Annotated in this window: 60 protein-coding genes, 2 tRNA genes and 7 pseudogenes; 44 read left to right on the top strand and 25 right to left on the bottom strand. The window is 69.8% G+C overall.

Annotated features, from left to right (window positions below; all coding sequences use genetic code 11):
• Positions 1-33 precede the first annotated feature (33 nt).
• Together rlmJ and MU852_RS04460 are read left to right on the top strand one after the other, a co-directional pair.
• Positions 34-846 (top strand): 23S rRNA (adenine(2030)-N(6))-methyltransferase RlmJ, encoded by an 813-nt coding sequence (gene rlmJ / locus MU852_RS04465; protein WP_249751194.1) that lies wholly within the window; start codon positions 34-36, stop codon positions 844-846.
• Positions 847-868: 22 nt separating this feature from the next.
• A complete protein-coding gene (locus tag MU852_RS04460) occupies positions 869-1,600 on the top strand; it encodes a glutamine amidotransferase-related protein (protein WP_249751193.1) in 732 nt (243 codons plus the stop codon).
• On the opposite strand, the gene MU852_RS17255 is transcribed toward MU852_RS04460, so the two are convergent.
• A complete protein-coding gene (locus MU852_RS17255) occupies positions 1,597-1,818 on the bottom strand; it encodes a putative sulfate exporter family transporter (protein ID WP_283843779.1) in 222 nt (73 codons plus the stop codon). The two genes, MU852_RS04460 and MU852_RS17255, sit on opposite strands and share 4 nt — an antisense overlap.
• Positions 1,815-2,651, bottom strand: coding sequence for a YeiH family protein (locus tag MU852_RS04455; protein ID WP_283843778.1), 837 nt, complete (start codon positions 2,649-2,651; stop codon positions 1,815-1,817). Before MU852_RS04455 ends, MU852_RS17255 begins: the two co-directional genes overlap by 4 nt.
• 77 nt (positions 2,652-2,728) lie before the next feature.
• On the opposite strand from MU852_RS04455, the gene MU852_RS04445 reads away from it, so the two are divergent.
• Positions 2,729-3,604: a LysR family transcriptional regulator gene (locus MU852_RS04445; protein WP_283843777.1), complete on the top strand. Its 876-nt coding sequence runs from the start codon at positions 2,729-2,731 to the stop codon at positions 3,602-3,604.
• Positions 3,605-3,622: 18 nt separating this feature from the next.
• Here the strand turns inward: MU852_RS04445 and MU852_RS04440 are convergent, their stop codons facing one another.
• Both MU852_RS04440 and hemF read right to left on the bottom strand, forming a co-directional pair.
• Positions 3,623-3,814 carry a hypothetical protein gene (locus tag MU852_RS04440; protein ID WP_249751192.1) on the bottom strand — a complete coding sequence of 64 codons (192 nt, stop codon included), beginning with the start codon at positions 3,812-3,814 and terminating at the stop codon, positions 3,623-3,625.
• Positions 3,811-4,692, bottom strand: a complete 882-nt coding sequence (hemF, locus tag MU852_RS04435) for an oxygen-dependent coproporphyrinogen oxidase (RefSeq protein WP_249751191.1) — start codon at positions 4,690-4,692, stop codon at positions 3,811-3,813. The genes MU852_RS04440 and hemF overlap by 4 nt, the downstream gene beginning before the upstream one ends.
• A gap of 209 nt (positions 4,693-4,901) precedes the next feature.
• Here hemF and MU852_RS04430 point away from each other — a divergent pair, with 209 nt between their 5' ends.
• The 4 genes from MU852_RS04430 to MU852_RS04415 all read left to right on the top strand — a co-directional run bounded on the left by MU852_RS04430 (position 4,902) and on the right by MU852_RS04415 (position 10,592).
• A complete protein-coding gene (locus MU852_RS04430) occupies positions 4,902-6,155 on the top strand; it encodes a dipeptidase (protein ID WP_249751190.1) in 1,254 nt (417 codons plus the stop codon).
• A 95-nt stretch (positions 6,156-6,250) separates the two neighbouring features.
• Positions 6,251-7,915 carry an alkaline phosphatase family protein gene (locus MU852_RS04425; RefSeq protein ID WP_249751189.1) on the top strand — a complete coding sequence of 555 codons (1,665 nt, stop codon included), beginning with the start codon at positions 6,251-6,253 and terminating at the stop codon, positions 7,913-7,915.
• A 136-nt stretch (positions 7,916-8,051) separates the two neighbouring features.
• Entirely contained in the window at positions 8,052-9,497 is a 1,446-nt protein-coding gene (pyk, locus tag MU852_RS04420; RefSeq protein WP_249751188.1) for a pyruvate kinase, read from the top strand.
• Between the two features lie 57 nt (positions 9,498-9,554).
• The gene (locus tag MU852_RS04415; protein ID WP_249751187.1) at positions 9,555-10,592 is read left to right on the top strand and encodes a DNA adenine methylase; all 1,038 of its coding nucleotides are present in this window, start codon (positions 9,555-9,557) and stop codon (positions 10,590-10,592) included.
• Positions 10,593-10,628: 36 nt separating this feature from the next.
• Here MU852_RS04415 and gcvA read toward each other — a convergent pair whose 3' ends face one another.
• Positions 10,629-11,558, bottom strand: a complete 930-nt coding sequence (gene gcvA / locus MU852_RS04410; RefSeq protein ID WP_249751186.1) for a transcriptional regulator GcvA — start codon at positions 11,556-11,558, stop codon at positions 10,629-10,631.
• Between the two features lie 122 nt (positions 11,559-11,680).
• Here gcvA and MU852_RS04405 point away from each other — a divergent pair, with 122 nt between their 5' ends.
• From MU852_RS04405 to MU852_RS04380, 6 genes and pseudogenes are all read left to right on the top strand, one after another.
• Positions 11,681-12,004, top strand: coding sequence for an NAD(P)-dependent oxidoreductase (locus MU852_RS04405; protein WP_249751185.1), 324 nt, complete (start codon positions 11,681-11,683; stop codon positions 12,002-12,004).
• Complete coding sequence (gene cysG / locus MU852_RS04400; protein ID WP_249751184.1) at positions 11,926-13,068, top strand: siroheme synthase CysG; 1,143 nt, start codon at positions 11,926-11,928, stop codon at positions 13,066-13,068. Before MU852_RS04405 ends, cysG begins: the two co-directional genes overlap by 79 nt.
• Positions 13,065-13,352 carry a DUF2849 domain-containing protein gene (locus MU852_RS04395; RefSeq protein ID WP_249751183.1) on the top strand — a complete coding sequence of 96 codons (288 nt, stop codon included), beginning with the start codon at positions 13,065-13,067 and terminating at the stop codon, positions 13,350-13,352. The genes cysG and MU852_RS04395 overlap by 4 nt, the downstream gene beginning before the upstream one ends.
• Positions 13,352-15,022, top strand: a complete 1,671-nt coding sequence (locus MU852_RS04390; protein ID WP_249751182.1) for a nitrite/sulfite reductase — start codon at positions 13,352-13,354, stop codon at positions 15,020-15,022. The genes MU852_RS04395 and MU852_RS04390 overlap by 1 nt, the downstream gene beginning before the upstream one ends.
• Positions 15,006-16,082 (top strand): phosphoadenylyl-sulfate reductase, encoded by a 1,077-nt coding sequence (locus tag MU852_RS04385; protein ID WP_249751181.1) that lies wholly within the window; start codon positions 15,006-15,008, stop codon positions 16,080-16,082. The genes MU852_RS04390 and MU852_RS04385 overlap by 17 nt, the downstream gene beginning before the upstream one ends.
• A gap of 31 nt (positions 16,083-16,113) precedes the next feature.
• Positions 16,114-17,113: pseudogene (locus tag MU852_RS04380) on the top strand (cysteine synthase A).
• Between the two features lie 127 nt (positions 17,114-17,240).
• On the opposite strand, the gene MU852_RS04375 reads toward MU852_RS04380, so the two are convergent.
• The 8 genes from MU852_RS04375 to flgF all read right to left on the bottom strand — a co-directional run bounded on the left by MU852_RS04375 (position 17,241) and on the right by flgF (position 23,549).
• Positions 17,241-19,034, bottom strand: a complete 1,794-nt coding sequence (locus MU852_RS04375) for a DUF885 domain-containing protein (protein ID WP_249751180.1) — start codon at positions 19,032-19,034, stop codon at positions 17,241-17,243.
• Between the two features lie 77 nt (positions 19,035-19,111).
• Positions 19,112-19,606: a hypothetical protein gene (locus MU852_RS04370; protein ID WP_249751179.1), complete on the bottom strand. Its 495-nt coding sequence runs from the start codon at positions 19,604-19,606 to the stop codon at positions 19,112-19,114.
• 5 nt (positions 19,607-19,611) lie between these two features.
• Entirely contained in the window at positions 19,612-20,040 is a 429-nt protein-coding gene (locus MU852_RS04365) for a hypothetical protein (RefSeq protein ID WP_249751178.1), read from the bottom strand.
• Positions 20,041-20,089: 49 nt separating this feature from the next.
• Positions 20,090-20,554, bottom strand: a complete 465-nt coding sequence (locus MU852_RS04360; RefSeq protein WP_249751177.1) for a hypothetical protein — start codon at positions 20,552-20,554, stop codon at positions 20,090-20,092.
• A gap of 77 nt (positions 20,555-20,631) precedes the next feature.
• Positions 20,632-21,366: a flagellar basal body L-ring protein FlgH gene (gene flgH, locus MU852_RS04355; protein WP_249751176.1), complete on the bottom strand. Its 735-nt coding sequence runs from the start codon at positions 21,364-21,366 to the stop codon at positions 20,632-20,634.
• A gap of 20 nt (positions 21,367-21,386) precedes the next feature.
• The gene (locus MU852_RS04350; protein ID WP_249751175.1) at positions 21,387-22,004 is read right to left on the bottom strand and encodes a flagella basal body P-ring formation protein FlgA; all 618 of its coding nucleotides are present in this window, start codon (positions 22,002-22,004) and stop codon (positions 21,387-21,389) included.
• Positions 22,005-22,007: 3 nt separating this feature from the next.
• On the bottom strand, positions 22,008-22,796 hold the full coding sequence (gene flgG / locus MU852_RS04345; protein ID WP_249751174.1) for a flagellar basal-body rod protein FlgG: 789 nt from the start codon (positions 22,794-22,796) through the stop codon (positions 22,008-22,010).
• Positions 22,797-22,808: 12 nt separating this feature from the next.
• Complete coding sequence (flgF, locus tag MU852_RS04340; protein ID WP_249751173.1) at positions 22,809-23,549, bottom strand: flagellar basal-body rod protein FlgF; 741 nt, start codon at positions 23,547-23,549, stop codon at positions 22,809-22,811.
• A gap of 162 nt (positions 23,550-23,711) precedes the next feature.
• Between flgF and MU852_RS04335 the strand changes: the two genes are divergently transcribed.
• From MU852_RS04335 to MU852_RS04305, 7 genes are all read left to right on the top strand, one after another.
• Positions 23,712-24,368, top strand: coding sequence for a flagellar basal body-associated FliL family protein (locus MU852_RS04335; RefSeq protein WP_249751172.1), 657 nt, complete (start codon positions 23,712-23,714; stop codon positions 24,366-24,368).
• 60 nt (positions 24,369-24,428) lie between these two features.
• Positions 24,429-25,430 carry a flagellar motor switch protein FliM gene (fliM, locus tag MU852_RS04330; protein WP_250202582.1) on the top strand — a complete coding sequence of 334 codons (1,002 nt, stop codon included), beginning with the start codon at positions 24,429-24,431 and terminating at the stop codon, positions 25,428-25,430.
• Positions 25,430-25,987, top strand: a complete 558-nt coding sequence (locus MU852_RS04325; RefSeq protein ID WP_249751171.1) for a DUF6468 domain-containing protein — start codon at positions 25,430-25,432, stop codon at positions 25,985-25,987. Before fliM ends, MU852_RS04325 begins: the two co-directional genes overlap by 1 nt.
• A gap of 16 nt (positions 25,988-26,003) precedes the next feature.
• Positions 26,004-26,912 carry a MotE family protein gene (locus MU852_RS04320; protein ID WP_249751170.1) on the top strand — a complete coding sequence of 303 codons (909 nt, stop codon included), beginning with the start codon at positions 26,004-26,006 and terminating at the stop codon, positions 26,910-26,912.
• A 95-nt stretch (positions 26,913-27,007) separates the two neighbouring features.
• A complete protein-coding gene (locus MU852_RS04315; RefSeq protein ID WP_249751169.1) occupies positions 27,008-27,247 on the top strand; it encodes a DUF3297 family protein in 240 nt (79 codons plus the stop codon).
• Between the two features lie 64 nt (positions 27,248-27,311).
• Positions 27,312-28,757, top strand: a complete 1,446-nt coding sequence (locus MU852_RS04310; protein ID WP_249751168.1) for a M20/M25/M40 family metallo-hydrolase — start codon at positions 27,312-27,314, stop codon at positions 28,755-28,757.
• A gap of 46 nt (positions 28,758-28,803) precedes the next feature.
• Positions 28,804-28,890: transfer RNA gene (locus MU852_RS04305), tRNA-Leu, on the top strand.
• 11 nt (positions 28,891-28,901) lie between these two features.
• Here the strand turns inward: MU852_RS04305 and fdxA are convergent.
• Positions 28,902-29,242, bottom strand: a pseudogene (gene fdxA / locus MU852_RS04300) (ferredoxin FdxA).
• Between the two features lie 174 nt (positions 29,243-29,416).
• Here fdxA and MU852_RS04295 point away from each other — a divergent pair.
• Complete coding sequence (locus tag MU852_RS04295) at positions 29,417-30,043, top strand: YceI family protein (RefSeq protein WP_249751167.1); 627 nt, start codon at positions 29,417-29,419, stop codon at positions 30,041-30,043.
• Here MU852_RS04295 and MU852_RS04290 read toward each other — a convergent pair.
• The 5 genes and pseudogenes from MU852_RS04290 to MU852_RS04270 all read right to left on the bottom strand — a co-directional run bounded on the left by MU852_RS04290 (position 30,033) and on the right by MU852_RS04270 (position 34,791).
• Positions 30,033-30,308, bottom strand: a complete 276-nt coding sequence (locus MU852_RS04290) for an RNA-binding S4 domain-containing protein (RefSeq protein WP_249751166.1) — start codon at positions 30,306-30,308, stop codon at positions 30,033-30,035. The two genes, MU852_RS04295 and MU852_RS04290, sit on opposite strands and share 11 nt — an antisense overlap.
• Positions 30,305-32,790: pseudogene (locus tag MU852_RS04285) on the bottom strand (helicase-related protein). The gene MU852_RS04290 and the pseudogene MU852_RS04285 overlap by 4 nt, the downstream one beginning before the upstream one ends.
• Before the next feature lie 34 nt (positions 32,791-32,824).
• The gene (locus tag MU852_RS04280) at positions 32,825-33,355 is read right to left on the bottom strand and encodes a response regulator (protein WP_249751855.1); all 531 of its coding nucleotides are present in this window, start codon (positions 33,353-33,355) and stop codon (positions 32,825-32,827) included.
• 78 nt (positions 33,356-33,433) lie between these two features.
• Positions 33,434-34,258: a sensor histidine kinase gene (locus MU852_RS04275; RefSeq protein ID WP_249751165.1), complete on the bottom strand. Its 825-nt coding sequence runs from the start codon at positions 34,256-34,258 to the stop codon at positions 33,434-33,436.
• Positions 34,259-34,281: 23 nt separating this feature from the next.
• Positions 34,282-34,791: a PAS domain-containing protein gene (locus MU852_RS04270; protein ID WP_249751164.1), complete on the bottom strand. Its 510-nt coding sequence runs from the start codon at positions 34,789-34,791 to the stop codon at positions 34,282-34,284.
• Positions 34,792-35,142: 351 nt separating this feature from the next.
• On the opposite strand from MU852_RS04270, the gene MU852_RS04265 reads away from it, so the two are divergent.
• The 14 genes and pseudogenes from MU852_RS04265 (at position 35,143) to MU852_RS04200 (ending at position 45,584) form a co-directional block, all read left to right on the top strand.
• Entirely contained in the window at positions 35,143-35,811 is a 669-nt protein-coding gene (locus tag MU852_RS04265) for a TorF family putative porin (RefSeq protein ID WP_249751163.1), read from the top strand.
• A gap of 49 nt (positions 35,812-35,860) precedes the next feature.
• The gene (locus MU852_RS04260; protein WP_347342336.1) at positions 35,861-37,861 is read left to right on the top strand and encodes a methyl-accepting chemotaxis protein; all 2,001 of its coding nucleotides are present in this window, start codon (positions 35,861-35,863) and stop codon (positions 37,859-37,861) included.
• A pseudogene (locus MU852_RS17700) lies at positions 37,782-37,961 on the top strand (STAS domain-containing protein); the annotation flags it as partial. The gene MU852_RS04260 and the pseudogene MU852_RS17700, both read left to right, overlap by 80 nt.
• Positions 37,962-38,066: 105 nt before the next feature.
• On the top strand, positions 38,067-38,429 hold the full coding sequence (locus MU852_RS04250) for a response regulator (RefSeq protein ID WP_249751854.1): 363 nt from the start codon (positions 38,067-38,069) through the stop codon (positions 38,427-38,429).
• 27 nt (positions 38,430-38,456) lie between these two features.
• Entirely contained in the window at positions 38,457-40,628 is a 2,172-nt protein-coding gene (locus tag MU852_RS04245; protein ID WP_249751162.1) for a chemotaxis protein CheA, read from the top strand.
• 2 nt (positions 40,629-40,630) lie between these two features.
• Positions 40,631-41,085 (top strand): annotated as a pseudogene (locus MU852_RS04240) (chemotaxis protein CheW).
• A pseudogene (locus tag MU852_RS04235) lies at positions 41,082-41,943 on the top strand (CheR family methyltransferase). Before MU852_RS04240 ends, MU852_RS04235 begins: the two co-directional pseudogenes overlap by 4 nt.
• Positions 41,940-42,974, top strand: coding sequence for a protein-glutamate methylesterase/protein-glutamine glutaminase (locus tag MU852_RS04230; protein WP_249751161.1), 1,035 nt, complete (start codon positions 41,940-41,942; stop codon positions 42,972-42,974). Before MU852_RS04235 ends, MU852_RS04230 begins: the two are co-directional and overlap by 4 nt.
• 17 nt (positions 42,975-42,991) lie before the next feature.
• On the top strand, positions 42,992-43,381 hold the full coding sequence (locus tag MU852_RS04225) for a response regulator (protein WP_249751160.1): 390 nt from the start codon (positions 42,992-42,994) through the stop codon (positions 43,379-43,381).
• Positions 43,378-43,919, top strand: a pseudogene (locus MU852_RS04220) (chemotaxis protein CheD). Before MU852_RS04225 ends, MU852_RS04220 begins: the two are co-directional and overlap by 4 nt.
• Complete coding sequence (locus MU852_RS04215) at positions 43,919-44,257, top strand: hypothetical protein (RefSeq protein ID WP_249752008.1); 339 nt, start codon at positions 43,919-43,921, stop codon at positions 44,255-44,257. The pseudogene MU852_RS04220 and the gene MU852_RS04215 overlap by 1 nt, the downstream one beginning before the upstream one ends.
• 1 nt (position 44,258) lies before the next feature.
• Positions 44,259-44,846 carry a response regulator gene (locus tag MU852_RS04210; RefSeq protein WP_249751159.1) on the top strand — a complete coding sequence of 196 codons (588 nt, stop codon included), beginning with the start codon at positions 44,259-44,261 and terminating at the stop codon, positions 44,844-44,846.
• Positions 44,847-44,903: 57 nt separating this feature from the next.
• Positions 44,904-45,314, top strand: coding sequence for a hypothetical protein (locus MU852_RS04205; RefSeq protein ID WP_249751158.1), 411 nt, complete (start codon positions 44,904-44,906; stop codon positions 45,312-45,314).
• Between the two features lie 193 nt (positions 45,315-45,507).
• Positions 45,508-45,584, top strand: a tRNA-Arg gene (locus MU852_RS04200).
• A 293-nt stretch (positions 45,585-45,877) separates the two neighbouring features.
• On the opposite strand, the gene MU852_RS04195 is transcribed toward MU852_RS04200, so the two are convergent.
• The 3 genes from MU852_RS04195 to MU852_RS04190 are packed head-to-tail and all read right to left on the bottom strand — an operon-like array spanning position 45,878 to position 46,529.
• Positions 45,878-46,105 (bottom strand): hypothetical protein, encoded by a 228-nt coding sequence (locus MU852_RS04195; RefSeq protein ID WP_249751157.1) that lies wholly within the window; start codon positions 46,103-46,105, stop codon positions 45,878-45,880.
• Positions 46,102-46,218, bottom strand: a complete 117-nt coding sequence (locus tag MU852_RS18140; RefSeq protein ID WP_430641188.1) for a hypothetical protein — start codon at positions 46,216-46,218, stop codon at positions 46,102-46,104. Before MU852_RS18140 ends, MU852_RS04195 begins: the two co-directional genes overlap by 4 nt.
• A complete protein-coding gene (locus MU852_RS04190; RefSeq protein ID WP_249751156.1) occupies positions 46,215-46,529 on the bottom strand; it encodes a thermonuclease family protein in 315 nt (104 codons plus the stop codon). The genes MU852_RS18140 and MU852_RS04190 overlap by 4 nt, the downstream gene beginning before the upstream one ends.
• A gap of 713 nt (positions 46,530-47,242) precedes the next feature.
• Here MU852_RS04190 and MU852_RS04185 point away from each other — a divergent pair.
• Genes MU852_RS04185 through MU852_RS04165 form a run of 5 tightly spaced genes read left to right on the top strand, consistent with a single transcriptional unit; the run spans position 47,243 to position 48,516 of the window.
• Positions 47,243-47,485: a hypothetical protein gene (locus tag MU852_RS04185; RefSeq protein WP_249751155.1), complete on the top strand. Its 243-nt coding sequence runs from the start codon at positions 47,243-47,245 to the stop codon at positions 47,483-47,485.
• Positions 47,485-47,838 (top strand): hypothetical protein, encoded by a 354-nt coding sequence (locus tag MU852_RS04180; RefSeq protein WP_249751154.1) that lies wholly within the window; start codon positions 47,485-47,487, stop codon positions 47,836-47,838. The genes MU852_RS04185 and MU852_RS04180 overlap by 1 nt, the downstream gene beginning before the upstream one ends.
• Entirely contained in the window at positions 47,835-48,098 is a 264-nt protein-coding gene (locus MU852_RS04175; protein ID WP_249751153.1) for a hypothetical protein, read from the top strand. The genes MU852_RS04180 and MU852_RS04175 overlap by 4 nt, the downstream gene beginning before the upstream one ends.
• A complete protein-coding gene (locus MU852_RS04170; RefSeq protein ID WP_249751152.1) occupies positions 48,095-48,304 on the top strand; it encodes a hypothetical protein in 210 nt (69 codons plus the stop codon). Before MU852_RS04175 ends, MU852_RS04170 begins: the two co-directional genes overlap by 4 nt.
• Positions 48,301-48,516, top strand: a complete 216-nt coding sequence (locus tag MU852_RS04165; RefSeq protein ID WP_249751151.1) for a hypothetical protein — start codon at positions 48,301-48,303, stop codon at positions 48,514-48,516. The genes MU852_RS04170 and MU852_RS04165 overlap by 4 nt, the downstream gene beginning before the upstream one ends.
• Positions 48,517-48,876: 360 nt before the next feature.
• On the opposite strand, the gene MU852_RS04160 is transcribed toward MU852_RS04165, so the two are convergent.
• Complete coding sequence (locus tag MU852_RS04160; RefSeq protein ID WP_249751150.1) at positions 48,877-49,821, bottom strand: HGGxSTG domain-containing protein; 945 nt, start codon at positions 49,819-49,821, stop codon at positions 48,877-48,879.
• A 108-nt stretch (positions 49,822-49,929) separates the two neighbouring features.
• On the opposite strand from MU852_RS04160, the gene MU852_RS04155 reads away from it, so the two are divergent.
• Both MU852_RS04155 and MU852_RS04150 read left to right on the top strand, forming a co-directional pair.
• Positions 49,930-50,340 carry a hypothetical protein gene (locus tag MU852_RS04155; protein ID WP_249751149.1) on the top strand — a complete coding sequence of 137 codons (411 nt, stop codon included), beginning with the start codon at positions 49,930-49,932 and terminating at the stop codon, positions 50,338-50,340.
• Positions 50,341-50,902: 562 nt separating this feature from the next.
• On the top strand, positions 50,903-51,220 hold the full coding sequence (locus MU852_RS04150; protein WP_249751148.1) for a hypothetical protein: 318 nt from the start codon (positions 50,903-50,905) through the stop codon (positions 51,218-51,220).
• 55 nt (positions 51,221-51,275) lie between these two features.
• Here the strand turns inward: MU852_RS04150 and MU852_RS04145 are convergent, their stop codons facing one another.
• Complete coding sequence (locus tag MU852_RS04145; protein ID WP_249751147.1) at positions 51,276-51,833, bottom strand: hypothetical protein; 558 nt, start codon at positions 51,831-51,833, stop codon at positions 51,276-51,278.
• Between the two features lie 121 nt (positions 51,834-51,954).
• Positions 51,955-52,275: a helix-turn-helix domain-containing protein gene (locus MU852_RS04140; protein WP_249751146.1), complete on the bottom strand. Its 321-nt coding sequence runs from the start codon at positions 52,273-52,275 to the stop codon at positions 51,955-51,957.
• A gap of 313 nt (positions 52,276-52,588) precedes the next feature.
• Here MU852_RS04140 and MU852_RS04135 point away from each other — a divergent pair, with 313 nt between their 5' ends.
• Both MU852_RS04135 and MU852_RS04130 read left to right on the top strand, forming a co-directional pair.
• The gene (locus MU852_RS04135; protein WP_249751145.1) at positions 52,589-52,759 is read left to right on the top strand and encodes a hypothetical protein; all 171 of its coding nucleotides are present in this window, start codon (positions 52,589-52,591) and stop codon (positions 52,757-52,759) included.
• A 3-nt stretch (positions 52,760-52,762) separates the two neighbouring features.
• Entirely contained in the window at positions 52,763-53,098 is a 336-nt protein-coding gene (locus MU852_RS04130; protein ID WP_249751144.1) for a hypothetical protein, read from the top strand.
• Positions 53,099-53,475 lie beyond the last annotated feature (377 nt).

Here is a 53,475-nt window from a genome sequence, read left to right as displayed (position 1 = left end):
GACCCCAGGGGCGGGGCGGGGGACGAGGGCGCCATGAACTATCGCCACAGCTTCCACGCCGGGAACTTCGCCGACCTGGTCAAGCACGCCCTGCTGATCGCGCTGATGGAAGCGCCGCGGGCCCAGCCCCGCGTGGTCATCGACACCCATGCGGGGGCGGGGCTCTACGACCTGGCGGGGGAAGGCGCGCGGTCCAGGGAGGCCGAGGACGGGGTGCTGAAGCTGATGTCGGCCCAGGGCCGGCCGCCGCTGATGGAGACCCTGGCGGCCGAGGTGGCGGCGACCAATCCGGACGGGGGCGCGCGCTTCTATCCGGGATCGCCGCTGTTGATCGCGCGGCGGCTGGGACCGGGCGGGCGCTATGTCGGCTTCGAACTGAATCCGCCGGTGCGCGCCTTGCTGGCCGAGGCGCTGAAGCATCACCCCGAGGCGCGGGCGGTCGAGGGCGACGGCTACCAGGGCGCGGCGGCCGAGGCGGCGCGGGGCGGGGCGCCGCTGGTCCTGATCGACCCGCCGTTCGAAAAGCCCGACGACTATGTCCGCGCGGCCGAGACGGCCGTGGCGATCCGGCGGCGCGATCCGGGCGCGACGGTCGCGATCTGGACGCCGCTCAAGGATCTGGAGACCTTCGACGCCTTCATCCGGCGGTTGGACGGCAAGGCGGGGCCGACCCTGGTGGCCGAGGCGCGGCTGCGTCCGCTGACGAACCCGATGAAGATGAACGGTTGCGCGCTGGTCGTGGTCAATCCGCCGCCGGCCCTGGAAGCGGCGGCGCGCGAGGTCTGCGGCTGGGTGGTCGAGGCGCTGGGCGACGCGTGCGCCAAGGCCGAGGTCTGGACCTTCTGAACGCAGGTCCTAGTGTGAGGCCATGACCCGTATCGCCATCCTGGAGACCGGCCATCCGCCGGAAAACCTGAAGGACCAGTTCGACGACTATCCGGCGCGGTTCCGGGCGCTGCTGGGCGAGGGCGTGCCGACGACGCGGTTCGACGTGCAGCGCGGGCATCTGCCGGACGATCCGGCCGCCTTCCAGGGCGCGATCGTCACCGGGTCGGCGGCGGGGGTCTATGACGACCTGTTCTGGATTCCCCTGCTGCTGGACTGGCTGAGGGCGGCGCGGGGCAGGACGCGGCTGGTGGGCATCTGCTTCGGCCACCAGGCGATGGCGACGGCCTTCGGCGGGGCGGTGGAGAAGTCGGCCAAGGGCTGGGGCGTGGGCCTGCACAAGTATGAGGTGCGGCGCGACGAGCCGTGGATGCATCCGCGCGCGGGGGCCATCTCGATTCCCGTGTCGCATCAGGACCAGGTGACGACGGTGTCGCCGGACGCGCGGGTGATCGCCGCGTGCGACTTCACCCCCTATGCGGGCCTGGCCTGGGGCGAGGACGCGGTGTCCTTCCAGTGCCATCCCGAGTTCCAGCCGGAATACGCCGCCGCCCTGGTGAAGAGCCGGCGCGGGGACCGCATCCCGGACGCCGTGGCCGACGCGGCGCTGGCCAGTCTGGCGCGGCCCAACGACCGATCGGTGCTGACGGCCTGGATCCGCGCCTTCCTGCTGCTGACCCCGCCGCCGGTGGAGACCGACGGCAGCGGAATCTAGAGGCCCATCAGCCGGATCAGCAGCAGCGCCAGCGCCAGCAGCGCCGCCAGCGACAACACCACCGCCGCGGCCACCCGCCCGCCGGCGCGCGCCACCGCGCGGATGTCGGTCTGCAGCCCCAGCGCCGCCATGGCGACCACCGTCAGCAGGCCCGACGCCGAGGCCAGCCAGGGCAGGGCCGCCTGGGGGATCAGGTCCAGCGAGCGAAGGCCGATCATGACCAGGAAGCCGACGATGAACCACGGAACCAGGCGGTGAAGGCCGGGCGCGCGCGCCTGGCTCTTGTCTCCTGGCCCCTGCGGCCCGCGACCAGCGACAGGGCGAAGACCACGGGCCCCAGCATCAGCACCCGGACCAGCTTGACCACCGTGCCGGTCTGGGCGGCGGCGGGGCCGAAGGGGGCGGCGGCGGCCAGCACCTGGGGCACGGCGTAAACCGTCAGGCCGGCCAGGGCGCCGAACTGCAGCGTCGACATCTGCAGCAGCACGCCCAGCAGCGGCAGGCTCAGGACCACGATGACGCCCAGCACGGCGGTGAAGGCGATCGAGGCGGCGACCTCGTCCCCGTCGGCGTCGATCACCGGGGCCACCGCCGCGATGGCGGAGTTGCCGCAGATGGCGTTGCCGCAGGCCACCAGCAGGGCCATGCGCGGGGTCAGGCCCAACGCCCGCCCCAGGCCGAAACCGACGACGATTCCGACGACGACCAGAAGGAAGATTCCGACGACGACGAACACGCCCAGCGACGACAGGGTGGCCGCGCTGACCGAGGCGCCCAGCAGGACGACCGCGATCTCCAGCACCGTCTTGGCGCCGAACTCGACCCCAGGCGTCCAGCGCGCGCCGGGCGACCAGACGTTGCGCGCCGCCGCGCCCAGCAGGATGGCCAGGACCAAGGGCTCCAGCCACGGATGGCCGAACAGGCGCTGCTCCCAGGCGGCCAGGGCGTAGGCCGCGGCGGCGACGGCCGCGCACAACGCCAGCCCCGGCGCGATCCGCCAGCCGCGCACCGGGCGGGCGGAGGCGGCGACAGGAGCGGCGGCGACGGACATGGCGGCAAGGTGCGGCGAGCCTCGACGGCGGTCCAACGAATAGATATTGTCGATCCAATCCGATTTAGAGATCAGTCGTGACCCTGGAACGCCTTCGCATCTTCGTCGCCGTGGCCGAGCGCGATCACGTGACGGCGGCGGCGCGGGCGCTGAACCTGACCCAGTCGGCGGTGTCGAACGCGCTGGCGGCGCTGGAGGCGGAGCATCAGGTGCGCCTGTTCGACCGGGTCGGGCGCGGCGTGGTGCTGAACGAGACCGGACGCGCCTTCCTGCCCGAGGCCAAGGCGGTGCTGGCGCGGGCGGCGGCGGCCGAGGCGGCGCTGGCGGACATGAGCGCGCTGCGTCGGGGGCGGCTGGCCGTCTTCGCCAGTCAGACCATCGCCAGCTACTGGCTGCCGCGCCGGCTGGTGGCCTTCCACGCGGCGCATCCGGGCATCGAACTGGACGTCGCCATCGGCAACACGCGCGAGGCCGCCGAGGCGGTGCTGCACGGCGCGGCCGAGATCGGCCTGGTCGAGGGGGCGGTGGACGCGCCGGCCCTGTCGCAGGCGACGGTCGGGTCCGATCGACTGGCCGTCCTGGTGAGGCCCGACCACCCGTGGGCGACGCGCAGCCGGCTGGCGGCCGACGACCTGGCGGCGACGCCCTGGGTGCTGCGCGAAGCGGGCTCGGGCACCCGTTCGACGCTGGAGGCGGCGATCCGCGCGGCGGGCGTCGATCCGGCGGGTCTGCCCGTGGCCATGACCCTGCCGTCCAACGAGGCGGTGCTGGCGGCGGCCGAGGCGGGGGCGGGCGCCACCGCCCTGTCGGAAAGCGTGGCCTACGCCTCGGTCGCGGCGGGGCGGCTGGCCACGGCGCCGTTCGCCCTGCCGGAACGGCCCTTTCGCCTGCTGCGCCACAAGGAACGCTATCGCAGCAAGGCCGGCGACGCCTTCACCACCGCTATGGTCTAGGCGCCGGGGCGTCGGCGGTCAGGCGCGCGGACGCGACAGGAAGACCCGCTCCACCATCAGGTTGGCGGCGAAGGAGAAGGCGGCCAGGACAGCCAGGGTTCCCGCGATGCCCGGCTGGCGGCCGATGGCCATGTAAATCCCGTACAGGACTACGAAGATCAGCGTCGCCACGAGGCTGCGCAGCAGGATTTTCACGATCGGAGAGGTCATGGCCACTTCACCACCGGGGGCATGGAGCTGAGGATCGAATCGACGTTGCCGCCGGTCTTGAGGCCGAACATGGTGCCACGGTCGTAGAGCAGGTTGAACTCCACGTAGCGTCCGCGCCGGACCAGCTGCTCCTCGCGTTCCTCGGGCGTCCACGGCTCGGCCATGCGGTCGGCGACGATGCGGGGATAGACGTCCAGGAAGGCCAGGCCCACGTCGCGGGTGAAGGCGAAGTCCCGGTCGTAGTCGCCGCTGTCGTGGTGGTCGTAGAAGATCCCGCCGGTGCCGCGCGGCTCGTTCCGATGCGGCAGGAAGAAGTAGTCGTCGCACCAGGCCTTGTACCTGGCGTGCCAGGTCGGGTCGTGGGCGTCGCAGGCGGCCTTCATGGCGGCGTGGAAGGCCAGGGTGTCGGGGTGGTCCTGGCGACGGTCGGCCGCCAGCACCGGAGTCAGGTCGCCGCCGCCGCCGAACCAGCTTTGGGTCGTGGCGATGAAGCGGGTGTTCATGTGCACGGCCGGGATGCGCGGGCTGACGGGATGGCAGATCAGGCTGATCCCCGTCGCGAAGAAACGCGGGTCGTCGGCGGCCCCGGGCACGGTCTTCGCATAGTCGGCGGGAAAGGCGCCGTGCACGGTCGAGACGTGCACCCCGACCTTTTCGAACAGGCGGCCATGCATCATCCCCATGACGCCGCCGCCGCCTTCCGGCCGGGCCCAGGGGGTGCGGACGAAGCGGCCGGGCGCGCCGGGAAACAGGTCGGCGGGCGCGGCGTCCTCCAGCGCCTCGAAGGCGGCGTGGATGCGGTCGCGCAGGTGTTCGAACCAGGCGCGGGTCTCGACCTTGCGAAGGTCGAGCGGATCGGAAAAGGCGGCGTCGCTCATGGCGCGTCTTTAGACCTTCCCCCGCTTGCGGGGGAAGTGTCAGCTCGGCGAGCGAAGCGAGGCGGCTGACGATGGGGGAAGTTCAGGGATAATTCCCTCTCCGACCCGGGTTCGCTGCGCGAACGCCGGGCCCCCTCTTCCGCAAGCGGGAGAGGGTTTGTGTGGGCGGACGCATCTGCCAGTGTGCGAAGACACAAGGGAGTCGCCTCATGATCCGTCGCCTGCTGGCCGCAACCGCAATGGCCGCCCTCGCCACCGTCGCCCACGCCCAGGACGCCGGGGAGGCGCGGGTGATGGAGATCCTGAAGACGACGCCGCTGATCGACGGGCACAACGACCTGCCGTGGGCGCTGCGCCAGCACTACGGCAACGACGTCCATGCGGTGGACCTGACGCGGAATCTGGCGGCCTCGACCCCGCTGCACACCGACATTCCGCGCCTGCGCGCCGGGGGCGTGGGCGGGCAGTTCTGGTCGGTCTATGTCCCCGCCAGCCTGACGCCGCTGGAGGCGGTCCAGGCGACCTTCGAGCAGATCGACACGGCCAAGCGGATCATCGCCGCCCATCCCGACGCCTTCGGCCTGGCGACCACGGCCGACGAGGTGGACGCGGTGTTCGCCTCCGGGCGCATCGCCAGCCTGATCGGCATGGAGGGCGGCTATTCCATAGACGACTCCCTGGCGCTGCTGCGCGAATTCCACCGGGCCGGCGCGCGCTACATGACCCTGACCCATTCCAAGACCACCAGCTGGGCCGACAGCGCGACGGACGCGCCGAAGTGGGGCGGGCTGAACGCCTTTGGCGAGGCGGTGGTGCGCGAGATGAACCGCCTGGGCATGATGGTGGACCTGAGCCACGTCTCGGAGGAGACCATGCTGGACGCCATGCGGGTGTCGCAGGCGCCGGTGATCTTCTCCCATTCCTCGGCGCGGGCGGTGACGGCCCACCCCCGCAACGTTCCCGACAAGGTGCTGCGGATGATGCCGGAGGACGGCGGGATCGTGATGATCAACCTGGCGCCCGGCTTCGTCTCGGAGACGGTGCGCGCCTGGAACGCCGATCGGTCGGCCGAGGACGCCCGGCTGAAGTCGCTGAACCCCGGCGATCCAGCGGCGGTCGAGGCGGGCATGACGGCCTGGATGCAGGCGCATCCGACGCCCCAGGCGACGCTGGCCGACGTGGTCGCCCATATCCAGCACGTTCGCGATGTGGCGGGGATCGACCATGTGGGCCTGGGCGCCGACTTCGACGGCATCGGCAGCCTGCCGGAAGGCATGGGCGGGGTCGACGCCTATCCGCGCATCCTGGCCGCGTTGATGGCGGCGGGCTGGACCGAGGCGGACATCCGCAAGATTTCGGGCGAGAACCTGCTGCGCGTCATGCGCGCGGTCGAGGCCGTGGCGGCGTCCAAGGCGGACGAGCGCCCCTCGATGGCGCGGTTGGAGCCCGAGGCCGCGACCTGAGACCGGCGATCCCCTGAGACCGGCGGGCGTCTGTCACGGCGTTGCAATGCGGCGCCGATAGAGGCAACAGCGTCCGACGTTTCAGGAGTGGCATGATGAAGTTCGCACCGGCCTTGCTTTCGGCGGTTCTGGCGGCGGGGGCGGCGGTCCCCGGCCTGGCGACCGCCCAGGAGCGCGCCGCGCCGCCCCGCCTGATCGTCACCATCGTGGTCGACCAATTCAGCGCCAATCTGTTCGACCAGTATCGCGGCCGCTACACGGGCGGTCTGAAGCGGCTGGCCGACCAGGGGCTGGTGTCGATCAACGGCTATCAGACGCACGGCCTGACCGAGACCTGCCCCGGCCACTCCACCGTCCTGACCGGGATGCACCCGGCCGAAACGGGCCTTCCCGCCAACGACTGGATCGATTCCGCCACGGGCAAGGAGGTCTATTGCCTGGCCGCGCCGCAGAACACCCTGGCGCACGGGCGCGACACCGACAACGGCCCGGTCGGCCCCGACCAGTTGAAGGCGACCACGCTGGGCGACTGGCTCTTGGCCGTCAGCCCCGACAGCAAGGTCTTCGCCGTCTCGGGCAAGGACCGGGGCGCGATCAACCTGGCGGGCCATCACGGCCAGGCCTTCTGGTTCACCGACGACTTCGGCCTGACCACCTATGTCGAGCCGGGACAGAGGGCCGAGGCGCGGCTGGCGCCGGTGGCCGGCTTCAACACCGCCTTCCGGGCCGAGATGGCCGCCCAGCCGGTGACGTGGGACTATCGCCACGACGACTGCCGCGCGCTGGGCGGCGACTGGGTCATTCGCGGCCAGACCTTCCATTCCGTCCTGCCGCCGACGAACCTGAAGTTCGACACCTCGCCGATGCTGGACGAACAGACGGTGAAGGCGGCGGAATATCTGCTGGACAGCCAGAAGCTGGGGCAGGGCGCGTCGGTCGACATGCTGGGCGTCAGCCTGTCGGGCACCGATCGCATCGGCCACGGCTATGGCACCCAGGGGCCGGAGATGTGCGAGCAGCAGCACCGGCTGGACGAAGCCCTGGGCGGCTTCCTGGACAGGCTGGCCCAGGTTCCGGGCGGGGCGCTGGTGGTGCTGACGGCCGACCACGGCGGATCCGATTTCGTCGAGCGCCTGGCCGCGCGCGGCTATCCCCACGCCCACCGGGCCGACATGGACGCCTTCGAGGCGGTGAGCGCCGAACTGGCGCAACGCTTCGGCCTGGAAGCGGCGCCCCTGCAGCAGGGAGGCAGCGGCGTCATCGTGGCCGACGCCCACGGCCGCGCCCTGCCCGAACCCCTGCGGACCCAGGTGGCCGAGGCGGCGGTGGAACGCCTGCGCCAGCTGCCGGACGTCGCCTTCGCCGAGACGCGCGAGCGGATGCTGGCCCTGCCGCTCCCGGACACCCGCAATCCCGAAATGCTGACCGTCGAGGAGCGGATGCGCCTGTCGGTGGTCGCGGAGCGGTCGCCGGACATCATCCTGGCCTTCCAGCCGAACGTGGTGATGGGCGGCCGGGTCGGGGGCGCGATTTCGGGCCACGGGACGCCGTGGGAATACGATCGCCGGGTGCCGATCATCTTCTGGTGGCCGGGCGCGACGGGTGAGGAGCGGTTCCTGCCGATCCGGACCATCGACATCGCCCCCACCCTGGCCCACGTCATCGGGGTTCAGACGCCGCAGGTCGAAGGGCGCTGCATCGACCTGAACGGCTTCGCCGTCGACGCCTGCGACGCGACGCCGACGGGCGGGGGCCGATAAACTCCTGTTTCGGGGTCGTAAACTCGTGTTTCCCGGCGGGGGCGAGGCCTTACGCCGCGGGGGTTTCGTTGGCAGTAGAGGGCCGGAACGCTGATCCCCAGCGGCCGCCAGAGCCGCCAAGCCCCCAGGAGCCCCCATGAACAGAGCCCGCCGCGCGCGCATCGTCGCGACCCTGGGGCCCGCCAGCCGTGCGCCGGGGACCGTCAAGGCCCTGGCCCAGGCCGGGGTGGACGTGTTCCGCCTGAACTTCAGCCACGGCTCGCACGACGATCACGCGGCGGCGCTGAAGGCCGTGCGCGGGGCCGAGATGGCCTTGCAGAGGCCGTTGGGCGTGCTGGCCGACCTGCAGGGGCCCAAGCTGCGGCTGGGCCGGTTCAAGGATGTCGAGATCGCGGTCAAGCCGGGCCACGTCATGCGCTTCGACCTGGACCCGACGCCGGGGGACGAGACGCGGGTGCAGATGCCGCATCCGGAAATCTTCAAGGCCCTGCGCGAGGGGATGCTGCTGCTGCTGGACGACGGCCGGGTGCGGCTGCGCGTCGGCAAGCGCACCGACGAATGGGCCGACGTGACGGTCGAGAGCGGCTCCAAGCTGTCGGACCGCAAGGGCGTGGCGGTGCCCGAGGCGGTGATCCCGGTTTCGGCCCTGACGCCCAAGGACCGCGAGGACCTGGCCTTCGCCCTGCGCATGGGGGTGGACTGGGTGGCGCTGAGCTTCGTGCAGAAGCCCGAGGACATGGCCGAGCTGAAGCGGATCGTGAACGGTCAGGCCGCCTGCCTGGCCAAGATCGAGAAGCCGGCGGCGCTGGCCGACCTGGAGGCCATCCTGGACTATTGCGACGGGGTGATGGTGGCGCGCGGCGACCTGGGCGTCGAGATGGACCCCGAGGAGGTGCCGGTCGCTCAGAAGCAGATCGTGCGCGCCGCCCGCAATCGCGGCGTGCCGGTGATCGTGGCCACCCAGATGCTGGAATCCATGACCAGCGCCCCGGCCCCGACCCGCGCCGAGGCGACCGACGTGGCCAACGCCGTCTATGAGGGCGCCGACGCCCTGATGCTGTCGGCCGAGACGGCCTCGGGCGACTATCCGCTGGAAGCCGTCGGCATCATGAGCCGCATCATCGAGCGTGTCGAAAGGGACCCCATGTGGCCCAGCCTGATGGGCGCCGAACACGCCGGCATGGACGAACATGACGTCGACGCCCTGGTGGGCGCGGCGCGAAAGGCGGCCGACGCCCCGTCCACCGCCTGCATGGTGGTGTTCACCACCCTGGGCGGCACGGCGCGGCGCATGGCGCGGGAACGGCCGCTGAAGCCCATCCTGGCCCTGACGCCCAACGCCTCGACCGCGCGTCGGCTGGCGCTGGTGTGGGGGCTGGAGCCGCGCCTGGGCGACCAGCCGGATTCGCTGGAACAGGTGACCGACCAGGCCGTCGCCGGGGCGTTGCAATACGGCCTGGCCGACCCGGGACAGCGCATCCTGATCCTGGCCGGCACGCCCTTCGGGGCGCCGGGCGCGGCCAATCTGCTGCGCCTGGCCCACGCGCCGGCCGCCAAGCCCAAGGCGCGCCGCAAGGGGTGACCCCTCCCGCTTTGTCGCGCGGGCGGCTAGTCTGAGGTCGATGAGTCGGCCGCGCACATGATCAAGTACATCGGCTCCAAGCGCGCCCTGCTGGGTCATGTGACGGGAGCGGTGGCGGGCCTGCTGCCGGACCGCGGACGGGTGTGCGACCTGTTCTCCGGCACGGCCCGGGTCGGCCATGCGCTGAAGCGGCAGGGCTTCGAGGTCTGGTCGAACGACCACAACGCCTACGCCCACACCCTGGCCACGGCCTATGTCCAGGCGGACCGGGACCGCTGGCTGGCGCCGGCCGAGGCGGTGCTGGCCGAACTGCGGGAGGTCCGGCCCCAGGCCGGCTGGTTCACCCAGGCCTTCTGCGAGGACGCCCGCTATTTCCATCCCGACAACGGGGCGCGGATCGACGCCATGCGCGAGCGGATCGAGACCCTGAGCCTGGAGCCTGAACTGAAGGCCGTCGCCCTGGTCAGCCTGATGGAGGCCGCCGACCGGGTGGATTCCACCGCCGGGGTGCAGATGGCCTATATGAAGCGCTGGGCGCCGCGGGCGCTGAAGCCGCTGGAACTGCGCCTGCCCGACATCCTGCCCTCGGTCGGGGCGCCATGCCGCGCGACGCGGGGCGATGCGATCGAGATGGCGGCGGAGGTGGAGGCGGACCTGGTCTATCTGGACCCGCCCTACAACCAGCATTCCTACCTGGCCAACTACCATGTGTGGGAGAGCCTGGTGCTGTGGGACCGGCCCGAGACCTATGGCGTGGCCAACAAGCGCATCGACGTGAAGACCCGCAAGAGCGCCTTCAACAGCCGCCCCGGCATCGGCCCCGCCCTGCGCGCGGTGATCGAGCGGGTGCGGGCGCCGAACCTGATCGTCAGCTTCAACGACGAGGGTTATCTGAGCCGCGCGGACCTGGTCGAGATGCTGTCGGCGCGGGGCCATGTGCAGGTGGTGGAGATCGCCCACCCCCGCTACGTCGGCGCCCGCATCGGCATCCACAATCCCAAGGGCGAGAAGGTCGGTCAGGTCGGGCGGCTGAGGAACGTCGAGCACCTGTTCGTCGTCACCGACCGGCCCGTGGCGCTGCCAGCCGCCGCCTGAGGTCTTCACCCTGGAACTGGGCCTCAGAGGCGGGCCTCAGAGCTGGCCCATGGTGTTGTCGTGGTCCACGGCCTGCTTCTTCAGCCAGGCGACGAAGGCCGTGGCGCTGGGCGAGGGCGGCCGGTCGCGGGGCTGGACCACGGAATAGACGAAGCCCACCGCCTCCGACCCGTCGGGAAAGGGGGCGACCAGTCGGCCGGAGGTCAGGTCGGCCTGGGCCAGGGTGCGCTTGGCCAGGGCCACGCCGCGGCCCGACGCCGCCGCCTCGATCAGAAGGCTGGACTGGTTGAAGCGCGAACCCCGGCGCGGGTCGGGATGGCGAACGCCGCGCGCCTTCAGCCACATGGCCCAGTCCGGGCGGCTGGGGTCGCCGTCGTTGGACATGTCGTGCAGCAGGGCGTGGTGCAGAAGGTCGGCGGGGTCGCGGATCGGATGGTCGCCATGCATCAGCGCCGGGGCGCAGACCGGCAGCACCGTCTCGGTCATCAGCCGCTCGACGGTGTGGCCGGGATAGTCGCCGGGACCGTAGCGCACCGCCAGGTCGATCTTGCCCTCGGACAGGTCCGCCGGCTCCATGTCGGCCGAGACCCACAGCTCGATCTCCGGGTGAACGGCGTGGAAATCGTCCATGCGCGGCATCAACCATTTGGAGGCGAAACCGGGCGCGACGCTGATCGAGACCTGTTTCCGGCGCGGCGGCTCGCGCAGCAGGGCGGAGGCGTCCATCAGCCGCTCGAAGCCCTCGCGCAGCAGCGGCGTGGCCCCCCGGCCCAGGTCGGTCAGCTGAAGGCCCCGCGCCTCGCGCATGAACAGGGGGCCGCCGACGATGTCCTCCAGCAGCCGGATCTGCTGGCTGACGGCGCCCGGCGTTACGGCCAGTTCGTCCGCCGCGCGCGAAAAGTTCAGGTGCCGGGCGGCCGCCTCGAAGGCGCGCAGGGCGTTCAGGGGAAGGAGCGATCGAGCCATCGCCGTTAGAAATCCTATCAGTGAGCGGGACGCAATCTGGTTTGCGACAAACGGACGGGAATCCGAAGGTGCGATTTCGCCGTCGATCCTTCTTCCCCCGCGACGGCCGTGAAAGCAAGACGATGCGTGTATTTCTCGCCTCCGTGCCGCTGGAGGCCGCCAGGGTCGTGATCGTAGGCGCCGGAGAGCCGGCGCTGGCGAAACTGCGACTGTTTCTGAACACGCCCGCCGACCTGGCCTGGTTCGCGCCGGACGGCGAGCCCGCAACGCTGGAAACGCCGCAAGGCGCGCCCGCGCCGGCCGGCCGGACGCCGCACGCCCAGGATTTCGCCGGCGCGCGCGCCTGGTCTTCATCGCCCTGCAGGACGTGGCCGAGGCCGCGCGCCTGGCCGGGCTGGCGCGGGCGGGCGGGGCGCAGGTCAATGTGGTGGACCAGCCGGGGCTGAGCGATTTCCAGACCCCCGCCCTGATCGATCGCGACGAGGTGGTGGTCGGGGTGGCGACCGGCGGGTCCGCGCCGATCCTGGCGCGCGACGTCCGCACGCGCATCGAAGGCGTCTTGCCGGCCGGCCTGGCCAATGTCGCGCGGATGGCGCGCGAACTGCGCGAGACGGTGAAGGCCAGCGTGCCGGACTTCATGGCGCGCCGCCGGTTCTGGGAACGGGCTTTTCGAGGGCCCGCCGCCGATCTGGCCGCCGAGGGCCGCACGGCCGAGGCGCGCCGCGAGATGCTGCGCCTGCTGAACGTCGCCGCGCCGGAACAGGGCGTGGTCCACATCGTCGGCGCGGGGCCGGGCGATCCCGAACTGCTGACGCTGAAGGCGCTGCGGGTGCTGCAGGACGCCGACGTCATCATCCACGACCGCCTGGTGCCCGAGGCGGTGCTGGAGCGGGCGCGGCGCGACGCCAAGCGGCTGTATGTCGGCAAGGCGCGCGGCGACCACTCGGTCCCTCAGGACCAGATCGAGGCGTTGATGATCGAAGAGGCCCGCGCCGGCCACCGGGTGGTTCGGCTGAAGGGCGGCGACCCCTTCGTCTTCGGGCGCGGCGGCGAGGAACTGGAGGCCGTGCGCGCGGCGGGCGTTGCGGTCTTCGTCGTTCCCGGCGTGACGGCGGCGCTGGCCTGCGCGGCCTCGGCGGGCGTGCCCCTGACCCATCGCGACCACGCCCAGGCCGTGACCTTCGTCACGGCCCAGGCCAAGCCGGGCGGCGTCGACGCCGACTGGACGCGGCTGGCGGCGCCGAACCACACCCTGGCCATCTACATGGGCGTCGACCGGGCCGAGGAGACGGCGGCCCGGCTGATCGCCGCCGGACGCGCCGGATCGACCCCGGTCGCCATCGTCGAGAACGGCAGCCGGCCGGACGAGCGGGTGCTGACCGGCCGTCTGGACGGCCTGGGCGCCCTGGTGCGCGGCGCGAGCCTGACCGGCCCGGCCCTGCTGTTCGTCGGCGAGACGGCGGCGTTTTCGGCGGCCCAGCTGGACGTCCGCGCGGAGTTCGCGGCATGAAGATCGTCACCGCCAACCGCCTGTCGGACGGCCGCGTCATCTATGCGGGCGTGGACAACCAGCCGGTCGACCGCATCGACCAGGCTTCGGTGCTGGACGATCCGGCCGCCGAGATCGTCCTGGCCGAGGTCGCCGGTCGGCCCGAGGTTTTCGTGAACCCCTATCTGGTCGAGGTGCAGGACCGCACGCCGTCCGGGCGCGACCGGCTGAAGGAGCGCATCCGCTCGGCCGGGCCGACCGTCGGCCACAGCGTCGACCTCGACGTCAACGGGGGCCTGGCCTGATGTATCGCTATGACGAGTTCGACCACGCCGTGGTGCGCGAACGGGTCGAGGAGTTCGCCGACCAGGTGGCCCGCCGCGCGTCCGGCGCCCTGACCGAGGACGAGTTCAAGCCGTTGCGGCTGATGAACGGCGTCTATCTGCAACTGCACGCCTATATGCTGCGCGTCGCCATTCCCTATGGGACGTTCAACAGCCGCCAGATGCGCCGGCTGGCGCACATCGCGCGCACCTACGACAAGGGCTACGGCCACTTCACCACGCGGACGAACATCCAGTACAACTGGCCGGCCCTGACCGACCTGCCGGCGATCCTGAGCGACCTGGCCGAGGTCGAGATGCACGCCATCCAGACCAGCGGCAACTGCATCCGGAACGTCACCACCGACGTCTTCGCCGGCGCCGCCGAGGACGAGATCGAGGATCCGCGTCCCTGGTGCGAGATCATCCGCCAGTGGTCGACCATCCATCCGGAATTCTCGTTCCTGCCGCGCAAGTTCAAGATCGCGGTGATCGGGGCCGAGAAGGACCGGGCGGCGATCCGCACCCACGACGTGGGGCTGCAGATCGTGAAGGGCGACGACGGCGGGACCGCCTTCCGCGTCTTCGTCGGCGGCGGGCAGGGGCGTCTGCCGCACATCGGCCAGGAGATCGCATCGGCTGTCCCGGCGGCGGACCTGCTGGCCTATCTGACCGCCATCCTGCGGGCCTGGAACCTGCTGGGGCGGCGCGACAACATCCACAAGGCGCGGATCAAGATCCTGGTCGCCTCGCTGGGGATCGACGCCTTCCGCGAGGAGGTGGATCGGCACTACGCCACCCTGCGCCGCGAGGACCTGCGCATCCCCGAGGACGAGGCCGAGCGGATCAAGGCCTATTTCGCCCCGCCGCCGTTCGAGGACCTGCCCAAGGTCAGCGCGCCGTTCGACCGGGCGCTGCTGGCCGATCCCGACTTCGCCCGGTTCGCGCGCAACAATGTGCGCCGCCATCGCCAGGCCGGCTACGCCTCGGTGGTGGTGTCGCTGAAGCCCGTCGGCGGGGTGCCCGGCGACATCACGGCGGACCAGATGGAGGCGGTGGCGGACCTGGCCGAGCGCTATTCGTTCGACGAACTGCGCGCCGCCTATGAGCAGAACCTGGTCCTGCCGCACGTCAGGCTGGACGACGTTCCGGCGGTGTGGCGGGCCCTGCGCCAGGCGGGTCTGGCGACGGCCAATGCGGACCTGGCCACCGACGTCATCGCCTGCCCGGGGCTGGACTACTGCAGCCTGGCCAACGCCCGCTCGATCCCGGTGGCCCAGGCGCTGTCCAAGCGGCTGGCGGACCTGGACTATCAGGAGAAGCTGGGTCCGGTGCGGATCAACATGAGCGGCTGCATCAACGCCTGCGGCCACCACCACGTCGGCCACATCGGCGTGCTGGGCGTCGATCGCAAGGGCGAGGAATATTACCAGATCACCGTCGGCGGCTCGCCCGACGAACAGGCGGCGCTGGGCGACATCGTCGGCAAGAGCCTGCCGTCCGAAGAGGTGGCGCCGGCCATCCAGCGGACCCTGGACCGCTATCTGCAAATCCGCGCCGAGGGCGAGCGCTTCATCGACACGGTGCGCCGGGTCGGTCCCGAGCCCTTCCGCGACGCCATCTATGAGACGCTCGATGCTGCAAACGCTTGAGGGAATTCAGAACGGCCTGCGCCTTTCGGTGACGACCCCGCTGGAAGAGGTGGAGGCCGCCGCGGCGGCCGAGGACGTGCTGGTGCTGGAGTTCGACGCCTTCCGCGACGGGCGCGGCTTTTCCCTGGCCGCGGTGCTGCGCGAGCGGGGCTATCGCGGCCAGCTGATCGCGGCGGGCAAGGTGCTGCCGGACCAGGCGCGGCATTTGCGGCGTTCGGGGTTCGACGCGGTGGAGCTGGCGCCCGGCGCGGACCGGGCGGCCTGGGCGCGGATGGACCAGGCCTTCAGCGCCGCCTATCAGCCCGCCGTCGATCCCGATCCGTCCATCTGGCGGCGCCGCCGCGCGGCGGCCAACGACCGCGACCTGGACGCCCTGGCAGACCGTCTGAACCGCGAGACGGCGGGCAAGGGCGCGGCCGAGATCGTGAAGGCGGCCCTGGACCCGGCGCTGGGGCTGAAGGTCGGCGCCATCTCCTCCTTCGGCGCGGAATCGGCGGTGCTGCTGGACGTGGTGGCGCGCGAGAAGGCCGACGTGCCGGTGGTCTTCCTGGAAACGGGCCAGCATTTCCTGCAGACCCTGTCCTATCGCACCCAGCTGACCAGGGCGCTGGGCCTGACGGACGTGCGGCTGGTGACGCCGGACGCCGAGGAGAAGGCGACGCTGGATGCGCGCGACGACCTGTGGAAGACGGACGCCGACGCCTGCTGCGACCTGAGAAAGGTGCGGCCCCTCGCGCGGGCGACGGCGGGGTTCGACGCCCTGATCACCGGGCGCAAGCGCTATCAGGCCTCGACCCGGGCGGACCTGAGGCCGTTCGAGGTGCTGGACGGGGTGCTGCGGATCAATCCGCTGGCGGAGTGGACCGGGGACGACGTGGAGGCCTGGCTGGATGCGCGCGACCTGCCGCGCCACCCGCTGGTCGAGCAGGGCTATCGCTCGATCGGCTGCTGGCCGTGCACCCGCGCGGTGGACGACGGCGAGGATGCGCGCGCCGGCCGCTGGTCGGGCATGGACAAGGTCGAGTGCGGCATCCACTTAGGCAAGCGCAAGGCCGCCTGATCCTCCTTCGACTTCGCCTGAAAGTTTCACATTGTCCGCCAACGCCTCCGTCATCGACCTGATCGGCGATACGCCGCTGATCCGCCTGAACCGCCTGTCCGACGAGACGGGGTGCGAGATCCTGGGCAAGGCCGAGTTCATGAACCCCGGCGGCTCGATCAAGGACCGGGCCGCCCTGTCCATCGTCCAGGGCGCGCGGGCGTCGGGGGCGCTGCGGCCCGGCGGGACGATCGTGGAGGGCACGGCCGGCAACACCGGCATCGGCCTGGCCCTGGTCGGGGCGGCGCTGGGCCATCCGGTGGTGATCGTCATCATCCGCGCACCCAGTCCGAGGAGAAGAAGTCCGCCATCCGTTCGCTGGGCGCCCGCCTGGTCGAGGTGGACGCCGCGCCCTTCTCCAGCCCCAACCATTTCGTCCACTATTCCGGGCGTCTGGCGGCCGAGTTGAACGAGAGCGAAGACGCCGGCGCGATCTGGGCCAACCAGTTCGACAACACCGCCAACCGCGACGCCCACTATTTCAACACCGGCCCGGAGATCTGGCGCCAGACCGGGGGCGTGTGGACGCCTTCGTCAGCGCCGTCGGATCGGGCGGCACCATCGCGGGCGTGTCGACCTATCTGCGCGAACAGAAGCCCGACGTGACCATCGCCCTGGCCGACCCGGCGGGCGCGGCCATGTTCAACTGGTTCACCAAGGGCGAGATGAGCGGCGAGGGGTCGTCCATCACCGAGGGCATCGGCGTGGCGCGCATCACCGGCAATCTGGAGGGGTTCAAGCCCGACTACGCCTATCGGATCGAGGACGCGGAGTTCCTGCCGATCCTGTTCGACCTGGTGAAGCACGAGGGGCTGTCGCTGGGCGGGTCGGCGGGCGTGAACATCGCCGGCGCCGTGCGCCTGGCGCGCGAACTGGGGCCGGGCAGGACCATCGTCACCTGCCTGTGCGACCCCGGATCGCGCTATGCGTCCAAGCTGTTCAACCCGGCCTTCCTGGCGTCGAAGGGCCTTCCGGTCCCGGAGTGGGCGTAGGGTCGTCGTTCGCGAAGCGAACCAGGGTCGAAGAGGGACGTGCTCCTTCAAGAGGATACTTCCCCCATCGTCAGGTGTGTCGCTGCGCGGCACGACCTGACGCTTCCCCCGACAAGCGGGGAAGGGCTTATTTCTGCTCCGCGATCCAGGCGTCCATGCGCTGGTCCAGCAGGGCCAGGGGCAGGGGGCCTTCGGTCAGCAGGGCGTCGTGGAAGGTGCGGATGTTGAAGTTCGACCCCAGTTCTCGCTCGGCGCGGGCGCGGATGTCGCGCAGGCGGATCTCGCCGATCTTGTAGGCCGTGGCCTGGCCGGGCCAGCCGATATAGCGCTGAAGTTCGGTCTCGATGTTGTGCGGCGCCAGGGCCGAGTTGTCGCGGAAGCAGGCGCGGGCCTGCTCCTCGCTCCAGCCCATCCAGTGCAGGCCGGTGTCGGCCACCAGCCGACAGGCGCGCCACATCTCGTAGGACAGCCGGCCGAAGCGTTCATAGGGCGTGCGGTAGAAGCCCATCTCCTCGCCCAGATACTCGGCGTACAGGCCCCAGCCCTCGGTGAAGGCGCTGACGTTGGCCTGGCGGCGGAAGTAGGGCTGGCCCTCGGCCTCCTGCTGCAGGGCGATCTGGACGTGGTGGCCGGGCACGGCCTCGTGCAGCGTCAGGGCCGGCAGTTCGTAGAGCGGGCGCTGGTCCAGCTTGGAGGTGTTGACGATGTAGTGGGCGGCCACGCCGTTCTGCATCGAGCCGCCATTGTACCGGCCGGTGGTGTAGTTCTCCTCGATCTGGGGCGGGACGGGCTGCACGTCGTAGGGCAGGCGCGGCAGGGTGGCGAACAGCGGCGGCAGGCCGCCGTCGGCGCGCTTGGCCATTTCCGAGGCCTTCTCCAGCAGTTCCTCGCGCGTCGCGGCGTAGAACTGCGGATCGGTGCGGAGGAAGTTCAGGAAGCCGGCGAAGTCGCCGGTCCAGCCGGAGGCCTTCATCTCCACGTCCATGCGCGCGCGGATGCGGGCGACCTCGTCCAGTCCGATCTGGTGGATCTGGTCCGGCGTCAGGTCCGTAGTGGTGTGGCCGCGAACCAGATAGGCGTAGAGGGCCTTTCCGCCCGGCCGGTGCGCCAGGCCAGGCTCGACGGGCGCCTTGGGCAGATATTCGGTTTCCAGGAACGCCAGCCAGGCCTGACGGGCGGGCACGATGTCGCGGGCGATCACCTCGGCGGCGCGCGCGGCCAGGCGATCCTTGTCCGCTTGGGAGACGGTCGAGGGCAGGGTCGACAGGGGCTTCAACAGGGGATCGGCGTCGGCGGGCGTGTCGACGTCGTTGCGGGCCAGTTCGATGGCGCTCTGGGTCACGGAACGGGCCTGGACCATGCCCGTCTCCAGCCCGCGCCGGGCGTTGTCGGTGGTCTGGGCGTAGATGGTGGCGAAGCCTTCGACCCGTTTCAGATAGGCCTCGGCCTCGGCGATCGAGTTCAGGCGAGTGCTGGAGCCCATGTAGATGGCCCAGGTGCCCGGCCCGCCCTCGCTGTCGAAGGCCAGCCGGCCGGTGTCGTAATCCAGCCCTTCGATCCCGCGCGCCAGGACGTAAAGCAGGAAGGCGTGGTTGATCTGGTTGGCGTGGGACAGGTCGCCCGTGTCGATGGCCTGGAGGCGGCGCACGAAGCCCTCCATCGGCGCCCTCTGAGCCAGTTCGAAGGCGCGCGACAGGTCGGGAATCCGCGCCATCGCCTCCAGATCGCCCTCGCCGCTGGCGGACAGGGGGTCGACGGACTTCTGATAGGCTTCGTAGTCGGCGACGATCTGTTCCAGCGCGGCGTCCGCCGTGCTGGGCGAAGGGCTGGACGCTTCGGCGGGCGAGGCCGCCTGGGACAGGGCGGCCGCCGGCGCGCCCAAGGCCAGGGCCGCCGCGACGGCCAGATGAGACACCTTCATGAACCCCTCCCGAAACAGGGCGGCAGGCAAGCCGAGGCGGGCGCCGCCGTCAAGCCGTCACGGAAAAGGGGAAAGGGTCAGCCGCAGACGCTGAAGAAGGCCTCGACCTTGTCTTCGGACCCGGGATGGGCGGCATAGACCTCGCGGTCCTGACCCCGCCAGGCGGCGATCCAGCCCAGGCGGCGAAAACGCTGGAACACGGGCGCGTCAGCCGGCGCCTCGCCGTTCATCAGGTCGCCGTCGTGCAGCCCCGAGGGCTCGAGAGAGGCAGGATACCGTTCCGTGTCGCCGCCGGATTCCAGATGGAACTGCCGCTCGCCCTTCACGGCCGGCGCGATCAGATGCAGGCGGCCCGTTCCCTTGCCGCAGTCGAAGCGCAGCTTGACCTCGTCGCTGTCCGCCACGCCGTAGGCCAGCATGGCCTCGCCGCCGTCCTGGTGCATGAACCAGTCGTAGCCGTCGATCGGCGCGGGCGCGGCGGCGGCGGCGACGGGGGCGGGCTGGCGGGGCGAGGTGGCGCAGGCCGAGAGCGCGGCGGCGGTCAGTGCAACGGAAAGAATGGCGAGGCGCATGATCTCTATCCCGCGCAAAGGTCGGTGAAGCGGCGCAGCTTGCCCAGATGACGGGGCTGGACCACGATCTGGCTCTGGTCGTCGCCGACTGCGACGGTCATCAGGCCGGTTCCGGCGAAGGCGGCGAAGACCGGATGGTCTGCGCGCACGACGAAGCTGACGGCGCCGTCGCGGCCGGCCTGCGCCTCGGTGGTCGTCGAGGCGCGACCGGCGCTGACGCGGGCGAATCCGGGCTGGGCCGGCGGATCATAGAGGGACACCTCAACGGCCCCGGCGCCGCGGTCGCATTGCAGGGTGGCGCGCAGATCGGGCGTGTCGGGCGCCTCGTTCGCCAGGACCACCGGCCCGTCGCCGTCATAAAGCGTCCAGGTCCACGCCGGCCCGGGCGCGGCCTGCAAGGCGGCGGCGAGCAAAAGGGAAACCATCAGGGTCATGCGTCAGCCCCCGCCGACGACGCGCAACGCCGCGTCGGCGCCAATGTCGTCAGACGCGCGACGAACCGCAATAGGCCAGCATGTCGGCCGCCATGCCGCGAGCTTGCCGATCTGCGGTCAGGACCGTGGAACCGTCGTCGCCGATCAGACGCAAGGAACCGTTTCGCGCCAGGCCCGTCAGGCTGGGATCGTCCAGCGCGACCTGGGTTTCGTAGGCGGCGCCGTTGGACAGGGGGTCCACGGGCTGCGGGGTGCTGGAGGCCTTGAGAAGACGCGGGCTGTCCGGGTGGGCGGCGCCATAGAAGACCGCCACGCCCTCGCCCGGCTGGCAGGTGATCATCACCGCCAGGTGATCCGAATTCGCCGCGCCGTAGGTCAGCTTGGCCACCGGACCCTCGTGGTCCAGGCGCCAGGCCATCTCCGGGGCCGTGGAGGCGGCGTCGAGCGTCTGCGTCCGGGCGCTGGCGGCGACCAGGGCGACACAGGCGACGGCGGGGACCAGGAACTTCAACATCGCCGAACTAACGCCGGTTGGCGTCATGGGTTCACGGCCGCGCTTGCCGGGCCCGGCGTTTTCTGCCGGGCGCCGCGTCAGAAGGGGCTGAAACGCTCGATCAGGCTCTGGCCTGCGGGGGTGGCCTGCACCCGGCTGATGTCCCCGCGTCCGCCGTACGAGATGCGCGCCTCGGCGATCTGGGTGTGGCTGATGGCGTTGGCCGAGGAGATGTCCTCGGGCCGCACGATGCCGGCGACGGTCAGTTCGCGCACCTCGCGGTTGGTGCGGACCTCCTGGCGGCCCTGGATCACCAGGTTTCCGTTGGCCAGCACCTCGGTCACCACGGCGGCCACCGTCAGGGAGACGCGTTCCGAACGATTGACCGAGCCGGAGCCGGCGGCATTCACCTCGCCGCCCAGATCGACCAGGCGCGACGGGTCGAAGGCGTTGGGGAAGGCGCGGTTGGCGGCGCTTTCCAGGCCCAGCAGGCTGTTGACGCCGGCGGAGATGTCGTTGGAGCGCGCGCGCGTGGTGCTGTTCTGGGTCTGGGCGCGGTCGTCGATGTCGATGCGGACGGTCAGGATGTCGCCGACGTGACGCGCGCGCTGGTCGCCGAAGAAGGAGCGGGCGCCGGTGCGCCACAGGCTGTTGGCGCTGGCGGGCTGGGCCTCCGAGCGGGGAGCCGGCAGATAGGTCTGCTGGACGGGGACCAGGGCCGCCGGATAGCCGATCGGGGCCAGTTCGGGACCGCGCACGGCCTCCACGGCGGTGGAGCAGGCGCTCAGGCCGGACGCGGTCAGCAGGGCGGCGGCGAGAAGGGTTTTACGCATGACGGGGCTCTCTGCTCGGACTAGCGGGCGGCGAACTGGGAAAAGGCTTCGGCGCGGATGGCGTCGCCCGCAGGACCGGCGACCGCCTGGCCCGGACCGGCGGCGACCGCGTCGATGATGCGGTTGGAGGTGGTGTTGGTGACGGCGACGGGCTCGCCCACGGCGGCGTCGCGCATGGCGCGGCCCAAGACGGCCAGTTTCACGCCGCTGACCTCGTAGGTGACGCGCACCATGTCGTTGCGCTTGATGACCGTCTCGCGGGCGGCGGGGCGGCGGGAGGCGGCGCGAACAGGGGCGGGGGCGGCGGCGGGCGTCTGGATCGCCGCAACGGCGCCGGGCGCCTCGGCGACCCCCTGGCGCACGGCGACGCGGCGCAGGCCGTTGGGATTGACCCAGTCCAGGCCCGCCTGGCGCGCCAGGGCCTGGAGCTGCCCGGCCTCCATCACCACCGACGGGCCGACGCGGCGGGCGACCACGACATCAGCGGCCCCGCCCGCGCCATCGAAGATGTCGCCCAAGGTGACGCGGCCGTCGTCGTCGACCGGATTGGCCTTCAGCGTCACGGGCGCGGCCAGGGCCGGGCCGGCCAGGACGGCGAGGGCGGCGCTCAGCGCCAGGGTTCGGTGCAGCAGGGTCATGATCTAGCTCTTCACCTGGGCGGCGACGGACAGCATCTCGTCGGCGGTGCTGATGACCTTGGAGTTCATCTCATAGGCGCGCTGGGCCACGATCAGGGCGCTGATCTCGGACACGGCGTCGACGTTGGAGGCTTCGGTGTAGGACTGCAGGATCTGGCCGAAGCCGACCTCGCCCGGGGCGCCGATGGTGGCGGCGCCGGAGGCGGCGGTTTCCAGCAGCAGATTGTCGCCGATGGCCTCCAGGCCCGCTTCGTTGAAGAATGTGGCCAGTTCGATCTGGCCCACGGTGGTCGGCTCGGCCTGGCCGGCGGTGGTCACCTGGACCAGGCCGGACTTGGAGATGATGATGTCGACCGCGTCCTGGGGGATGGTGACCGCGGGCTCCAGCAGATAGCCGTCGTCGGTGACCATTTGGCCTTCGGGATTGACCTGCAGATTGCCGGCCCGGGTGTAGGCGATCTCGCCCGAGGGCAGGGTGACCTGGAAGAAGCCCTTGCCGTCGATGGCCATGTCGTAGGGATTGCCGGTGTGCTGGGGCGTGCCCTGTTCGGTGATGCGATAGACCGCGCCGGCCTTGACGCCCGCGCCGACCTGGATGCCGGTCGGCACCACGTTGCCCTGGGACGAGGACTGCGCGCCCATCCGCTCGATGTTCTGATAGAGCAGGTCCTGGAACTCGGCGCGCTGCTTCTTGAAGCCCACCGTGTTCATGTTGGCGATGTTGTTGGAGATGACCTCCACGTTCAGCTGCTGGGCGGCCATGCCCGAGGCGGCGGTTCTCAGAGCGCGCATGAGGGGCTCTCCTTAAGCGGCCTTGCCGAGGCGCTCGACGGCGCGGCGGCTGAGGTCGGTGGTGTTCTCGATCATCCGCGTGACGCTTTCATAGGCGCGGCTGATCTCGATGAGGCTGGTCATTTCCAGCAGCGGATTGACGTTGGATCCTTCGAGCATTCCCTGCCGGATCTGCACGTCGTTGGCTTCGATCGGCTGGACGTTGGAGGCGTTGCGGTAGAGGCCGTCGCCGCCCTTTTCCAGCACGCCCAGCGCGCCGAAGCGCACGACCGACAGCTGGCCGACGATCTCCCCGTCCTGGGTGATGGTGCCGTCGGCGCCGACGCTGGGTGCGCCCAGTTCGGGGTCCAGCACGATCTCGGCCCCGCCGCCCAGAACGGGCTGGCCCTGCTTGGTGGTCAGCCGGCCGGTGGGATCGGTCGTGAAGCCGCCGTCGCGGGTGTAGGCCTGGCGGCCGGCGCCATCCTGAACCACGAAGAAGGCGCCTTCGCCCTCGACCGCGAAGTCCAGGGTGCGGCCCGTCTGGCGCAGGGTTCCCTGGCCGAAGTCGCGGCCGACGCCGTTGTCCAGCACGAAGCTGGCGCCGGGGCGGATGGCGTCGTTGCGGGCGCGCTGGCCGACCTCGGCGCTCAGCATCAGCTGCTCGACCTTGAAGCCGGTGGTGTCCGCATTGGCGACGTTGTTGGCCACGATGTCGAGTTCGCGGCGCAGGGTCATCTGGCGGGACAGTCCGATGTAGGCGGCGTTTTCCACGAGGGGCGTGCTCCTTCGCCCCGATGGCTCGCAACGGTCGTGCCAACAGGGTTAATCCAGGCGCGGCGGGCGTGGCGCTCGGCAAATCCTGCCGATCGTAAACGCCGTGTTAACCAAGCTGGGTCGATCTTCCCCGGGGACCATCCGGGGTGAGTCGACCGCATGTTGAAGCTGGGCAAGAAGAAGGGCGACGCGAATGCGGACGCCGCGCCGCCCGCCCCGACCGAAGGCGAGGGCGGGGAGGGCGAGGCCGCGCCCAAGAAGAAGAAGCTGCCGCTGCTGTTCATCATCGCGCCGGTCGCCCTGCTGGTGCTGGGCGGCGGCGGCGCGGCGGCCTTCTTCATGCTGAAGCCCAAGCCGGCGGCCGCCGAGGCCGAAGGCGGCCACGGCGAGGCCAAGGCCGAGAAGGGCGGCGGTCACGGCGAGGAGAAGAAGGAGGGCGGCGGTCATGGCGGGGGCGGCGAGGGCGGCGAGGCCGATCCCGCCCTGGGCAAGATCGCGGAAGGTCCCGACGGCGTGACCTTCTTCACCCTGCCGGACATGGTGATGAACATTCAGTCGGCCGACGGACGTCCGACCTTCCTGAAGCTGAAGCTGACGCTGGAGACGCACGACGCCTCGGTCGCCACGCATCTGCAGGAAGAGATGCCGCGCCTGCAGGACATGTTCACCGGCTTCGTGCGCGAACTGCGTCCCGAGGACCTCAGCGGATCGGCCGGCACCTATCAGCTGCGCGCCGAAATCCTCCGCCGCGTCAACCTGATCGCCGCGCCGGGCAAGGTCGACGCCGTGCTGATCGAAGAAATGCTGGTGCAATAGGCATGAGCGACACGGCCGAACTCGATCCTGGGCGGCGCCGGCTTCGAGCCGTTGAGCGACATGAGCGACGCTCTGTCCGAGCGGGTGCTGAACCAGGACGAGATCGACAGCCTGCTGGGCTTCGACCTGGGCGCCGACGACGGCTCCGAACGGTCCGGCATCCGATCGATCATCAACTCCGCCCTGGTCAGCTACGAACGGCTGCCGATGCTGGAGATCGTCTTCGACCGCCTGGTGCGGCTGATGACGACCAGCTTGCGCAACTTCACCTCGGACAACGTCGAGGTGTCGCTGGACAACATCTCCTCCATCCGGTTCGGCGACTATCTGAACTCCATCCCGCTGCCGGCCATCCTGGCGGTGTTCCGGGCCGAGGAGTTGGACAACTACGGCCTGCTGACGGTCGATTCCAACCTGATCTATTCCATCGTCGACGTGCTGCTGGGCGGACGGCGCGGCACCGCCGCCCTGCGGATCGAGGGCCGGCCCTACACCACCATCGAGCGCGTTCTGGTGCAGCGGATGATCGAGGTGGTTCTGAACGACGCCCGCCAGGCGTTCGAGCCGCTGACGCCCGTCCACTTCAACCTGGACCGGCTGGAGACCAATCCGCGATTCGCCGCCATCGCCAGGCCGGCCAATGCGGCCATCCTGATCAAGCTGCGAATCGACATGGAGGATCGCGGCGGACGCATCGAACTGCTGCTGCCCTATGCGACGCTGGAGCCGATCCGCAAGATGCTGCTGCAGCAGTTCATGGGTGAGAAATTCGGCCGCGACAACATCTGGGAAAGCCACCTGGCGACCGAACTCTGGACCACCGACACCGAGGTGCGGGTGGTGCTGGACGAGCAGCAGGCGCCGCTGTCCAGCGTGCTGAACCTGAAGGTCGGCGACACCCTGATGTTGAACACGGCGCCGGATTCGGACGTGTCGATCCGCGCGGGGTCGGTCCCGCTGACGACCGGGCGGATCGGACGCAAGGGCCAGCACGTGGCCGTGCGCGTCGAAGGCCCCATCACCACGGACGCGGCGACGCGCCTGACCCGGAGGACCGCCTGATGGCCGGCATGATCATGGACGCGGTGCTGATGCTGCTGCTGGTGGCGGCGGTCGGCTATGGCGTGAAGCTGGAGCGCAAGCTGACGGCGTTGCGCGCGGGCCAGCTGGCGTTCGCCCAGGCGGTGACGGACTTGAACGCCGCGGCCGGGCGCGCCGAGGCGGCGCTGGCGACGCTCAGGGCTTCGGGCCAGGAGACGGATCTGCTGCACGACCGGATCATCAAGGCCCGCGAGGTCAAGCAGCAGCTGGAGGCGCTGATCGCGCGAGGGCCCGCCCCGGCCTCCCGCAGGTCCGAGGAAGAGGCGCCCGTCGCCGCAACGCCCGTTCCGGCCGTCTCTGCCGAAGACGAGGACCGCGCCCGCCGCATGGCCGCCCTGGCCGAGCGCATCCAGGGCCTGGCCGGGCCGTCGGGCGGCCGCCGCGCCGCCGCGCCGGGCCGCGACAATGTCGCCTCCATCGTCCAGGCGCTGAGCGCCGGGCGGATCGCTAACCAAACCGCCAAACAAAGCCTCAACACCGCGCGTCGTAATCTCGACGACGATCTGTTCGCCGCCTGAGACCGAAAGACCCGCCATGGCCCGCATCCCCCGCCTGCTGCCCCTGATCGCCGTCGCCATCGGCGGAGTGGTCGCCGTGCGCGCGGTCGGCGTGGCGCCGGGCCTGTTCGAGGGCGCGCGCGCCTGGGCCGAGGAGGCCGCGCCGTCGGCCGCCGCCGCGCCCGCCAAGGCCGCCCCGGCGGCCTGCGCCCTGACGCCCGAGCAACTGGCCCAACAGGCCGGCATCTCTCCGGCCGAACTGCGCATCATCCAGTCGCTGTCGCAGCGGCGCACCCAGCTGGACGCGCGCGACCAGGACTTCGCCACCATGCTGCCGCTGATGACGGCCGCCGAGCAGAAACTCGACGCCAAGGTCCAGGCGCTGGAGGCGCTGAAGGCCGAGATGAAGCAGATGCTGGGCCAGGTCGACGAACGCGAGAAGGCCGAGATCGACCGCCTGGTCCAGGTCTATTCCGCCATGCGGCCCAAGGAGGCCGCGCCGGTCATGGCCGCGCTGGAGGACCGGGTCCGCCTGCCGGTCGCCGCCGCCATGCGCCCGCGCACCCTGGCCGCCATCATGGCCCAGATGCAGCCGGCCCAGGCCAAGGAACTGACCGAGAAGCTGGCCGCCCGCTTCCAGGCCCAGCAGATGGCCGCCCGCGCCCTGGCCGCCGAAAGCGCGGAGCCCCCGGCCGCGGAGGCGCCGAAGCCGGAAACGCCGACGCCCGCCGCCGCCCCGGCCCCGCGCCCGGCGGCCGCCCCCGCGGCGACGGCCCCGCGCCCCGCGTCGACGCGTGCGGCCGCGCGCCGGCCCGCGACCCGTCAGCCCGCCGCTTCCGCCAACCGGCCCGCCGCGACCCGAGCCGCAAGCCCGGCCGCCAGCGGGCCGCAACCCTATCAGGCGGCCCCCGGCGCCGACGCCCAGCCCCGACAGACGGTCCAGTAGAAGCGGGGCCCGGGCGCCGTTCGGGCGACAGACGTCGGTTGGCGCCGCGACCTCGGGGCGCTATCACCCCGCCGTTCCAGATCGCCGAGCCCGCCATGTCCGACACCCCGCCCGACCGCCTGTCCGTCGACCCGTCCAGCCCGCACCATGACGCCGACGCCCTGCAGCGCGGCGTGGGGGTGCGCTTCAAGGGCGAGGAAAAGACCAATGTCGAGGAGTACTGCGTGTCCGAGGGCTGGGTGCGTCTGGCCCTGGGCAACCGCGTCGACCGCAAGGGCAAGGCGCTGACCGTGAAGCTGCAGGGGCCGGTCGAGCCCTATTTCCAGAACGGCTGAGCCTTTCGGCGGCTGGGATGACGCTCTAGGGTCCAGGCTCTTTCGTTTCGTCCCGGAGCCGCCGATGTCCCTTCGCCTGTTGTCCGTGAGCGCAGCCGCGCTCTTCCTCGCCGTCTGCGCATCGCCCGCGGCGGCGCAGGACGCCGCCGTCGAGGCCCAGGCCGTCGTCATTCGCGACCAGGCGATGCGCTCCAACATCGCCCTGGATTATGTGACCCAGGTGACCACCCGTTTCGGGGCCCTGCCGGCGGGGTCGCGCGCCGAGCAGCAGGCCGCCGCCTGGGCCGCCGACTACATGCGCGCCCACGGGTTCCAGAATGTGCGGATCGAGGAATTCCCGCTGGTCGGCTGGGAGCGGGGGCAAAGCAGCGGGGAGGTCCTGGGCGCGCATCCCCAGGTCCTGGCCCTGGCGGCGCTGGGCCATTCGCCGGCCACGCCGCGGGGCGGGATCGAGGGCGAGGTGGTGCGCTTCACCTCGCTGGAGGACCTGCAGGCCGCGCCCGAGGGGTCGCTTCGCGGCAAGATCGCCTATGTCGATTTCGGCCAGATGCGGCCGATGCAGGATGGCTCGGGCTATGGGCCGCAGACGCGGGTGCGCGGCGCCGGGCCGGGCGTGGCGGCGGCCAAGGGCGCGGCCGCCTTCATTCTTCGCTCGGTCGGCTCGGACGAGAACCGTCTGCCCCACACCGGCACCACCCAGTACGTCGACGGAAAGCCGACCATACCGTCCTTCGCCCTGGCGGCGCCCGACGCCGACCAGGTCAGCCGGCTGGTGGCGATGGGCGAGCCTGTGCGTCTGCGTCTGACCTCGACCGCGCGCACCTACGAGACCCACAGCCAGAACGTGATCGGCGACCTGCCGGGCGCAGCGCGGCCGGACGAGGTGATCGTGCTGGGCTCCCACATGGACAGCTGGGACCTGGGCACCGGGGCGATCGACGACGCGGCAGGCGGCGCCATCACCCTGGCGGCGGCCAAGGCCATCGCCGACAGCGGCCGGCGCCCGGCGCGCACCATCCGCGTCGTGCTGTACGGGTCCGAGGAAGTGGCGCAGCCGACGCGCGAGACCGGCAACGGCGGCGGGGTCTATGCCCGCAATCAGGGCGCGGCGCTGGACACGCACATCATCGCCGGCGAGAGCGATTTCGGCGCGGACCGGGTTTACGCCCTGCGTCTGCCCGCGGGCGCGCAAGGGTCTGACTTCCAGAAGGCCGCGAACCGGGTCCTCTATCCCATCGGCGTCCTGGCCTCGCGTCAGGTGGAGACCGAGGGCGGGGTCGATATCGGGCCCATGGGGCCGCTGGGCGTGCCCTTCTTCGGCCTGGCCCAGGACGGGACGCGCTATTTCGACCTGCACCACACCGCCAACGACACCCTGGACAAGATCGACCCGGCGCAGCTGACCCAGAACGTCGCGGCCTGGGCCGCCCTGGTCTGGCTGATCGCGGATTCCGACGTCGACTTCCGCGCCATGCGTCCCGCCGACGCCTCGCCCGACGCCGCACACTGACGCCTTTGCCCGTCCGGCGCGTCTGGCTATACAGACGCGCCGGATCGCGGGCGTGGCGAAACTGGTAGACGCAACGGACTTAAAATCCGTCGGGCGCAAGCCCTTGCCGGTTCGACCCCGGCCGCCCGCACCAGGCCGATGAAATCAGGAGCCCTTGCCGGGCTTGGGGCTGAAGTACTTTTCGTACTTGCCGGTCTCGCGTTCATATTGTTCGCGGTCGGCGGGGGCGTGCCCTTGACGGTGATGTTGGGCCAGGTCTTGGCGTATTCGGCGTTGATCTGGAGCCACTTGCCGTCGGGCTCGTCCTCGGTGTCCGGGACGATGGCGTCGACGGGGCATTCGGGTTCGCACACGCCGCAGTCGATGCATTCGTCGGGCGCGATGACCAGGAAGTTCTCGCCTTCGTAGAAGCAGTCGACCGGACACACCTCGACGCAGTCCATGAACTTACATTTCACGCAGGCGTCGGTGACGATGTAGGTCATTGGGCGGTCGGACGGTCGAGGTTGCTGGCGGGAGGCCTGCGACATGGCGGCCGTGCAACCAACTGTCAACATCGGGGTATAAGCCGAGAGGCGTTCGCAAGACGGCTTGACAACCGCGAGGCTTATTCGCAACTGTATCGATTGCATTTCAATCGTCAGACACGAGGCATATCCATGCGCGCTCCCTTCCTGAAATACGCCCTCGCCGGCGCCGTGGCCCTCAGCCTCGGCGCAGGCGGCGCGGTGGTCGCCCAGGCCGCCCTGACGCAGAACCCGGCCGAGGTCCGCGCCGGCGCCTATGAGCTGGACAGCGGCCACGGCAAGATCACCTGGTCGGTCGACCACCTGGGCTTCTCCAAGTACGTCGGCCAGTTCGTCAACGTGAAGGCCGAACTGACGCTGGACCCGGCCAATCCCTCGGCCAGCACCCTGACAGCCACCATCCCGCTGACGGATGTGGCGCCGAACGACGATGCGCTGAAGCGTCACCTGCAGACGGCCGACTTCTTCGACACCGCCAACCACCCGACCGCCACCTTCGTGTCCCGCTCGGTGACGGTGGACGCCGACGATCCCAACGAGGCCACGGTGGTCGGCGACCTGACCCTGCGCGGCGTGACCAAGCCCGTGACGATCGAGGTCGAGTTCAACCAGGCCGGCACGGCCATGGGCGCCTACAAGGCCGGCTTCGACGGCGAAGCGACGATCAAGCGCTCCGATTTCGGGATCAGCTATGCGCTGCCGGCGGTGTCGGACGAGGTCGCGCTGCACATTGAAGGCGAGTTCGTCATCAAGTCGTGACGAGCGAATAGAGGGCGCGGGCCTCCTCGGCGGGCCCGCGCCGTTCCCCCAGCGCCTCGACGCGCAGGGTCGTGACCTGCCCGTTGCGGGCGAAGGTCAGAAGATCGCCGGTTCGAACGGCGCGGCTGGGCTTGTCGAGCCGCACCTGGACGCCGTTGTGCGTCAGCCGCACCGCGCCCCCCTCGACGAAGGCCGCCGCCAGTCCGCGCGTCTTCAGAAAGCGCGCGCGCCACAGCCAGACGTCGATGCGACAGGTCTCGCTCAAGCGCGGGCCTTGCGGCGCGGCCGGCGCGGCTTTCGCGGCGCGGCGGGCGCTTCGGTCAGCGCCGCCAGGGCGGCGAAGGGGGAGTGCGGGATCGGCGGCGCCCGGCCGGCCTTGTCGGGCATCTGGGCGCGCACGGTTTTCAGCGCGGCGATCACCTGCCGGGCCTGGTCGGCGCTCCAGCCCAGTTCGACCAGGGCGGCGTCCGAGAGGCGTCCATGCCCGGCGGCGCGCAGTTCGGCCATCTTCTCCAGCGTCTCCGTCTGCACCAGCCACCGGCCGGCCTTGCGCAGGCCGTGGGCGGAGAGCCGGCGCGGGGAGGGCGGCGGCGTCGGCGCCGGGATCAGGTCCGGCGTCGCGGCGATCAGCGGCGGCGCCAGGAAGGCCTGGGCGAAATGGCGGGCGCGGGGCTTCATCGCCCCCGGCAGCCAAACGGAATGGACGCCCACGCGGATGGCGAAGCTTCGCAAGGCGCGGCGCTCGGCCTGGCTGAGGGCGGCCAGGTCGCGTTCGACGTCGCGTCGGTCGATCAGGCCGCCCGCCTCGATCAGGCGAAAGGCGATCCCGCGCGGCAGGCCCTTCAGCGCGCCGCTCTCCACCGCCTGCCTCAGCCGTCGCAGGTCGCGCAGCGCCCGCCCGGCCTCGGCCGCCAGCCAGGCCTCGATGCGGCGCCGCGCGCGCTCGCGCGCGGGCGTGGGGCCAAGCTCGCCCAACAGGCGCACCGAGGGCGAGAAGGGGTCCGTCCCTTCGGCGGTCGACTGGACCTGGGCGGTCAGGACGCCGCGCCAAAGGACCGCCCCATCGGCCAGGACGGCGAAGGCGTCGTCGGCGTCCGCGGCCAGCCGCCCCAGGCGACGGCTGATCTCGGGCGTGACGGCGCGGACGGCCGCCTGGCGCAGGGTGCGGTCCTCCAGGGCCGACGCGCCCTTCTCCATCTGGAAGCGGACGCCTTCCAGCCGCCCGACCGCCTGCCCCTCGATCGTCACCTCGCCATCGTCCGCGACGCCGGCGAAGGTGTCTTCGCGCACGTTCAGCGCCCGCATCAGGGCGGTGGTGCGCCGGTCCACGAAGCGGGCGGTCAGCCGTTCGTGCAGGACGTCCGACAGTCTGTCCTCCAGCGCGCGCGTGCGGTCGCGCCAGCCTTGCGCGTCATGGACCCAGTCGGGCCGGTTGGCGATGTAGGACAGGGTGCGCACGGCCGACAGCCGCGCGGACAACTGGTCGATCTGGCCGTCGTCGCGATCGACCTCGGCGAAACGGGGCGCCATCCAGTCGTCGGTCAGCCGGCCGCGTTTGCCGGTCAGGGCGGTGAAGACGTCCTTGGCCAGACGGGCGTGCTCGTCCAGGGTCGTCTTCTGGAAGTCCGGCAACTGGCACGCCTCCCAAAGGCGCATGACCGCCCCGCGCGAGCGACCGATGCGGGCGATCGTCTCGTCTTTCATCAGGCGGCGCAGCAGGGTCTCGTCCAGCGCCTCGGCCGTCAGGGACAGTCCGGCCCGTTCCGGCGTCACGGTCAGGGAGCGAAGCAGGTCGGGCAGGGTGTCGAAGTCCAGTCGGGCGTTGCGCCATTCGGCCGCCGGAACCGGCTCGAAATGGTGTTCGACCACCTGCTCGACCAGGTCCGCGTCCAGGTCTTCCGCCTCGGCGGTGACGCCGAAGGTCCCGTCGCGCAGGTGGCGGCCGGCGCGGCCGGCGATCTGGCCGATCTCGTGGGCGTGCAGCCAGCGGGTGCGGCGGCCGTCGAACTTCCTGAGGCCGGCGAAGGCGACATGGTCCACGTCCATGTTCAGCCCCATGCCGATGGCGTCGGTGGCGACCAGGAAGTCCACTTCGCCCGACTGATAAAGGGCCACCTGGGCGTTGCGGGTGCGGGGCGACAGGCTGCCCATGACCACGGCCGCGCCGCCGCGCTGGCGCCGGATCAGCTCGGCGATCGCATAGACCCGCTCGGTGGAGAAGGCGACGATGGCGCTGCGGCGGGGCAGGCGGGTCAGCTTCTTGGATCCGGCGTAGGACAGGGTGGACAGCCGGTCGCGCGTGACTATCTCCACATCCGGAACCAGCCGCCGGATCAGCGGCTCCATCGTGCCGGCGCCCAGGAACATGGTCTCGAACCGGCCGCGCGCGTGCAGCAGCCGCTGGGTGAAGACATGGCCCCGCTCGGGGTCGGCGACCAGCTGGATCTCGTCGACGGCCAGGAATTCGACCGCCCGCTCCATCGGCATGGCCTCGACCGTGCAGACGAAATAGTGCGGGCGGGGCGGGACGATCTTCTCCTCGCCGGTGATCAGGGCGACGGCGGCGGCGCCCTCTGGCGGACGATCCGCTCGTAGATCTCGCGCGCCAGCAGGCGCAGCGGCAGGCCGATCATGCCCGAGGCGTGACCCAGCATCCGCTCGACCGCCAGGTGGGTCTTGCCGGTGTTGGTGGGGCCCAGGACCGCGGTGACGCGGGAAGGGGCCAGGCCTGCGGCACGGTCGCTCATGATCCCGACAAGGTGGCGACGATCGCGTCCGGGCTCAAGCGTCGCCGATGCGCAATCCCATGCGGACCAGGGCCGACAGGCTGTCGGCCTGCATCTTCTGCATCACCTTGGCGCGGAAGATTTCGACGGTGCGTGGACTGATGTCCAGGTCCAGCGCGATCTCCTTGTTGGAGCGGCCCCGGATCAGGGCGTCGAACACCTGCCGTTCGCGCGGCGTCAGGGTCGCCAGCCGGGCGGCGGCGGCCTCGCGCGCCTCAATCTCGGGCCTCAGGCTGGCCAATGCGTTGATGCAGCCCCGCACGGAATCGAGGATGCGATTGGGCTCGAAGGGTTTTTCGATGAAGTCCACGACGCCCGCCTTCATCATCTGGACCGCCAGCGGCACGTCGGCGTGGCCCGTCATGACGATCACCGGCCAACGATGGCCGCGCAGGTCTCGCAGCCGCCTGACCAGTTCCACACCGTCGAGATGGGGCATGCGCACGTCCGTCAGCACGCACGCCGTCGTGTCTTCGGGCAGGTGGTCGAGGAAGTCCTGGCCGTCGGCGAAGGCCCGGGCGCGCAGGCCGGCGCCGCGAAGGAAGGTCAGCAGCGCATCACGCGTGGCGCGAGTCGTCGTCTATGACGAAGACGGAATGGGGCGTCATGCGGCGGCGGCCTCCAGGGTGCGGGGAAGGCGGAACGAGAAGGCGGCGCCGCCCTGGGCGCTTCGCCCGACGATCAGCTGGCCGCCGTGGCTTTCGACGATGGCGCGGGTGACGGACAGGCCAAGGCCCATGCCGCCCGACTTGGTCGTGGCCATCGGCTGGAAGACATGAGCCCGCTCTGCTTCGGGAATGCCGGGTCCATTGTCCTCGACCGTCAATTCATAGCCTTCCACGCCGAAGGAGCGCCCCGTCACCGCGACGGCGCCGCCCGACTGGCCGCCGACGGCGTCGACCGCGTTGCGCACCAGATTGGTCAACGCCTGCTGAACCTGAACGCGGTCCGCGACGACAAGGTCGTCGGCGTCGATCTCGCAGCGGATCGGCACGTCGGAGTCGCGGCTGATCAGGGAGAAGACGGGGGACAGGTCGTCGATCATCGATTGCACGTGTTCCCGGCTGAAACTGCGGCTGCCGGTGGCGATCAGGTCGCGCATCCGCCGGATGATCTCGCCGGCTCTCAGGATCTGGGTCTTGGCCAGGTCCAGGTTGCGCCCCGCGCTGTCGCCCAGGGGTCCGGAGCGGACCACATCGGCGTGGCCGGCGTGAAGATAGACGGCGGCGGCCGTCAGGGGCTGGTTCAGCTCGTGCGCCAGGGTCGCGGCCATCTGTCCCAGCGAGTTCAGGCGCCAGACCTGCTCGAGTTGCGTCTGCAGGTCGCGCGCTCGTTTGCGCGCCGCCTCGGATTCGCCCTGGTCGGCCAGGGACACCACGATGTGCTCGGGCGCGGCCTGGTCCGGCAGAAGGGCGGCCTGGAGGGTCATGGGAACGACGTCGCCGTTCGCCTTCACCGCCGTCCAGTGGCCATCCGGCGGCGTGCCCAGTCGTCCCCGCCTTCGAGCGCGGACAGGGTTTCAAGGTCGAAGGCGGCGACCCAGTCCGCGAAGGGTCGGCCCGTGACGGCGTCCGGATCCTCGCCCAACAGGCCCGCCGCCGCCGGGGTGATCCGACGGACGGTTCCCGCGCGGTCCACGGTGACGACCGGCGTGGAGCCCAGGATGGCGTCCAGCAGGGCCTGACGCACGGTCAGGTTCCGCGCCAGATCCTGGGCGCGCGCCAAGGCTTCGATCAGGCGCTGGCACACTTCCGCGATGCCCCACGCCACCACGGCGAACAGCGCGGCGTTGACGGCGGCGTCCACGACGTTCAGGCGATGCACCACGACCAGGTTGAAGCCGGTGCTGAGCAGGATCGCCAGGGCGACGGCCTGCCGATCGGCCAGAAGCGCGGTCGCCATGACCGCCGGGATCATGGGCAGATAGTAGAAGTCCCCGAAGGTTTCCAGAACGGTCCGCAAGGCGACCGCGGCCGCAATGGCCAGGCCGGCGACGCAGATCTCGCCGCACCCAGGTCGGGCGTGCGCGCGCGTCGGTTCGTGGCCCCTGGCGCACGTCGCGCGCCATGGCCGCCAACCCGATCATGCCTGATCTTCGCTGGGAGAGAGCATCCCCGAGGCCTCCCCGCCACGAATTTGCCGGAATTCCTATAGCAGCCGCGGCGATACGGGCAAATACGTATTTCAGTCAGGCCTCTGCGCCACGGCGAAGCTAGGGAATGCTACGTAGGCCTTGGTTCACGAACGGTATTAATCCTCGCCTCATTCTTGGAGAGCAGAATGCACTCTCCAAGGTTTGAAATGACTCCCCAATTGCGTCGCCTTCCTCTCGCCCTTGTTTCGATCGCGGCCCTGGCGGGCGGAGCGCACGCTCAATCCGTCGGCGTCGATGTCGGCGTGGCCAGTCAATATGTCGGCAAGGGCCTGGGCAAGAGCGGCGAGGACGTCGCCCCGTTCGCCAAGGTCGAGATCGAGCAGGGCGGTCTCTACGCCAACGTCTTCGTTTCCAGCGCCAGCGGCGCCCAGGGCTTCGATTCCGAGATCGTCTCCATGGCGGGTTGGCGGCCGCGCGCGGCCGGCTTCACCTTCGACCTGGGCGTGATGAACCGTGACCTGCCCGGAACGCGGGCGGGGGTCGATTCGAATTACTGGGAGTACCAGGCCGACGCATCCCGCAAGCTGGGTCCGGTCGCCACGCGCCTGCGCGTCAACTATTCGCCTGACGGCTTCGCCGCCACCAAGGAAGCCTGGTGGGTCGAACTGCAGGGGACGGTTTCGGCCGGCCCGCGCACCAAGGCCTCGGCGGCGATCGCCGACCGGTCCGCCGACGGCGGGGCCGACTATCGCGCCTGGAACGCCGGCGTGAAGCACAAGCTGACCGACGCCCTGGCGCTGGACCTGCGCTGGTACGACACCGACAGCCTCGACCTGGGCGACAACTACGACGGCCGCCTGGTGGCCGCCGCGACCTATTCTTTCTGACCGCGCTGTAAACGGGGGAACCGAGTTGAAGTGGATTGATGATCTGACCGTGGGGCGCAAGCTCTTCGTGGCCTTCGCCACGGTCTTGGCGGCGATCGCCGTCATGGGCGTCGTCGTGGGGGTGAACCTCATGGCGCTGACCCGCGCCGGCGAGGATCGCAGCCTGGAAAACAAGATCAACCAGGCGACGGCCGCGGCCGAATTCTACATGGCGCGTCAGGAGAACAGCTTCCGCGGCTACCTGGTCACGGGCGACGGCTACTATCTGGAGCGCATCGAGGCGCACCGCGCCAACTTCAGGGCCAAGCTGGAAGAACTGGCGGGCGAGTTGCCGGCCGGTCGCGAGGGCCCCGCCTCCAAGGCGGAGGAGGCCGCCGACGTCTGGCACCAGAACGTCGTGGGGCAGGCCAAGGCCCTGATCGCGGCGGGGCGGGGCGCCGAGGCCCTGGCGCTGGCGCGCCGCGACGGCGTCTCAGACAGCTTTGTCGCTCCGGTCGAGGCCGAGCTCGACAAGCTGAAGGCCGACAGCATGACCCACCTGGAAGCCGCGCGCGCGGCGCAGGATGCAGCGAGCAAGGCGGCCGTCGTGGCGATGATCGTCGGCCTGATCGCCACCTTGGCCATCGCCCTGGCCGCCGGGTGGGTGGCGACGCGCGCCATCGTGCAGCCGATCGGCGTCATGATCGGCTACATGAAGAAGCTGATGGGCGGCGACACCGCCATCACTGTCGCCAGCGCGAACCGCAAGGACGAGTTCGGCCAGATGGGCAAGGCCATCGTGGCCTTCCGCGACGCCGCGGTCGACAAGGTGCGCGTCGAGGCCGAGGCGGTGGCCCAGCGTTCGCTGTCGGAACAGGAGCGTACGGCCAACGAGGCGGAGAAGGCCCGCGCGGCCGAAGAGGACCGGATCGCCATCACCGCCCTGGCGGAAGGGCTGTCGGCCATGGCCAACGGGGACCTGACGCACCGCTTCACCGCCGACGTGGCCCCGCGCGCCGAACAGCTGAAGACAGACTTCAACTCGGCGATCGCCCAGCTTCAGCAGGCGGTGTCGGTGGTGGTGTCCAATGTCTCGGCGATCCGTTCGGGCGCCGGCGAGATCTCGCAGGCCGCCGACGACCTGTCGCGCCGCACCGAGCAGCAGGCGGCCAGCCTCGAGGAGACCGCCGCCGCCCTGGACCAGATCACCGCCACGGTGAACAAGACCGCCTCGGGCGCCCGCCAGGCCTCGGACGTGGTCCAGGCTGCACGCGGCGACGCCGAGACCTCGGGCGTGATCGTGCGCGACGCGGTCCAGGCCATGACCCAGATCGAACAGTCCTCGGCCCAGATCAACCAGATCATCGGCGTGATCGACGAGATCGCCTTCCAGACCAACCTGCTGGCCCTGAACGCGGGGGTCGAGGCCGCCCGCGCGGGCGAGGCCGGCCGCGGCTTCGCGGTCGTCGCGTCCGAGGTGCGGGCCCTGGCCCAGCGCTCGGCGGAAGCGGCCAAGGAGATCAAGACCCTGATCTCGGCCTCCACCGGCCAGGTCGGTTCGGGCGTGCGCCTGGTCGGCCAGACCGGCGAGGCGCTGCAGCGGATCGTCGACCGGGTCGCCGAGATCGACGGCCTGGTCTCCGAGATCGCCGCCTCGGCCCAGGAGCAGGCCGTGGGCCTGGCCCAGGTCAATACGGCGGTGAACCAGATGGACCAGGTGACCCAGCAGAACGCCGCCATGGTCGAGCAGTCGACCGCCGCCAGCCATTCGCTGGCCCAGGAGGCCGAGGCGCTGCAGGCGTCGGTGGCCCAGTTCCGCGTCGGCGAAACGGCGCGGGCCCCGGCCGCGCGCGCCGTCCCCGCCCGACCGGCGCCCGCCGCTCCGGTCCGCCCGGCCGAGCCCGCCCGCTCGGGCCGCATGATCCAGGCCCTCAAGACCCTGGGACGCGGCGGCGCCGCCCCAAAACCGAGACCGCCCTGGTCGAAGACGGATGGGAGGAGTTCTGATGACCGCGTCGCTCACGCTTGCGCCGGTTCTGGACCTGAACGCGGCCGAACCGCTGAAGGCTGAACTGATGGCGCGTCGCGGCGCCGACCTGACGATCGACGGCGCGTCCGTCGATCGCCTGGGCGGCCTGTGCCTGCAGGTCCTTCTGTCGGCGCGCCGCACCTGGCAGGCGGATGGCGTCAACCTGAGGTTAGGGTCTGTGTCGCAATCTTTCGCCGACCAATGGGCCGCCTTCGGCGCGCCCGCGTTCAACACCGAGGGGGCTGGCGTGAGCAAGACCGTTCTGACCGTCGACGATTCCCGCACCATGCGCGACATGCTGCTGCTGGCGCTGCAGGATGCGGGCTACACCGTGATCCAGGCCGTGGACGGCGTGGACGGGCTGGAGACCCTGGCGGCCAAGGGCGCCGACGTGGTCATCACCGACATCAACATGCCGCGCATGGACGGCTTCGGCTTCATCGAGGGCCTGCGCGCCGATCCGAACCATCGGACGACGCCCGTGCTGGTGCTCACCACCGAAAGCGACGCCGACAAGAAGGCGCGCGCGCGCGCCGGCGCCACCGGCTGGATCGTCAAGCCGTTCGACCCGGTCAAGCTGGTCGACGCCGTGCGCCGCGTGGCGGCTTAACCCTACAGATCGGTCGGACCGCGCCTCATGGACGCTTTCGAAGCCATCAAGGCCACCTTCTTCCAGGAATGCGACGAACTGCTCGCGGACCTGGAGCAGAAGCTGATGCTGCTGGAGCAGGGCCAGACCGATCTGGAAACGATCAACGCCGTGTTCCGGGCCGTGCATTCGGTCAAGGGCGGGGCCGGGGCGTTCGGCCTGGACGACCTGGTGCGGTTCGCCCACGTCTTCGAGACGCTGATGGACGAACTGCGCGCCGGGCGCAAACCGTGCGACCCGGTCACGATCAAGACGCTGCTGCGCGCCTCCGACGTGCTGGCCGACCATGTGCAGGCCGCGCAGGGACTGGCCGCGCCGGTGGACCAGGCCCGTTCCGCCGCCTTGGTGGCCGAACTGGAGATGCTGACGCACGGCGGCGCGGCGCCGATCCCGGCGATGGAGGACGAAGACGACGACTTCGGCTTCACCCCGATGGCGTTCGACATGCCCCTGGACGCGCCGCCGACGATCGAGGCGGCGACCGGCTGGCGCATCGTCTTCAAGCCGCACGGGCGGATGTACGCCAGCGCCAATGAAACCGGGCTGCTGCTGCGCGAACTGGGACGCCTGGGGCCGACCGTGGTGTCGCTGGACGAGGGCGACCTGCCGGCGCTGGACGCCCTGGCCGTCGAGGAAGGCCGGCTGACCTGGACGGTCGAGCTGAGGGCTGCGGTGGACGAGGCGGCGGTGCGCGACGTGTTCGACTTCGTCGAGGCCGACTGCGAACTGAGCATCACACCCATGGGCGAGGGCGAGACCGGCCCGGAGCTGGCTTTCCTGGACGAGGCGCCGGTCGTCCCGCCCGCCAGCGACGACCTGGACATCGCCGCCCTGCTGGCCAAGGCCCAGGCCCCGGCCCCCGTCGACGCGGCGCCGCCACCTGCGCCCGCTCCGGAGGCGGCCGCCGTTCCCGCAACGCCTGCGCCGGCCGCCGCCGCCGCCGCGCCTTCAGCCGCCGTCGCGCCGGTGACCATCCGGGTCGATCTGGACCGGGTGGACCGCCTGATCAACGCCGTCGGCGAACTGGTCATCCAGCAGGCCATGCTGTCCCAGCGCGTACTGGAAAGCGGCCTGGCGCGCTCGTCCGGCGTGGCGCTGGGTCTCGAAGATCTGGAACTGTTGACGCGCGAGATCCAGGACAGCGTCATGGCCATCCGCGCCCAGCCGGTGAAGTCGGTGTTCCAGCGGATGCCGCGCCTGGTGCGCGAGGTCGCCGACATGGTCTCAAAACAGGTCCGTCTGGTCACGACGGGCGAGGACACCGAGGTCGACAAGACCGTGGTCGAACGCCTGGCCGAACCGATCACCCACATGCTGCGCAACGCCATCGACCACGGGCTGGAGACGCCCGAGGAGCGCGTGGCCGCCGGCAAGCCGGCCGAGGGCACGGTGCGCCTTGCGGCCCTGCATCGCTCGGGCCGGATCGTCATCGAGATCGCCGACGACGGCCGGGGCATCAACCGCGAGCGCGTGCGCAAGATCGCCGTGGACAAGGGCCTGATCGCCGCCGACGCCCTGCTGAGCGACGAGCAGGTCGACAACCTGATCTTCCTGCCCGGCTTTTCGACTGCCGCGGTCGTGTCCGACATCTCCGGCCGCGGGGTCGGCATGGATGTCGTCAAGCGCTCGATCCAGGCGCTGGGCGGCCGCATCTCGATCAGTTCGGTCCCGGGCCGGGGCTCGACCTTCACGCTCAGCCTGCCGCTGACGCTGGCGGTGCTGGACGGCATGGTGACGACCGCCGCCGACCAGACGCTGATCGCGCCGCTGCCGGCCATCGTCGAGAGCCTGACGCCCCAGCCGACGGACATCCACTACGTCGGCGGCCTGGACCCCGTGATCCGGTTCCGCGAGGCCTTCGTGCCGCTGGTCGACGTGGCGGTGGCGATGGGCTTCAACGAGACGCCGATGGACCCGACCCAGGGGATCGCCGTCATCGTCGAGACCGAGTCCGGCCAGCGCGCCGCCCTGCTGCTGGACGCCATTCAGGGTCAGCGCCAGGTCGTCATCAAGAGCCTGGAATCCAACTACCAGCAGGTGGAGGGCGTCGCCGCCGCCACCATCCTGGGCGACGGCCGGGTCGCCCTGATCCTGGATGTCGACGCCCTGGTCGCCATCCGCCGCACCGGCGCCCGTTCCGAACTGAAGCTCGCGAGCTGATCATGACCGAAGCCAACGACACCCAACGCGAACTGATCGCCTTCCGCATCGGCGCCCAGGAGTTCTGCGTCGACATCATGTCGGTGCGGGAGATCCGGGGCTGGACCCCGGCGACGCCCCTGCCGCGTTCGCCCGGCTACATGAAGGGCGTGATCAACCTGCGCGGCACGGTGCTGCCGATCATCGACCTGGGCGCGCGGTTCGGCCTGCCCACGACCGAACCGACCGCGCGTCACGTCATCATGGTGGCCCACATCGGCGGTCGCACCGTCGTCTGCTGGTCGACGCCGTCTCCGACATCCTGCAGATGAACGACGCCGCCGTTCAACCCACGCCCGACGTGGCCAGCGAGCACGTCAAGTCCTTCGTCAAGGGCATCTTCTCGATCGACGGCCGCATGATCAGCCTGATCGAACTGGACCACGTCCTGCCGGAACGAGAGGCCGAGGCCGCATGACGCCCGCCGCCGGGCGGGGATCCCTGGTCGAGGGCGAGTTCGTCTTCACCGCCGAGGATTTCCGCCAGATCGCCCAGATGCTGCACGCCCACGCGGGCATCGCCCTGAACGAGGGCAAGGCCGCGCTGGTCTATTCCCGCCTGGCCAAGCGGCTGCGGACGCTGGGGCTGCGCAGCTTCCGCGAATACTGCGCCCTGGTGGAGGGCGTCGAGGGGCTGGACGAGCGCCAGGCGATGACGGCCGCCCTGACCACCAACGTCACCCGCTTCTATCGCGAGCCGCACCACTTCGACGACCTGCGCGAACGCGTCATGCCGGCGCTGGCCGAGCGTGCGCGGGCGGGGGCGGGTGCGCCTGTGGTCGGCGGCCTGCTCCAACGGCCAGGAGCCCTATTCGATGGCGCTGACGGTCCTGTCGGTCCTGCCCGAGGCGGCGGACCTGGACGTACGCATCCTGGCGACCGACATCGACCCCAACATGGTCGCCCAGGGCCACGCCGGGGTCTATTCCGAAGAGGCGCTGGAGCCCGCGCCGGCCACCCTGTGGCGCAGGTATTTCGACCGGGCGGACCGCGGCCAGTGGGTCGCGGGCGCGCAGCTGAAGCGGCTGACGGCGTTTCGCGAGCTGAACCTGATCGGCGACTGGCCGATGCGCGGCCGTTTCGACGTCATCTTCTGCCGCAACGTGGTGATCTATTTCGACGACGCGACCCAGGAGCGGGTGTGGAGCCGCTTCACCCCGATCATGACGCCGGGCGCCACCCTCTACATCGGCCATTCCGAGCGGGTCAGCGGCCCCGCCGCGGCGCAACTGCACACCGCGGGTCTGACGACCTATCGCCTGGGAGGTCGCCCATGACGGTCAAGGTCCTGGTCGTCGACGACAGCCTGACGATGCGCAACCTGATCGCAGCGGCCCTGCGTTCGGACCCGGAGATCGAGGTGGTGGGCTCCGCCGCCGATCCGATCGAGGCGCGGGCCGCGATCAAGGCGCTGAACCCCGACGTCCTGACGCTGGATGTCGAGATGCCCAACATGAACGGGCTGGAGTTCCTGGAAAAGATCATGCGGCTGCGGCCCATGCCGGTGGTCATGGTCTCCACCCTGACGGCGGCGGGCACCGACGTGACCCTGGCGGCGCTGGAGATCGGCGCGGTCGACGCCGTGGCCAAGCCGGCCTCGGCCACGCCCGAGGCCTTCCGCGATCTGATCGGCAAGGTGAAGACCGCAGCCCGTTCGCGCGTGCGGGCGAGGGGAGACGCCCCCGCCGCCGAGGCCGCCCCCAGCGCCTATCGCGCCGACCCGCGCCACGTGCTGGCCATCGGGTCGTCGACGGGCGGGGTCGAGGCGCTGCTGACCATTCTGGGCGGCTTTCCCGCCGACTGCCCGGCCACGGTCGTCACCCAGCACATGCCGGCGACCTTCACCGCCAGCTTCGCCGCACGCCTGGACCGCGTCTGCGCGCCCGTCGTCGCCGAGGCGCGGGAGGGCGCGCCGTTGCAGCCCGGCCATGTCTATGTCGCCCCCGGCGGGGTCGCCCACCTGGAGGTCGCGCCCGGCCTGACGCCGTCCTGCCGCCTGACCGCCGGCGAGCCCGTCAACGGCCACCGCCCCTCGGTCGACGTGATGTTCCAGTCGGTCGCCCGCCTGGGCCGGCCCATGACCGGGGTGATCCTGACCGGCATGGGCAAGGACGGCGCGCGCGGCCTGCTGGCCATGCGCGAGGCCGGGGCCCGCACCCTGGGACAGGACGAGGCCACCAGCGTGGTCTATGGCATGCCCAAGGCCGCCTTCGAACTGGGCGGCGTCGAGCGGCAACTTCCGCTGCACCGCCTGTCCTCCGCCATTCTTGAGCTGTGCGCCGATCCGGCCGCACGGTCCGTCGCCTGATTTCGGGAGCGTAGTCCATGCCGGCCGCCGCCTCACTTCACTGCCTGGTCGTCGACGATCAGATGACCATGCGCTCCTTGGTGCGGACCAGTCTGCAGCAACTGGGCGTGCGCGAGATCCGCGAGGCGGCCGATGGCGAGATCGCCCTGCGCGAACTGATCGCCAAGCCCGCGCACCTGGTCATCTCGGACTACAACATGCCCAATCTGGACGGGCTGGGCCTGCTGCGCGCGATGCGGGCGCACCCGCCGACGTCCAAGACCGCCTTCATCATGCTGACCGGCCGCGCCGACCGCGAACTGGTGCAGCGCGCCGTGCAGTTCGGCGTTAACAACTACCTGGTCAAGCCCTTCACCGTGGCCCAGCTGAAAGGCAAGCTGGAAGCCGTGTTCGGCGCCCTGACATGAGTTTCGCCGCCCTGAGAGAGAGCGTGGAAAAGCGCGTTCACGTCGGTCAGGGCGAGCACCACGTCACGTCCGATCCCAATGTCGTGCTCAGCACCATCCTGGGCTCGTGCGTCGCCATGTGCCTGCGCGACCCGTACGCGGGGGTCGGGGGGATGAACCACTTCCTGCTGCCGGAAGGGGCTGGGGCGGGAACCGACGCGGGCCGGCGCTACGGCGCCTATGCGATGGAGCTTTTGATCAACGACGTCCTGAAGGCCGGCGGCCGACGCGACCGGCTCCAGGCCAAGCTGTTCGGCGGCGGCCGCATGTTCGACAGCCTGCGCGACGTGGGCCGCACCAACGCCGACTTCGCCGAACGCTTCCTGCGTGACGAGGGCATTCCGGTCGTGGGCGGCAGCCTGCGCGGCGACGGCGGGCGGCGCCTCCACTACTGGCCCGTCAGCGGCCGCGCCCTTCAGCGCGCCGTGACCGACACCGTGGCGCCGCGGCCGGCGCCGTCGCGCCTCCGGTCGAGACCGGGGCGCTGGAGCTGTTCTGATGAGCGCGCCGCCCGACCATCACGCGCTGCTGGGCGATCTGGCCGAGGAAATGGCGCGCGCGCGCCAGGAGGTCCAGCGTGTCGAGGCGTTGGTCGCGCGACTGGCGTGCCACGCGCCCGCGGCCGAACGCGCCCGGACGGTCGTGGAAGCGCAGGGCCTCGATGCGCTTTCCCAGACCCTGGACGCGCTGGCCACGGTGCTGGCCCGGCTGGGCCAGGGGGTCCCGCCGAAGGACGCGATCATGAACCTGCCCTTGGCCGACCTGGCCGCGCGATTGGGCGAGGGGACCGCCGAACCCCGCCCGACCCGCGCAACGGGAGAATTGCAGCTTTTCTGACATGAGCACGGACAAGATCAATCTGGCCCAGACCAGCGTGATGTTGGTCGATGACCAGCCCGCGTCGCTGGAACTGCTCGCGTCGGTGGTCCAGGGCTTCGGCGTCAAGGAGCAGGTGAAGTGCACCTCGGCCCGGGCGGCCGTGGAGGCCCTGCAGCGTCGGCAGGTCGACCTCATCCTCGTCGATTGCATCATGCCGGAGATGGACGGGTACGACTTCGTGCGCTGGCTCCGGCGCGAGGCGCCCAATGCGGTGCGATACACCCCCGCCATCCTGATCCTGGGCCACGCCGCCAAGTCGCGGGTGGAAGGCGGCCGCGACGCCGGCGCCAGCTTCATCCTGGCCAAGCCCCTGACGCCCGGCGTCCTGTTGAAGCGAATCCAGTGGCTGGGGACCGAGGAGCGCGCCTTCGTCGACTCCGACGTCTATATCGGCCCGGATCGCCGGGTGCGCTGCTATGGCCCGCCGCCCGGCCAGGACGGTCGGCGCGACGGCGACCTGACGGGCGACCTGGGGGAACCCGTCGGCGGCAACATGGATCAATCGGAGATCGACATGATGATGAAACCCGCGCGGGTCAGCCTGTGACCCCGGCCACGCCGCGGCCGACGCGCATCCGGAAGGTCGCGACGTCGCTCCAGTACAATGTCACGTCCCGGCGGGTCGACCGCCGCGGAGTTGCTGTCGCGCGCCCAGGCCAACCTTGATGGGCAAAGGGAGCACGCGCTGGGCCTTCTGGCGGGCGACGTGGATCGGCTGGCGGCGCTGTGCGCGGCGCGTTCGCCCGGCGCCGAAGCCGAGGTCTACGCCCTGTCGTCCGCGCTGGTGGACATCGCGGGCCTGCTGTCCATCGACCCGTTCTACGAGGCCGCCTACAGCCTGTGCGAGACGGCCAGTCATATGGAGGCCGCCGGAACCTGGCGCTGGCCCGCGGTCGAGGTCCACGTCCGCGCCCTGTCTCTCATTCTGCTGGCCCCCGCCGAGCGTTCGCCGGCGGCCGTGCAGCTTCTGGACGGTTTGAAGGCGGTGCGCGAACACGCTGGGCGCGCCGGTTAACGACGGTTCACATCCGGCGGAACAGGGGCGAAACGAATCAGGACCGAATCAGCGACACGCCGTGATTCGATCTTTGTTCACCGCCACATCTTGTGTGCCGAAGCCGCGCGGGCACAAGCGATTTAGCGAAAGCGCCGGGCCCGTCCGCCGCGGCCCTTTACCCGGCGCCCCCGGACGCTAGGTGCGTGCCCGTGGCCCCGTAGCTCAGCTGCATAGAGCAAGGCTTTCCTAAAGCCGAGGTCGGAGGTTGGAGTCCTCCCGGGGTCGCCATACTTTTCAATGAGTTAGCTAGACCCCTTCCGGGGCGTGATGCGCTGGGGACACGCTGGGGACATTTTCAGACGGGATCGAGTCCGCGTCTGGTCGTTGGCTAGTTTTCCAAGCTCGCGCGCGTACTGACGCCGAAACTCAGGGCCTCGCGCGGGCGCGCGTACAGTTCGCAAAACCCCGGCGGGGAGGCGGTGGCTTCGGGCAGGCGTCCTCATGGGCCAGCACCTGGGCGAGCGAGCGCATATCCAGCACCCGCGCGCACGTCGGACACTGGATCCGATGCAGGCCTAACTTCACTGAACGAGGCGGCCGGGGAAGCGCTGGCGAACCACCGGCTTGCAGCCATAGGCGGCGGAACAGAACTCCGCCCGGCCAGTCAGCACGTTTTCCCGATAGACCACCCCCAGCCCAGCGGGTTCCGTTCGGATCGTGAGGGCGAAGGCCCCGACGACAGCCACTCCGGCAAAGGCCAGGGCGGCGATTGCAGCTGACCCTCTCAGGGCAAGGTCTAGGGCTTTCATTGGCTGGGCTCCCTTGCCTGGGCTTCGCACCACCGGAACCGGCGTCCGGTCCAGGCGACGGCGTGTCCGCTCTCGATCATCGCCGCGCCTACGTCCTGCCCGTGCGACTTCACAAGGGCGAGCGTCCGGCCGTAGCGGTCCCGTCCTTGGCGCTCCAGATCGGGGGCGAGGTTCGCCAATCGGCCGCGTGTGCCTCCAGGGCTTCCGTCGCGGCGTCGGCTAAGCGGGCCTCTGCAAAGCACTTTGCCCGGCGGCCCTTCTCCGGCGTGTCTATGTTCGCGATCCTGACCACCTCGCCGTCAATCTCGAACGTGTCGCCGTCGATGATGCGGATTTGCGCGACCACCGGGGCGGCGTCGGTCAGGGCTGGTGCCGTGCATCCCGCGACCAGAAGGATGGCGCACCCGAAGGCCGCTCGCGTCACGCCTTCACCCGTGCGCCTGGGGCGTCGCCGTTCAGTATCTCGACGCCGTTCGCGGCGAATGTCTCGATTAGCTTTTGCTCCGTCCCGACGCGCGACGGTTGGTCGTTCTCAAGCCGGTTGATGGTCGAGGTCGCAACCCCGCTCGCCTTCGCCAAATCGTCCGTCGTCCAGCGCAGGATGGCGCGGGCCGCCCGACAGGCTTCCCCCTTAGTCGCATGACTTTGACCGCCCTCCGGCGGCTCCCTCAGTGATGATGATTTCGGTTTAAACGCATATGGCCATGTTGACAAGCCGCTTCTAATGCATATGGTGATGTTCGTTGAACGGAGAAACACCGATGACCCAAGCCCGCCGGAACTTCCTTCGCAGCGTCATGCAAGTTGCGTGGGGCCTGTATCGCCAAGGCGGACGGACCTTCGCCAATGCGTTGGCCGGCGCCTGGGTCTTCATGAAGCGACTGAAGGCCGCCAAGCCCGCGTTTCGGGGCCGTCGCACGGATCGCAGCGCCGTCGTTGAGACGATGCGCGGTCAAGCCTTCGTCGGGGGTCGCCGTTCGGCCGCGTACCTGACCGCCGTTTGCGGTCGCTGAAACCGAGAGCCGATCCCGCGCCGTAGGAAGCCAACGGGACCGGCCCTCTAGCCAAGAGGTAGGAAACCAAATGACTGTCCAAGAATATAGCGCACAAGCTCCAGTCAGCTACAGCCGCGAGGCCGTGGCGCATCTGATCGCCCATTTCGCAGCGGTCGCCCCCAAGAAAGCCGAGCGCGTGGCGGAGAACATGGCCCGCCAGTTTAGCGCAGCCTGTCCGGCGAACGTCGTCCCCGTCACGGCGATGCGCGAGGCTCGCGCCAGCGGTCGCGCGCTCTCCGAAGTCATGGCGGCCCGGGCTCAGCGCCTGAACGAGGTCGCCGCCATCATCCACGGCCTGAAACACGCCGTCGGGGAGGTCGCCTAATGGCCGCCCCGATCACACCCGCCAGCCTGTCCGCTATGTCGGTCGAACAGGTCGTTTATACCCTCGCCGGGCTAAGCGCCGCCTATGACGCCCTCGTTCAGGTCAACAGCGATCCCCGCTTTCGTGGCGACTGCTCGCCCGCCTTGGATGACCTGGGCGAAGGGCTCGCGGAATCCATTGACGCCACGCTGGCGCATCTGGAAAGCCGGACGCCCGGCAACGCCTATGAGGCGGAACACATCGCGTGGGCCGTCATCGGCGGGCTGGCCAATCACCACCGCGACCGGCTGGACGACTTCGTGAAGCGGGCCGCCAAGCTCGCGGGCGCGGTCTATTTGCGAGAACAAGCATGACCGGCGCCATCATTGACCTGCGCCGCGTTCGGCTTGAGGCGGCGATTGAAGCGGCTATCGCCCTGTTAGACCAGATGGACGGCGATGCTGACCGGGAAGCCGTCTGTGAGGACGAAGGCGGCCAGTGCGACGACGAAGGCCACGACTCCGACCGCGAGCCTTGGCTGTGCGGCGTGGTGGTGGATGCCTTCCCGTCTGACATGGACATGGAGAGTGACGGCGCCGCTTTCCGCCTCGATCAGCGGGAGGCCTTTGCGTGAGCCCTGCTGTGACATTAGAGGCGGCTTCGGTCGCCTCCACCTTCACCCCGGCCGCGTTGACGGTCTGGATGCAGGAACAGGCCCTAAATGCGGCTGAGCGGGAAGCGCTGGACGACCTGTGCCACAACCTCGACCTGATCGGACGGACGCCCCTCCGGTGCGAGGTCGATTGGGCGCTGGCGCGTGTGCGGGAGGCGGGCCAATGAACGCCGCCAACGACAACCGCGCGCCGTCGTTCGACGCCTTGGGCTTCATCCGCGAGTTTGAAGCCGTGGGCGGGCAGGTCATCAGCGACGGCCGATCCTTCGCCGTCGTCTATCCGGCCGAAACTGACATCATCCCTCTGGCCTTGATCGATTGGGGGGCCGTCGTCGCGACCGCCCATGATCGGGCCATCTATGGAGCCGAGCCGTCATAGTGATCGATTTCCTTGGATACGCCATCTTCGCAAGCGCCGTCTGCGCCGCATGGCCCTACGTCGTTCCGCCGATGATCGACGCGGCGCTGGACGCTTGGACCCACCGAAAACGCCAGTCCCTTTAGGGGGTCGCAAAACTCAGGGCCGCTCCAGATCGGGGCGGCCCTTTCTGCGTCCGGTCAGTCGCAGTTTCCGACCAGCCGGGCGATTGCGTGAAGGAAAGCGGCCGGGTCGTTCTCCCTCAGATGCGCCACACGGGACCGGAACTCGTTGCACGTCACCCCGAACGCCTCCCGTTCCTCCGCCTCCCGTTCCTCGCGCGCGCGGGCGATGGCGGAAGAAACGGCGGGGTCCACTTCGTCACCACAGGTCATCAAGCTGCTTCCTCGCCATGCGGACGAAGGCCCGAACCGTGGCCCGCGCCTGTATCGTTTCCTGCGTCCAGGCTCCCGTCTGATAGTTGCCGTTCGCCTCGCCCTTTGGGGCGCCGGTGCTTCGTCCGCCGTGCATCCGGCAACGACGTTTCCCCCGGATGGCGGGGGCCTGACACGGCGTCCCGGCCCTTGTCCTCGCTCCACACCGGCAAGCCGCCCGGAGGCGCATAACCAAGGGCTCCGAAACCGGGTGCATGGGCTTGTTGCTGATTTCCGATTGCCGCACGGGGCCTTCCCCCTCTCCGGCAGGGTATCCGCCGATGACGGTTTGGCTTCGGGCATCGACATAGACATAGCGCACTTCCATCTGCTGCTTTCCGCCCGTGCGGAGCTTCGTCAGGGCGTCAACCTGGGCCGTGAACGTTCGCATGGATTGGTTCATGAGCCGAACATAGTCGGCCTGTTGCTGGACGGTCTTCGCCTTGTGAACGCCGCGCATCATCAACATGGACGCCTCGTGCGCCCCGAGCATCTGAACGGCCAAGGTCGCCTCTAGGGTCGTCTCCGGCCGGATCGCAGAGACAAACTCTAGCGCCCTCATCTCCCGGGCCATGTGCGCGTCGGCGTCTTCCTGCGAGTTGATTGCTAGCTCGCCCATGATCGCGGATGCGGAGGCCATCAGGATCGACGCCACGCCCGGGCTATCGACGCCTAGCGAGGCCCCTAGCGCCTTCGCCCAGCCTGCGCGGTCATCATGGGGCGGCCCGACTTCGACGCGGTTGGGGCCTAGATATCTGGCCGTCGTCGCTGGCGGGCGGATGCGCTTGGGCCTGTCCGCCGATTGATCCAGGGCCAGCTGAATGTTCGCCGCCTCCTTCTCCGTAGGAAGGATCGGCGCGGCCTTCGCGGGGGCTTTCTGACGTTTCGACATGACCCCGACCTTAGGGCGCTCGCGGCCTATGTCTGTCCGTACAAGCAGACGCGCTTGACTTTCGTTGGTCGCAACTGAGGATATACCCCGCTCGGGGGAGTGGGTGTGATGGCGCAAGACAACGGGTGTGGGACATGGATCCTGATCGGGATCATCGCTTTCGGCCTATACCAATGCACGAAATCGAAGCCTGACAGCGCGGTGTACGCGGCAGGCGATCACGGCTTCATGAAGCCGTTTGATGTGGACGCAGCCCAGGAAGTGGCTGAGGAGGAGGCCGAGGACACTTACTCAAGCATGTCCTACCAGGATGCTGGGGCTCCCTACGGCTGCACACAGGATTGTAGCGGGCATGACGCTGGCTGGCAGTGGGCCATCGAGAACGGCGCTTCAGACGTTTCCGACTGCTACGGCAGCAGCTCGAGCTTCATCGAAGGATGCTGGGCTTACGTCGAAAGCGTTCAGTCAGCAGCCGAAGCGGCGGTGGCAGACGCAGAGGATGCTCACGGCGATTTTTAGATGCGGTCAGAGTGGCGATGCAGGCGCTGACACCCGTCTAGTTCTGTGAGGGATGGTGCGTGCGCAATCTGGAGCATAGACATGCGCGATCTTCGGTTTTATTTCGTTGGATGACGGGGAGGGACCATGAGCGAAGCTCAATCAGATATGTTCGCGATAGGGCCAGAAGAGCAGACAGCTGCATTTGCAGCGCCGGCACCATTTGCAAATCGCGTGATCGTCAATTCGGGCAGCGGCTTGTTTCGACTGGCTTTCATAGAGCGTGTATCAGACGGCGTGACCTCTTGGCCACCAGCCGTTCGAGCGGCGGTCACCATGCCTGTCGCGGACGTGATAGGTCTGCGCGACGCGTTAACGCGCGTTCTTGATGCAGTTCACGGAGTCGCCCCGAATGGTGACTAGAGGGTCTAGCGGCCCCGTGTCCTCGGGTCGCTGGCATTTCGTCCAGGCGGGCGCGTCGCTAGCTGCTGCGGCGACCGCACTTTCACCCGGCACGAGCGCACTGGGGGCTTCCACGACTTCCCCGCAGCCATTATCTGTGGGCAAGGCTGAGAGCACCCCAATGTCAGACAATGTGTCCAAGGCAGAGATTGATGCGCGGTTTGACGCCCTTGACGCTCGCACGGATGTAAAGTTCGAGCGGCTTCTTGGTGAAATTCGTGTCTCAAATGCTGAGTTGGCAGGCAAGCTTGACGTGGTAGCGGCTAAAGCCGCTGGCAGGTGGACTGTTTGGGGTGCCGCCCTGACTGTCGGGGGCGTAATGCTAGCGACGACGCTGGGGGTGCTGGCCTTCGGCGGAGATCGCTTCGACGGAGGTCTCAATGCCGCATCCATCGCCGATCAAGCGGCAGCTAAAGCCATCTCCAACCTCCAGAGATAAGAAGACGGCGGCCCCTTATGGAGCCGCCGTTGGTCGTTTTGGATTGTCGGATGGGTTAGGGGCGGCCGGCCAAACGCACGAAGCCGGGGTTCGCGACAGCCTTCGCGATCAGGTCGTTCACGGCCGGGCCGAAGGCCGCCGAGGCGTTCTTGCAAGCCGACACCGCCGAGAAGCTCGACGAGAACGGGAAAGTCGTTGAGACCTGATACCCCGACGGATCGGCACTGGAGGTCAGCGTCATTGTCAGGGTCCAAGATCCCGTGCCCATGGTGTTTAGGTCGACCGCATCGAGGCGGCCCGCGATGGTCGCACCGGAGTTCGCGCTTAGCACGCCGGCCTGGAAAAGCTCGGCCTGGAAGGCGTCACGGATGTAGGTCTCCATCGTCTTGCCGGGCGCCACGTCGACAGGCCCAAGCATCCGGCAGTTCGGCGTTGTGTTGATGGTCTGGTCGCGTGTGAACGCGCCCAGCTGAACCTTCGTATTGGAAGGTGCCAAAGCGGATTGGAAAGCCATCACGTTCTGAGTCGACGGCTGATAGGGATAACTCGTGGTCGTTTCGCAACCGGCGAGCGCCAGCGCTGCGCCAGCAAGGGCGATCAGCTTCATTTTCATGGGGTTCCCTCCAGGGATTGAATCGCCGCAACCCCCGTCGCGACGTTGGGGCGAAATAGCACAGCCGGGGCGGGTGTCCAGTGCGTCTAGAGCAAGAACGCGCCGTTATCGACGATCAGCTTCAACGCCGCATCACCCGGACCAGGTCGAGCACCGCCTTGCGTTGATCGCTGGTCAGGGCGGCGAACTCGCGCATGAAGGGCACGGCTTCGGGCGCCTCGTCCTTTTCGCCGCACAGGGCGGCGACCGAGGTGTCCAGGGCTTCGGCGCAGCGGATGAGGGTGGAGCCCGACATTCGGTTCACGCCCCTCTCGTACTTCTGGATCTGCTGGAAGCTGACGCCCAGCGCCTTGCCGAGGCCGCTTTGCGGCATCCGGCGCGCTTCGCGGATCATGCGAACACGGGCGCCGATGGCGATATCGAGGGGGTCGTCCTGGTCCATGGCTTCAACCTTAGCAGGTGTCGGATGACCCGTATCCTGCGAGAGTGACCTAGTACTTACAGTCACGCTTACGCAACCGCGCGTATTTGTATTGTTGACTCTGAGGGCTAAGGAACCTGAAGGAGGGGCCGGGTTTCATCCCAGCGCGCTCCCCGTCGCGTCGGCGGCCCGACCCTATCATCCTCCCCACGAAGCCGGGCCGCCCATTCTCCACAAGGACGGAACAGACCCAGAACAAAAACGCTTGAGCCCGACGTGGGCGTCGCGATAGGGCGGCGGTGGGTCGGTTGAGCTTTGTCTGGAGAGCTGAACCATGTCGAACGAAGAAGGGTGCCGCCCGGCGCTGCAAGGCGCGCCCGTGGGGCAGGGGCGCATAGAGGATCCGGCCGTCATGCGGGGCCTGGCGATGGGCCTGGGCCAGTTCGGCCGGATGTCGGCGCACGACGTCCATCTGTTGGCCGCCCGGATGTCGCGGCCGCGATGATCGATGGGCTACAAGAAGCCGTCGCAACGCGGCCTGTCGCACCACCTGCAGAACCATCACATCACCGTCTCGGCCATGCGCCGGGACGGCTGGGTGGTGAAGGCGCATTGCACGGCCTGTTACCTGGACTGCTGGGTCGACCTGACGACGGTCATCCGCCTGAGCGGGCCCGAGACGCGGCTGTTCGGCCGGACGACGCGCTGCCGGCGCTATGCGTGCCCTGGGCGGATGGTCTTCCTGGCCACGCCGCCAGGGGAGCTCCACGGCGCGTTCTGGGAATTGGAGGGCCCGCCGAAGGCCGCCGCGGGCGCGAGCGGCGACGATCTGCCGGATCCGTGAGCCAGAGACCCTGATGGCCAGCCGCTATGGAGACGACACGACGGTCGACGACCTGGCCAGCGGGGATAGGCTGTCGTGCCTGTGCGCCTGCGGGAACCAGACATGGCCCGCCTGGCGGAAACTGCCGATAGAGCAGCAGTTCACTCCGCTGCGTAATCTCAGGCGCAAGATGGTGTGCAAGCGATGCGGAGCGCGATCGCCGACGCTGGTGATCGAAACCATGCAGGGGTCGGGGTCGAACCTGGTCGTCGACTGGGTCTGTCCGCGCGGCGGGGACATTTACGCCTTGAGGGGGAGAAGGGGCGGCCCTTGAGCGGCAATCTGGAACGTCTGCTAAGGGTGGGGAACCGCAATCAGCACCATCGCCGAAAGCAGAC

Origin of the sequence: Brevundimonas albigilva, assembly GCF_023503965.1 — a bacterium.
GTDB lineage: Bacteria > Pseudomonadota > Alphaproteobacteria > Caulobacterales > Caulobacteraceae > Brevundimonas > Brevundimonas albigilva.
This window is presented reverse-complemented; position numbering and strand designations above follow the sequence as displayed.

Excerpts from the sequence above, each read along its gene's own strand:
- rlmJ (WP_249751194.1), top strand. The coding sequence starts at position 34 with ATGAACTATCGCCACAGCTTCCACGCCGGGAACTTCGCCGACCTGGTC.
- MU852_RS04180 (WP_249751154.1), top strand. The coding sequence starts at position 47,485 with ATGGCCGCCCCGATCACACCCGCCAGCCTGTCCGCTATGTCGGTCGAA.
- MU852_RS04370 (WP_249751179.1), bottom strand. The coding sequence starts at position 19,606 with ATGCGCCTCGCCATTCTTTCCGTTGCACTGACCGCCGCCGCGCTCTCG.
- MU852_RS04160 (WP_249751150.1), bottom strand. The coding sequence starts at position 49,821 with ATGTCGAAACGTCAGAAAGCCCCCGCGAAGGCCGCGCCGATCCTTCCT.
- MU852_RS04210 (WP_249751159.1), top strand. The coding sequence starts at position 44,259 with ATGAGCACGGACAAGATCAATCTGGCCCAGACCAGCGTGATGTTGGTC.
- pyk (WP_249751188.1), top strand. The coding sequence starts at position 8,052 with ATGAACAGAGCCCGCCGCGCGCGCATCGTCGCGACCCTGGGGCCCGCC.
- MU852_RS04205 (WP_249751158.1), top strand. The coding sequence starts at position 44,904 with ATGTCACGTCCCGGCGGGTCGACCGCCGCGGAGTTGCTGTCGCGCGCC.
- MU852_RS04365 (WP_249751178.1), bottom strand. The coding sequence starts at position 20,040 with ATGACCCTGATGGTTTCCCTTTTGCTCGCCGCCGCCTTGCAGGCCGCG.
- MU852_RS04375 (WP_249751180.1), bottom strand. The coding sequence starts at position 19,034 with ATGAAGGTGTCTCATCTGGCCGTCGCGGCGGCCCTGGCCTTGGGCGCG.
- MU852_RS04390 (WP_249751182.1), top strand. The coding sequence starts at position 13,352 with ATGTATCGCTATGACGAGTTCGACCACGCCGTGGTGCGCGAACGGGTC.
- MU852_RS04130 (WP_249751144.1), top strand. The coding sequence starts at position 52,763 with ATGGGCTACAAGAAGCCGTCGCAACGCGGCCTGTCGCACCACCTGCAG.
- MU852_RS04225 (WP_249751160.1), top strand. The coding sequence starts at position 42,992 with ATGCCGGCCGCCGCCTCACTTCACTGCCTGGTCGTCGACGATCAGATG.
- MU852_RS04455 (WP_283843778.1), bottom strand. The coding sequence starts at position 2,651 with ATGTCCGTCGCCGCCGCTCCTGTCGCCGCCTCCGCCCGCCCGGTGCGC.
- hemF (WP_249751191.1), bottom strand. The coding sequence starts at position 4,692 with ATGAGCGACGCCGCCTTTTCCGATCCGCTCGACCTTCGCAAGGTCGAG.
- MU852_RS04335 (WP_249751172.1), top strand. The coding sequence starts at position 23,712 with ATGTTGAAGCTGGGCAAGAAGAAGGGCGACGCGAATGCGGACGCCGCG.
- MU852_RS04425 (WP_249751189.1), top strand. The coding sequence starts at position 6,251 with ATGAAGTTCGCACCGGCCTTGCTTTCGGCGGTTCTGGCGGCGGGGGCG.
- MU852_RS04415 (WP_249751187.1), top strand. The coding sequence starts at position 9,555 with ATGATCAAGTACATCGGCTCCAAGCGCGCCCTGCTGGGTCATGTGACG.
- MU852_RS04385 (WP_249751181.1), top strand. The coding sequence starts at position 15,006 with ATGCTGCAAACGCTTGAGGGAATTCAGAACGGCCTGCGCCTTTCGGTG.
- MU852_RS04360 (WP_249751177.1), bottom strand. The coding sequence starts at position 20,554 with ATGTTGAAGTTCCTGGTCCCCGCCGTCGCCTGTGTCGCCCTGGTCGCC.
- MU852_RS04310 (WP_249751168.1), top strand. The coding sequence starts at position 27,312 with ATGTCCCTTCGCCTGTTGTCCGTGAGCGCAGCCGCGCTCTTCCTCGCC.
- MU852_RS04140 (WP_249751146.1), bottom strand. The coding sequence starts at position 52,275 with ATGGACCAGGACGACCCCCTCGATATCGCCATCGGCGCCCGTGTTCGC.
- MU852_RS04215 (WP_249752008.1), top strand. The coding sequence starts at position 43,919 with ATGAGCGCGCCGCCCGACCATCACGCGCTGCTGGGCGATCTGGCCGAG.
- fliM (WP_250202582.1), top strand. The coding sequence starts at position 24,429 with ATGAGCGACGCTCTGTCCGAGCGGGTGCTGAACCAGGACGAGATCGAC.
- MU852_RS04175 (WP_249751153.1), top strand. The coding sequence starts at position 47,835 with ATGACCGGCGCCATCATTGACCTGCGCCGCGTTCGGCTTGAGGCGGCG.
- MU852_RS04135 (WP_249751145.1), top strand. The coding sequence starts at position 52,589 with ATGTCGAACGAAGAAGGGTGCCGCCCGGCGCTGCAAGGCGCGCCCGTG.
- flgH (WP_249751176.1), bottom strand. The coding sequence starts at position 21,366 with ATGCGTAAAACCCTTCTCGCCGCCGCCCTGCTGACCGCGTCCGGCCTG.
- MU852_RS04430 (WP_249751190.1), top strand. The coding sequence starts at position 4,902 with ATGATCCGTCGCCTGCTGGCCGCAACCGCAATGGCCGCCCTCGCCACC.
- MU852_RS04440 (WP_249751192.1), bottom strand. The coding sequence starts at position 3,814 with ATGACCTCTCCGATCGTGAAAATCCTGCTGCGCAGCCTCGTGGCGACG.
- MU852_RS04165 (WP_249751151.1), top strand. The coding sequence starts at position 48,301 with ATGAACGCCGCCAACGACAACCGCGCGCCGTCGTTCGACGCCTTGGGC.
- MU852_RS04195 (WP_249751157.1), bottom strand. The coding sequence starts at position 46,105 with ATGAAAGCCCTAGACCTTGCCCTGAGAGGGTCAGCTGCAATCGCCGCC.
- MU852_RS04245 (WP_249751162.1), top strand. The coding sequence starts at position 38,457 with ATGGACGCTTTCGAAGCCATCAAGGCCACCTTCTTCCAGGAATGCGAC.
- MU852_RS04155 (WP_249751149.1), top strand. The coding sequence starts at position 49,930 with ATGGCGCAAGACAACGGGTGTGGGACATGGATCCTGATCGGGATCATC.
- MU852_RS04315 (WP_249751169.1), top strand. The coding sequence starts at position 27,008 with ATGTCCGACACCCCGCCCGACCGCCTGTCCGTCGACCCGTCCAGCCCG.
- flgG (WP_249751174.1), bottom strand. The coding sequence starts at position 22,796 with ATGCGCGCTCTGAGAACCGCCGCCTCGGGCATGGCCGCCCAGCAGCTG.
- MU852_RS04275 (WP_249751165.1), bottom strand. The coding sequence starts at position 34,258 with ATGACCCTCCAGGCCGCCCTTCTGCCGGACCAGGCCGCGCCCGAGCAC.
- gcvA (WP_249751186.1), bottom strand. The coding sequence starts at position 11,558 with ATGGCTCGATCGCTCCTTCCCCTGAACGCCCTGCGCGCCTTCGAGGCG.
- MU852_RS04325 (WP_249751171.1), top strand. The coding sequence starts at position 25,430 with ATGGCCGGCATGATCATGGACGCGGTGCTGATGCTGCTGCTGGTGGCG.
- MU852_RS04320 (WP_249751170.1), top strand. The coding sequence starts at position 26,004 with ATGGCCCGCATCCCCCGCCTGCTGCCCCTGATCGCCGTCGCCATCGGC.
- MU852_RS04230 (WP_249751161.1), top strand. The coding sequence starts at position 41,940 with ATGACGGTCAAGGTCCTGGTCGTCGACGACAGCCTGACGATGCGCAAC.
- MU852_RS04460 (WP_249751193.1), top strand. The coding sequence starts at position 869 with ATGACCCGTATCGCCATCCTGGAGACCGGCCATCCGCCGGAAAACCTG.
- MU852_RS04395 (WP_249751183.1), top strand. The coding sequence starts at position 13,065 with ATGAAGATCGTCACCGCCAACCGCCTGTCGGACGGCCGCGTCATCTAT.
- MU852_RS04150 (WP_249751148.1), top strand. The coding sequence starts at position 50,903 with ATGTCAGACAATGTGTCCAAGGCAGAGATTGATGCGCGGTTTGACGCC.
- MU852_RS04145 (WP_249751147.1), bottom strand. The coding sequence starts at position 51,833 with ATGAAAATGAAGCTGATCGCCCTTGCTGGCGCAGCGCTGGCGCTCGCC.
- MU852_RS17255 (WP_283843779.1), bottom strand. The coding sequence starts at position 1,818 with ATGATCGGCCTTCGCTCGCTGGACCTGATCCCCCAGGCGGCCCTGCCC.
- MU852_RS04350 (WP_249751175.1), bottom strand. The coding sequence starts at position 22,004 with ATGACCCTGCTGCACCGAACCCTGGCGCTGAGCGCCGCCCTCGCCGTC.
- MU852_RS04295 (WP_249751167.1), top strand. The coding sequence starts at position 29,417 with ATGCGCGCTCCCTTCCTGAAATACGCCCTCGCCGGCGCCGTGGCCCTC.
- MU852_RS04405 (WP_249751185.1), top strand. The coding sequence starts at position 11,681 with ATGCGTGTATTTCTCGCCTCCGTGCCGCTGGAGGCCGCCAGGGTCGTG.